Here is a 57,671-nt window from a genome sequence, read left to right on the forward strand (position 1 = left end):
CGCGGCACGGCAACGAGGCCGTCCCCCGACACTCACCGGGGAGTCACGGCCCATGGGTTGGGCCGCAGCATCGATACTTCCCCAATGAGGCATCGCTGCGCGTCGAGGGAGTTCTTCCCCTCGCTGACGCGGCGGACGACATACGTCTTCGTGGCGGAATCCAGCCGCATCCTGATCAGGGTGATGGTGTGCATCGCTCGATTCAGCTGGCGGTCTCCTCCCCTGTTGAGCCGGTGCTTGTTCGTCAGGCCGGAGGAGGCCGGGATAGGGGGCGACACCGGCGAAGGACGCGAAGGCCGCCTCGGAACGGAACCGGCCCGGGTGTGACCAGCTGACCAGGATCTGAGCTGCGGTGATCGGGCCGACACCGACAAACTTCAATAGTTCTGGCACCTGCGCGGACAATCTGGAGGAACTCGTTCTCCAGCTTGCGCGCTTCCTCCTGCAGGTGCCGGACGCGCTGGACTGCCCACGCACAACGCCACCGTCGCCGGACAGGACGGCAGCCAGGCCAGTCCCTTCTACCTTCAGTACAACTATGCCATCAAGGGCAGCCCCGGCTGGGCCCTCACCTTCACAAGCGGCGACACGACCAGCCCGGCCTTCACTGACGCCTTCGCCTCCGGAGCCACCGCGAACACTTGGACCCACCTGGTCGGCGTCTACAACGCCGCCACCAAGACGGCCCAGCTGTACGTCAACGGCACGCTCGCCGCAACCGCGACCAACGTGACCTCCTGGAGCGCCACCAACGCGTTCTCCATCGGGCGCTCGAAGTACAACGGGAACAACACCGACTTCTTCCCCGGCGCCATCAGCGACGTCCAGGCGTGGAACTACGCGCTGACCCCCAACCAGGTCACCCCCCTCTACCAACAGATCCAGTAGCAGCAAAGGAAACAGCAAACCCATGTCCTTCACCACCGGCTCCGGCCGGCACGCCAAGCCACGCCGGGCGCGCACCTCGGGATCAAGCCCGCCCGCCGACGAGGACGAGAAGCCGCCCCCGCGCCGTACCCAGGCCGACTAGTGGGCGATGAACTACGCGGCCGCCCGCAGTTCTTCGAGCGCGAGGGACGTCTGCGGGTACCGCGCAAGCACGTCGAGACGATCGTCGGCGAGGACCAGGAGGAGCGGGAGCTCTGGCTCGGAGCATGGATCGGGAACCAGCGCTCGCGGGCTGCGACGCTGTCCCCGGAGCGGGTGGAACAGCTGTCCTCGATCGGGATGCGCTGGACATGGCGCCGTACGGACCGGCAGCGTGACGGACAGGGTGATTCCTGTCCGCCCCCGTCGTCAGGCGAAGAGACCAGCGGCAAACACTGTGCCCGCGCCCAGGCCGAAGAAGATGAAGGACCACTGCACATGGCGGTGCTTGCGCCAGGCGATATGGCTCATCTTGATCAGCTGCTGGCTGAGGACAGGTAGGACGTCAGCCTGAACCAGGGCTGCCGTCACTTCGGTGGTCTCGCGGTGCCGTAGGTGGCCGAAGTAGATGAAATTGGGAGACGAAGGTGGAGTTGTTGGTCAGGCTGTTGAGCTTGACCCAGGCGGAGACGCTGAAGCTGTTGCTGTCAGTGGTGGTGCCGTCGGCGGGGTCGCTGTGGGTGCCGGTGTTCAGGGCGCTGGAGGTGTTTGGCACCCCCTGGAACGCCACCGGCCCCGTCCAGACCGGCCGCCGCCTGTACCAAGGCGCCTACGGCGAATACGCCAACGCCGACATCAGCAACGTCCAGCTCTATGGCGCCGCGCTCCCCCCATCCGAGATCAGCGCACTCGACTGCAGCTGAGCACCCACGCCGTGCGGGCCCCGGCTCACCCAGTGCCGGGCCCGCTTTGCTTCAGCCGGCCCGCCGTTCCCGCGGCCGCTCCCCCACGCCCCGACCTACAAGTTCCCGCACAGCCGTTCCACCGCCGTTCGCAGCCACCCCTCACGGCGGGTCGTCCCGCATCGGAACCTGCTGCACGACTTCTTTGCGATCTTGTTGCAGATACTTTCTTCATACATGCAGTCACCTCATGGGAACCTCTGCATCGCTTGCACAGAACATGACCAGACTGCCTCTGAACGGTGTACGAGCCGCGTCCTCCACCAGTGGCGCTCCGGCCGCAACTGTCAAGCAATCAAACAACACCGCCTTCGGCCCCAACACGAAGGTGATGACGGCCAGTTATCTCGAGGGCGACGGCTAGGCCACCTCGTCATCTGCCACAACCACGCGGTCCCGACCCCGGCCGTGTGCACCCCCGCCCCGGGCAACGGTGCTTTCGCCCCACCCGTCCACCACTACACCGACCAGTAACGACACCCCACGCCAACCAACAATCGGGCCGGGCACCCTGGACGGGGCCCGGCCCGGCTCACTCCCAAGGAGGAATGGGTGGCCCAGCACACCCTGAGGAGCGGATGCATCGCGGTCGCCGCGGCATGCGCCCTCGCCACGGGGGCTGTGCCCCTGACCGCGGCCGCGGCCTCGGCCGACACATCCGGTGAGACGGTCATACCGGCCGCGCTGCTGTACAACCCGCCCAGCGAGGTCGTCCTCTTCGCGGGTAGCGATGGCTTCCTGCACCGGTACCACAACCAGTCCGGCTACGTCTGGACGAAGTACGCGGGCGGAGCGGACATCCCCATGCCCGAGGTCACGCCCACCGCCCAGAACGCCCAGTCACCCGGGTACTGGGGCGCCGGCTCCGACATGGTGGCAACGCCGTCGGCCGACGGGTACCAGCTGCACGACATGGACTCCGGAACGACGACCACCATCGCCCCCGGTGCCGGACAGAGTTACCTGGGAACCTTCGACTCGCGCGTGCTGACCGTCGCCAAGGCCACGGACGGGACCGTCACGGGCTTTCATGTGCTGACCACTGTGGACGGTCAGCAGACCGACACCCCGGTCACCGGCTGGCCCTCGGGTGCCGCACCGCAGGCCCAAGTGCTCGCGGGAGACGCCGGCTCGGTGGTGATCCGCTACACCGACAGCAGCAGCACCACCACGGAGAGCCGAATGGCGCTGGTGGACCTGTCGACGGGTGCGGTGACGCCCGTAAACTCAGGACCGCTGGCCTCCGGCACTCACGTCGTACTGTCGGGCAAGTACATCGCCTGGTATTCGATGACGGCAGTCCCCGCGAACGGGACGGCCGGGCAGGTCTTCTTCATGGCGCGCTCCGCCCCCGACGGCACGGTGAGCACCGTGCAGGTCCCGCCGGCTCCGCTGGGCAGCGGATACAGCAGCGTCCTGCGCTACCTGGGTATCGCCGGCGACTCCCTGCTGATCACCTACGGGGTGTCGCACAGCGGACCGCTCACCGAGGACGACACACTCGGCTACCCGCTCTACACGATGCCGCTGTCCGGCTCCGCCACCGTGACCCCGGTCCTGGACCACGCCAGCATGAACGTCCTCCGCCAAGCACCGAACGGGGTCGTTGCCCTCGGTGGCCCTGCTGCCACCGACTGGGCGGCGCGCCTGTTCACCGCCGGCCCGGATGGCACCCCGACGGGGACGGCCGTGGACTCCGACCCCGACGTCCCCGCTCCCCTCGACGGCCTGGCCCTCGGCGGTGGGCGGCTTTACACGGTCCAGCGCGCGGCAAACGGCGGTGATTACGTCTACGACCGGAGCGTCCAGCCTGGCTCCCCGCCCTCCTACGGCCCCCGGCAGGGCTTCAGCGATACCCTCGCTCCCACCGACTGTGACGCCGCGACCACCTGCAACCCGCCCGTCGCCAACGGCGACGGGAGCATCTCCCAGCTGCGCCCGGGCGCCAGCGCCCAAGGCGACGCCGTCGTCGTGAAGATTCCCGCTCTGAACCCGATCCTGGTCACGCCGGGAGCCACCGGCGGCGCCCTCGTCGACGCCGAGGGCCCCTACGTGGTCTACAACGGCGGCTCCACGAAGAAGCAGTACATCGGTGACGCCGACGCGGGCGGCACCAGCCACGTGCTCTTCAGCCGCCCGATATCCGCGGCCGCGCTGTCCGGCTCCACCGTGTGGGTCCCCGGTCCCGCCGCCGGAACGCTGACCCAGATCGACCTCACCACACAGCGCACCGTCCAGACCGTCGCGACCGACGCCCCGTGCGTGCCCAGCGAGCTGCAGGCCGCCGCCCAGCACTGGGTGTACTGGTCCTGCGGGCCCTCGGGCCCGGCCGGCGTACACGACCTGGCCACCGGCAAGGACATACCCGTACCCGCCCATCTCGCCGAGCTCGGCGACGGATTCGTCGTCGAACACGACACGACGGCGGGCAAACTGACCCTCACCGACGTGCACACGGACACCGCCGCCACCTCCGACCTGGCCGACCTTCCCGCCGGACCGGTCACCGACGACCGCCGCGTGACCTGGGCCGTCGACAAGTACCAGGGCACCATCGCCTACCTGGACAGCGGAAAGAACGTCCACCTCGCCGACCCCCACATCCCCGCCGCCGGCCCCGCACCCGCCACAGGCTCCTTCATCTACCCCGGCCAGCACCTGCTCCCGGGGCACAGTCTCAGCAGCTCCACCATGACGCTGACCATGCAGACCGACGGCAACCTCGTCGCCCGCCTGAAGACCGGCAGCGGCAGCGGCCAGACGGTCTGGTCGACCGGGACGAACGGCAACTCGGGTGCGTACGCGGTGATGCAGACAGACGGCGAGCTCGTCGTCTACAAGAGCAGCGGGGGCCCCGGCAAGGGCGGCGCCCTGTGGTCCGGACCTGCAGACGGCGCGCCGGGCGCGTACGCCACCGTGCAGGACGACGGCAACATCGTCGTCTACGAGCAGGCCAGCACCACACCGCTGTGGGCGAGCGGCACCTACGCCCGCCGGCAGACCATCGCCTCCAACGCCACCCTCAAGCCCGGCTGGTGGACCCAAGGCACCTACACCCGCCTGGTCATGCAGATGGACGGCAACCTCGTGATGTACCGTCGACGCGACGGCGCCGCCATCTGGTCCGCCCGCACCTCCGGCCATGCGGGCGCGTACGCCGTGATGCAGACGGACGGCAACCTCGTCGTCTACAAGAGCACCGGCGGTCCCGGCAAGGGCGGCGCTCTGTGGGCCACCGGCACCAGCGGCCACTCCGGCGCCTACGCGTACATGCAGAACGACGGCAACCTCGTCGTCTACAAGAACACCGGCGGTCCGGGCAAGGGCGGCGCCCTGTGGGCCACCGGCACCAACACCACCGCACGATGACCAAGCCCTGAGGATTCGGGTGTGATGGGTGCCCGGCCGGTAGGACCGGCCGGGCACCTGCCACCTTCAAAAGCCGCGTTATTTCATGGAGTTGGAGACCGCAGCGTGATCAGTAGGAGGTGAGGCCCCGGCACGAGACCCTGTATCGCCTCCGGCGCCTGATCCTCAGGCGGGCCGCTTGGCCGTGACGACCAGACCCGGCCCGCTTTGCTCATCTGCCGGGAGCCGGAGTGCAGCGACCGGGCACAGCCGGCCTGCCCGAGCAGGCCCACGAGCTGCTCCGGCTGCCACTTGTGCGTCGTCCAACGAACGGGTACACCTCCGTAGGCTTCGGTGCGCACCGCGTCGTCGTCGCCGACGTGTGTTGCGGTGATGAAGTGTCCGCCCGGCTTCAGGGAGCGCGCGAACAGGGCGAGAACCTGGGGAAGGACGTCGCGAGGGAGGTGAACAGTGACCACCAGCCGAGCACGCCGCCAAGGGAGGCTTCACCAAGGCCATGGATGGCGACGGATGTCGCCCATTCCCGTCGTCGCCACCACGTAGGCGTAGTTGTCGGCCACGCGGTCATTGGACTCACGGACCACGTCGACATCGGCCGGGCGGTCGATACGGCGTGCGCGCATCAGCCAACGATGGGACAACCGTCTTGTACCGGTGGGTTGGGGTTTTCAACTGTCACAGTTCTCCGGGGCAGCCTGACCGCGACCTCATTTCCTCCCGCCTGACCGCCAGCCTCCGCCAGAGCTCACCAGCCCTGTTGTGCGGCACGCGCCGATCACCGCCCGCGGCCAGCACGGGCCCTTGTCCACAAGGGGCAGACTAGGGCTGTCGGGGCACACGCCCACGCAAGGGGTAACCGTGGCCGGGGCGCCCTGCTGTTCGGCCTTTCGCCCGGCTGCCGTAGGTCAGGCGGGCGGCCCCTCGCCAGAGCGCGGAGACGGGCCGCCCGTGGGATCACACGAACCCGATCATCAGCCTACTCATCGGCCAGCCAAGGTCGCAGCGCCCGCGATGTCAGCCGACCGCCTGACCGGGTATGATCCGGCGGATGTCACCGTCGCGGAGGCGCCAGGCGGCAGATGTTGTCCGCGCGGATGCCCGCGGCGTCCATGGTGAGATCGAACTCCACCGGCTCGCCTGCGACCAACGCTCCCTCCCCGGGCCCCTGGACCGCCGACCGGCACGCGACGGCATCGAGCCCTGCGCCGTCCATCACGACGCGCCCCACACCACGCTCCGGATCGAACCACTTCACCACTCCCACAGGCACGCCCATCACCCCCACACAGTGGCCGGTGGTGATCGCAGAGCCTCCACCCGTGCCCGCCCGGCATCCAAGGGCGCGTCACCGGGCGCGCGAGGCACGCAGGCGGCGCCCGCTCCAGCCCTCACCACCACGCGCCGCAGCGCCCCAGCCATCTGCTGATCACTCAACCTGACCCGCCCGCGCGTGGCGGGTCCGCAGAGATCTCACCTCTTGACAGAATGCCCTGGTGAAGCCGCTGCCGGTTCCCTGCCCCGCGCACCTCATCCCCGACGCCACCAGCACCGACGCCTTCCACGACGTCTACCGCAACGCCATGGCGCACAACGCCGTATTCGTCGCCATCGAATCCGAAAAACGCCAGGGGTGGACGGTGAAGGCCGACACCCTCACCGCCGGCACCGGCCACAGGGTGGCCGATGCCGTCAACGAGGCCGTCCGGGACGATCAGCCGCCTGGTCCACAGCCATGAGGTCGACCTGGACGCCTACGCGGAGCCGGTCTACTTCATGATGCACGGCGTGCGCAGCGAAGAACGCGCCCGTGAACTCGCCGCCACACTCCACGCCGCCCTTTACGGCAACCTGGAACCCCTGGCCCGCGCCGTCCCTCCCACACCCTGACGCGCACGCCATTCCCACGGCCGGCACCTGTGTGCACGCGGCGCACGGGCATGGGACGGCTGCAGCGCTGGGAGAACGGTGCAGCCGGGCGGGCGGTCCCGCAGGATCCGCACACTCTGCGGGATGCGCAGGCGCCGCCGGGGAATCGGGCCCGCCGCACCGCCCGTCCGGGTGGTCATCCTGCAGCCCATCCGGTGGCCGGCCGGCTGCGGCACGCCAGCTGCGCACCATCGGTTCCCCGAACAGCTCGTAGACGCTCACCTGGGCAGGTCACGCACCACGACGGACACCACCGCGGGGATCACGGTGGTCACCGCGATGGCGACAATGGCGACTATGACCGCCCGACCGTTCCACGACGCCAGCCGCCTCGTCACGCGTCCATGCACGCCGGCATCGGTGTGACTGTCCGACCAGGGCGAGAGCCAGTACACCTCCAGCGAGGCCGCAAAGGGCTGCGCATCACCGTTGTGAGCATCCACGCACTGCCAACGAACGGTCCGGCTCGTAGGCTTCGGCCATGACAGAGATCCACACCCCGACGCCCTGCGACGCCTTCGAGCTGCTGCTGGCCGGCAACCGGCGCTTCGTCGCCGGCACTCCTGAGCACCCCAACCAGGACGCCGCCCGCCGCGCCGAGACCGCCCCGTCCCAGCAGCCCTTCGCCGTGCTGTTCGGGTGTTCCGACTCCCGGCTGGCCGCCGAGATCATCTTCGACCGCGGCCTGGGCGACCTGTTCGTGGTGCGCACCGCCGGCCACGTCATGGGCCCGGAGGTACTGGGCAGCATCGAGTTCGGCGTGGACGTGCTGGGCTGCCCGCTGGTCGTGGTCCTCGGCCACGACTCGTGCGGCGCGGTCGGCGCTGCGTGCTCCGCCCTGGAGAACGGCATGACACCGGCCGGATACGTCCGGGACGTCGTCGAGCGCGTGACCCCCAGCGTGCTGGCCGCGCGGGCCGCCGGACAGGTCGAGCCTGAGGAGATCCTCGCCGAGCACATAAGGCACACCGCCGACCTGCTCCTGGACCGCTCCCGGGTCCTCGCCGACAAGGTCGCCGCCGGGCAGGCCGCCGTGGTGGGCCTGCGCTACCGACTGGCCGACGGCAGCACACAGCTCGTCGCCGCCCGCGGCCTCGACGCCACAGTCCCCGCAGCGTCCTGACCGCCCCGGCCGTGGCTGCTTAGCGCGATGGCTGTGCACGCGGAAGCGGGAGTCGTTTCGACGTGACTTCGGGAGGCACTCCCTGGCTCGGTCGCGTGATCGATGTCGATGAGTTCGGGAGTCACTGCGGCCTTCCTCGCGGGCCGTGTGTGGCCGTCGTTCGCCGACGGAAAGGGCCCGCAGCTATCGAGGAACGGCCCAGAGCGCCGCACGCCGCTGTCCTGTGCCGCCGATTCCTTCAGCGTGTGCCAAGGAACTTTGGATGGCACGGGGTTGGTCGTCAAGGGTGGTGGTCGTAGGGCTTGCGGGTGCACCGGATCCCCGCCACCCTTCAGCTGAGCTGTTCGGCCAGTCCGACGATGATGCCCTCGGGGCCGCGGACGTAGCAGAGCCGGTAGCTGTCCTCGTACTGTGCCAACTCGCCGACGAGTTCGGCGCCCTGGGTGCGCAGGCGGGCAACGGTGTCCTCGATATCGTCGACGGCAAACATGACGCGGTGCGTGCCCAGAATGTTGTGTGGCCTGTTGCGCGGCCCGGCGCTGATCGCCGCAGGGCTGCGGTACTTCGCCAGCTCGAGCCGGCTGTGACCGTCCGGGGTCCGGAGCATCGCGATGTCACAGCGGACACCGTCGAGCCCGGTGCACTGGTCGGCGACGAGACCCTCGGCCTCCGCCCTGCCCTCCAGCTCCATACCGAGTTCCACGAAGAACGCGATGGCGGCATCCATGTCCTCGACGACGATGCCGACGTTGTCCATTCGCTGAATCGCCATGCTGGTTTCTCCCTCTGCCGCGTGCGGCCGGTGGTGCCCGCTGATGCTCCTGGGACGGAGCAGGCGGCACGTTCTCGACATCCTGCGCCCCACCACTCAACCGAGCACCGTCCCCCACGCCGACCTGGCGCGGGCCGCGGGCTGCGAGGTGTGCCGGGAATGAACATCTACCATCTTGCATTCGCTGGTCACGGGGCTGGTGTGTGGTGGGTTGTGTACTCGTGCTGGTCGGGGGCGATTGTCTGGCGTCAAGACGCGAACCTGCTTGACCATGACCGGCGTATCCGCCCGTCGCACCACGTCCATGATCCGCTGGTGGTCCACAGGCAGGACCGGCTCGTCGCGCACCTCTTGAAGCTGTTGGCTCAACTTCTCTGTCTGCAGCTCCAGTTCGGCCTTGCGGGCCGTGATCAGTCCATGAAGGTCCGGTTCTGTATCCCTGGCCGCCTGACGCACTTCCCGCCCGGATCGTACGGACAGGTACCTTGCTCACGTCGGGGAATCCGTGGATCTCTGATCACCTGAACGGCAGACGGTGCGGGAGGTCAGTGCGGCGTTCGCCGGACTTGGGCAGTGGTTGGACGACTGCGCGTGCCGGAGGGTCAGACATTCCTGATCAGCCCGGGCGGCGAGTACGACGTCCTGTTGAGACGTGGGCGGGCCGGCCCGGAGTATCTGCTCCGGGCCGGCCCGCCCACGCACTATCAGTATGCGGCGGGGACGGGGTGGTGGGTTGGTGCGGGTGTCTCCTTCGGATCGGGCTCGGCCGGCACCGCAGAGGCAGCGGAGGCAGGGGCGTAGGGGATCTCGCCGCGCAGGACGGCCTTGGCTCGGTCCTCGTCGAGCTCGCACTCCCAGCGGGCGACGGCCAGGGTGGCGACGCCGTTGCCGACCAGGCTGGTCAGGGCGCGGGCTTCGGACATGAACCGGTCGACGCCGAAGATCAGCGCGAGGGCGGCGGGCGGGACGTGCGGGACGGCGCTGAGTGTGGCGGCCAGGGCGATGAAGCCGGAGCCGGTGACGCCTGCCGCGCCCTTGGAGGTGAGGAGCATGACGGCGAGCATGGTCAGCTGCTGGGTGAGGCTGAGGTGGATGCCGAGGGCCTGGGCGAGGAAGACCGAGCCCATGGTCAGGTAGATGGCGGTGCCGTCGAGGTTGAAGGAGTACCCGGCGGGCAGCGTGATGCCGACGACCGGTTTCGAGGCGCCGGCGTGCTGGAGCTTGGCCATCATGCGCGGCAGGACGGGCTCGGTGGAGGAGGTGCCCAGGACGATCAGCAGTTCTTCCTTGATGTAGCGAAGGAAGGGCAGCAGTCGCAGTCCGTTCAGGCGCATCACGGTCCCGAGGACGACCAGGACGAAGAGGAGGGCGGTGAGCCAGAACGAGCCGACCAGCAGGGCCAGGTGGCGCAGGGTGCCCAGGCCGTAGTGGCCGATGGTGAAGGCCATCGAGCCGAACGCGCCGATGGGGGCGAGCCGCATGATCCAGCGGATGAGCGTGAACAGGACTGTCGAGAACTTCTCGATGCCCCGGGCAATGCTCAGGCCGGCTTCTCCGCTGGCGTGCAGGCCGAAGCCGAACAGCACCGACACCAGCAGCACGGGCAGGATCTCGTTGCCGGTCAGGGCGCTGACCAGGGTGGCCGGGATGGTGGCGAGGAGGAACTCGGTGAAGTCCTCGTGGGCCGTGGTCGCCTCCGGCGGCAGGGCCTTGGTGGACAGGGTCGAGAGGTCGATGTGCAGACCGCTGCCCGGCTTGACGACGTTGACGACGACGAGGCCGATCACCATGGCCACGGTGGTCAATACCTCGAAGTAGACCAGCGCCTTCAGGCTCACGCGGCCGACCGCGCGGGCGTTGCCCATGGAGGCGATGCCGTGGACGACCGTGCAGAAGATGATCGGCGCGATGAACATCTTCACCAGCGCGATGAAGCCGTCGCCGAGCGGCTTGAGGTCAGCGCCGACGGACGGCCACAGCCCGCCCACGGCGGCGCCGAGGAGGACGGCGATCAGGCACTGGACGTACAGGTGGGACAGCATCCGGCGGATGCGGCCCGGTGGTGCGGTGACGGTACCCGGGGCGGCGTCGTTGCGGCTCATGCGGGGCGTCCTTCCAGGACGGGAACGAGGAGTTCGGCTCGGGCGATACGCCGGGCGGCACGGTGCAGCAGCACCGTGGGGGACGCGCCGTCCGGTGCGGGGACAGCTCGGGTGGTGACCACGCCGGCGGGGGTGCCCAGGCGCAGCGTGCCGTCGGCGGTCCGCCGGGCGACGCGGTGGGCGAGGGTGCCAGGGGTGGCGGCGGCCGTGGCCAGGGCCACGGCGGAGGTCAGGCCGATCGCCGGGTGCGGGGCGTGCATGGAGACCATGCGCACGGCCAGGTCGTACTCGTCCTGGTTGACGAGGATGCCCTGTGTGGTGCGATAGAGCGCGGGTCGGGCGACGATGCCCACCTTCGGCACCGCGTGGCTGACCGGATCGCCCTCGCGGGCCAGGCCCATGGCCAGCGCTGCCTGGCGGCGCAGCAGCGTCAGCGCGGGCACTGCGGTGGCGAACGCGGTGAGGGATTCCGTGCCGTCGAGGCCGAACGCCTTGGCCTCGAACAGCGCGGCCGGAGCGCCGGCGTCCACGAGGGATGCCTCGACAAGGCCGTCCGGGCCGGTCAGCTCGTCAAGTGCCCGGCCGGTCGGCAGGGCGCGGCCGGTCGTCGAGCCCGCCGGGTCCAGAAACCCGAGCAGGACCGGCACGCCCGGCGCCGAGGTACCCGGCACCACGGCCGTGCCCTCCTCCGGGGCCACGCCCGCGGGGGTGGGGATCGTGCCGGTGAGACGGGCCCCGGTGTTGACGTTGAGCATGCGGACGGTGGTGGTGTCCGACACGATCGGCACGAGACCGTGGTGGACGGCGTACAGGGCCACGGCGGTGGCGCAGTTGCCGCAGTTGCTGGCCCACTCCACGCGCTCGTCGCCGATACCGACCTGCGCGAAGGCGTACTCGACATCCACGCCGGCCTGGGTCGACGCCTGTACGACGGCGGCCTTGGAGGTGGTGGAGGAGGCGCCGCCCACGCCGTCGATCTGACGGGGGTCGGCGGCGTTGAAGGCGGCGAGCAGGAGGGCATCGACGTCCACGCCCGTGGCGGCCACGTCGCGGTGGTCGAAGATCCAGCACTTGCTGGTTCCTCCGCGGATCATCTCGCCCTGCAGACGCAGCACAACCGACTCCTCACAGCCAGGGAAGGGGAAGTCCACCGACGGTCTCGCCGTGCGTGGTGTCCTCCACGGTGGGTTACGGCAGCGTGAAGTACAATCTCGGAAATCTGCATGGCTATTAAGCTGAAGTGAACGCTGGAGGTGGTGGCATGCTGGACGTCCGGCGCATCCTGCTGTTCACGGAGGTCGCCCGGCGCGGCTCGGTGACCGCGACAGCCCGCGCCCTCAACTACACCCCGTCAGCGGTATCGCAGCAGATCAGCCGCCTGGAAACGGAGGCAGGCCAGCCCCTGCTGGAACGCCACGCCCGGGGCGTCACCCTCACCGACGCCGGACGGGCGCTGGCCGAACGAGGGCAACGGATCGAACGCGAATTGCAGGCCGCGGAAAACGAACTCGCCGACTACGCCGGTCTGCGCGCGGGCACTCTGCGCATCGGCACCTTCCCCACCGTCGGCGCCTCGCTCCTCCCGCAGGCCGTGATCGCCTTCCGCGACGCCCACCCCGACGTACGGCTGACCGTCCGCAGCGCCCGCATCACCGGACTCTGGACCATGCTGGAGAACCGGGAGATCGAGATGTCGCTGATGTGGGACTACGACTGGAGCCGAATCGACCGGGAGGACATCGTCGTCACCCCGCTCCTCGACGACCCGCCGGCCCTTCTCGTCAGCGACCACCATCCGCTCGCCGGCCGCGACGCCGTCTCACTGGCCGACTTCGCACACGATTCCTGGATCACCCGCGCCGACCATCACCCGGTGGCCGAAGCCCTCGTCCGCGGCTGCCGCACCGTCGGCTTCGAGCCCCACATCGCCTACGAGGCCCACGACTACCAGGAAGCCCAGGCCATGGTCGCCGCCGGCATCGGCGTCGCCCTCGCCCCCACCCTGGCCCTGGAGGGCATCCGACCCGGCGTGAACGTCCTGCCCCTCCAGCCGCCGGCCCCCGTCCGCCGGATCCTCCTGGTGCGCATGGCCGACCACTCGCTCACCCCGGCCGCCCTGACCTTCGCCGGACTCCTCCGCGACGCCGCCGCGGCCCGAACCCTCTGACACCGAACCACGCCCACCGGTCATGGAACCGTCGCGCTCGCCGCGGGGAACCCAGGCCCCCGCAGTGAGAGTGGCGAGCGTCGGCTCCGGCAGTGACCAGGCCGAGGGTATGGTTGATCTTTTCCACTGCGAGTGGGGCCAGTGCGCCCGGTCAGCGGATCCGGGGCAGCGCCTTGTCCGGGTGCGTGGCATGCACGTACTTGACGGCGCTCTTGGGGTGGTCCACCTGAAGAACTGGCGCATCCTCACCAAGCTCCGCCTGCACGTCCGTCACGCCACCACGCTCCTGCGCGCCCTGCTCGTATTGACCGACATCGAGATCGCGCGCTGACAGATGACCTTGACGCCAGACAATCGCCCCCGACCAGCACGAGTACACAACCCACCACACACACCAGCCCCGTGACCAGCGGATTCAAGATGGTAGATCCTCAATGGGCCTACCAGCGGCCCTACACCTCAGATGCCGAGCGACAGGCAGCGTTTCCCGACTGGTTGGACTAGTGCAAGTTCCACCGACCCCATACCGGCATCGGCGGCCAAACATGGTCAGCGGGCCCCTCAGCATCCTGATGGGCGCAGCCGGAATTGCACACGACGCTCTGTTCGTCGCTGTTCGTCGCGTCCCGGTACGCCTACCGGTTCGACCTGACGTCCTGGGGCTGGATCCACCTTGTGATGGGAGTGGCCCTCGTCATTGCGGGCCTGGGAGTCCTGGCGGGCCGGAGTTGGGGTCGCGGGGCCGGTGTAGCGGTGGCAGCGATCAGCCTGATCACCCAGTTCATGTTCGTTCCGTACTACCCGTTGTGGGCCATCCCTGTGATGACACTCGATCTCCTGATCCTGTTGGCGCTGACGAGGGTCCATATCGAGACCAGTGGCGGTCACTGAACTCGGCACCCGGATCACCATTCGCCCGACGGCCAGCTCGCCAAGGCTGGCGAGCTGAACGGTGCCTCGAACATCCTCTTCCGCAACAACTCGGTCACCGGTGTGGTCGAGGGCCGCCCGAACAACGCGGTCTGGGGCGGCCTGAACGACATCCTGCACAGCCACAACTGGTCAACGGCGGCTTTTGAGCGCCCTCCCACAGCCCCACGGCGGCGATAGGAGGATGGCGGGCGTGTCGGGTGCGACCAGTGGTGGGCACTGCGCGGAGGGGGCCACGCCCATCCGAACGGCCACTTCGACTCGCCGGGCGGGATCTCCACACGGAAGATGAGTGGGATGGGTCGTATATGACGTAAGGGATCACCTATGCCCCCAAGCTCCTTCGGCCGCTCCCACATCATCGGTCACCGAGCCGTCGTGCCCGCGCTTGGCTGCGCCCTCGGGGCACTCGCCCTGATGGGTTGTGGCGGTGGCGGTCAGAACACCGGTTCCTCGCCCCGGCCGACACCCAGCAGCCCCAATGCGGCCTCCTTTTCCGGGATGCCGCCGTCGGCGCTCGCCTCCTCAGCGGCTTCCGCGATCGCCTCCGCCCACGCGTCCGCCTCGGCAGCGGCATCCTCCGCGGCTGCCCGCGCCTCGGAGTTCGAGGCCTCCGTGGACGCCGAGGCGGCCCGGGCCGGCGCCGCCGCCGAGAAAGCGCTCAAGAACGTTCAGGGCCGTGGCAACGCCCTGTCCGAAGTCAGCCTGATGGGCATGCCCCGGAGCCAGACGAGCGGGCTGCTCGCCGCCCTGGTCACGATCACGAACAAGACGCACCAGAAGGCGTCCTACGCCGTGCAGGTCGACTTCGCGGACTCCGCCGGCAAGGTCGTCGAGACCAGGTTCGTGGGAGCGGAGAACCTGGAGCCCGGTCACACGGAACAGCCCATCGCCTTCAGCAGACACCCGCAGAGCGCCCATCTGACGGCGCGTCTTGCCAAGGCCCAGCGGTACTGACGTGCGGGAGGAAGCGCCGTGAGCAGCCTGGTAGTCGTAGGAGTGGACGGCTCGTCGTCGAGCCATGCCGCGGTGGTCCAGGCCGCCCGGGAGGCCCAGCGGCGCCGTGCTGAGCTGCGTGTGGTGCACGCCTTCAGCTGGCCGGTCGGGCCCATGTACGCGCCGCTGGACCCGTCGCCGCTCAACGGCCTGGCGCACGATGCGGCACAGGCCGCCCGGAGTGTGGCGCCCGAGGTGGAGGTCGGCGAGGCCGTGATGATCGGCGGTGCGGTGTCGGTGCTGACGGCCGAGTCGCGCGCCGCGGACCTCGTGGTCGTCGGCCGCCGGGGCATCGGAGGCTTCGCCGGCATGCTGCTGGGTTCGACGGCGGTGTCCCTGGCCGCCCACAGCCACTGTCCGGTGCTGGTGGTCCGCGAGGAGCCGGACGACGCAGGGCCGATCGTGCTGGCCGTCGACGGCTCCCCCGCAGGCGAGGAGGCGGTCGAATTCGCCTTCACCGAAGCGGAGTTACGGGAAGCCGAGATCGTCGCCGCGCACGCGTGGCTGCCGGACCACGCGTCGGCCGGTACGGGCGTGGAGAGCGTGGAGCGGCTGCTGGCCCACGCGGTCGCAGGCCGTGCCGAGAGGTATCCGGACGTGACGGTCAGACAGGAAGTGCTGAGCGGCGAAACCCGCGAGGTCCTGATCGAGGCGAGCAGGAAAGCCCAGTTGACCGTAGTCGGAGCCAGGGGGCGCGGCGGCTTTTCCGGGATGCTCCTGGGTTCGGTGAGCCAGGCGCTGCTGCACCACGCGCACTGCCCGGTCGCCGTCGTCCGCGGCAGGGCCTGACCAGAGCCGTGCGCGCGGCCGTCAGGCGAAGACGACGCTGGATGCCGCCGGTACCGGCAGCGAACCGGCGCGGTGCGGGACGCCGGTCGCGAGGTCCACGTCCAGCCAGGTGACGTCGCCCGAGCGCTCGTTGGCCGCGTACAGCCGCGTACCTGAGGGGTGCAGAACCAGATCGCGCGGCCATCGCCCGCCGCACGGCACCAACGCGACCGGTTCCGCGTGCTCCCCGGCCGCGTCGAGGGCCAGGACGGCGATGGTGTCGGTGCCCCGCATCGCTGCCCACAGGTGGCGGCCGTCGGGCGAGACGACCGGCACCGAAAAGGAGACGGCCGCGTCGGCGCCGTCCGGGAACAGCGGCGCCGTCGCCGACCTGGCCGCAGACCTCCTGGCACGACAGCCGTAGCGCCGCCCCATCGCGGCTCCGTCGCCGCCTTCACACGCACAGGCCACCTCGGCATACCGAAATGGCCGTCACAACAGGGACAGCTGGGCTCGGGGTGCGAGCGCTCCCGGCGCACGATGATGCGTAAGCGCGACGCGCATGACTTGACAGGGAAGTGCAGTTCTCTGTCAAGTCTGCGTGCTGAGCAGCAGTCGGGGAGCTGACTCAATGACTGGGACCCCGGCGTGACTGCCGGGGCCCCAGGGTGCGGATGCTGTTCGCTTTGTTCCTCGTCCTGCTGCTGGGTCGGGCGCAGTCCGGCACTCCACTTCTCCTCGATGCGGCCGAACTTCCACATGGCGAGGGCGATGGCCCAGGTGGCGAAAAGGAGGCCGACGATGACGTGGCCGATGATGTTGAGGTCGAGGCCGCTGACCCAGTTCGCTCCGGCTGGGGCGTGCTCGCCTGGGAGCCGCTGGGCAGGTGGCTGATCGCGGAGCAGGTCTACGACCACCACGGCAACGCCGGCCACGGCAGCACCCTGCTGCTGGTCTTCGACGCCTGGGAGCACGCCTACCACCTGCAGTACAAGAACGTGCGCCCCGACGACGTCACCAAGCTGTGGGACCTGGTCAACTGGGAGGACATTGCCGCTCGCTACTCGGCAGCCGTCGAAGCCTGATCACACACAGGCCCCGGCCCGCGTCGAGGGACGCGGGCCGGGGCGCTGGGGACGCGGGTGTCCGCCAGTGGTCAGTCCGTGGACCGTACGGTGGGCATGGTAAGGCTGACCGGACCGGCGGGGCCGCTGCCGCTCTTGCAGGAGTCGTGGCAGCCCTTCTCCAGGCTGCAGCAGAGCGAGCAGATCGCGCCCTGATGGAAGGGGCAGCCCGCCATGTCGGGCCGCTCGAACTCGGTCGCGCACACCGAGCAGGTCAGGACGGCGGCCGAGGCCAGGCCGTCCGCGCCCAGCAGCGGCTCGTCCAGGTCGTCGACGCGGGCGATGTAGTACTTGCCCTTGGTCAGCACCGCGAACAGCGGCGAGAGCACCATCGCCAGGAACAGCGCGATGAAGGGCGAGTACGCCTTGCCGTAGTCGCCGAACGCCTCGAAGTAAGCGGCGATCGAGACGGCCGAGGCGATCAGCATCGAGCCGAAGCCGACCGGGTTGAAGTTGTACAGGTGGGCGCGCTTGAACTCGATGTACGACGGGCTGAGCTTCAGCGGCTTGTTGATGACCAGGTCGGCGACGACCGCGCCGATCCAGGCGATGGCCACGTTGGAGTAGAAGCCGAGGACCGTGTTGAGGAAGCCGAAGACGCCGCCTTCCATCAGGGCCAGGGCGATGCCGACGTTGAGGAAGATGTAGACGACCCGGCCGGGGTGACGGTGGGTGAGGCGGGAGAAGAAGTTCGACCAGGAGAGCGAACCGGAGTACGCGTTCGTCGAGTTGATCTTTATCTGGGAGAGGATCACGAAGAACGTGGCCAGGCCCAGGGCAACCGGAGCAGCGAACGTCTTGAACCCGGACATGTACTGCTGGATCGGCTCGTTGGCCTTGGCCAGGCCCACACTGCCGGCGATGTAGAAGGCAAGGAAGGCGCCGCCGATCTGCTTGGCCGCACCGAGCACCACCCAGCCCGGGCCGGCGGAGAGCACGGCACCCCACCACTTCTTGCCGTTGTCCGGCGTCTTGTCCGGCATGAACCGCAGGTAGTCGACCTGCTCACCGATCTGCGCGATCAGCGACAGCGCCACACCGGCGCCCGCGCCGACGCCGAGCATGCTGATGGTGGAGCCGGTCGGTGAGTTGCCGGCGAAGTGGGTGAACTTCGAGAACGTGCCCGGGTCCTGGATCGCGATGGACACGAACGGTGCGACCATCAGCACCAGCCAGACCGGCTGCGTCCACACCTGCATCTTCGACAGCGCGGTCATGCCGTAGATAACCAGCGGCAGGATAATGAGGGAGCAGATCAGGTACCCGACGGTGAGCGGGATGTGCAGGCCCAGGTCCAGGGCCTGAGCCATGATGGAGCCTTCGAGGGCGAAGAAGATGAAGGTGAAGCTGGCGTAGATGACCGAGGTGAGCGTCGAGCCGAGGTAGCCGAAGCCCGCGCCCCGGGTCAACAGGTCCATGTCGATGGAGTACTTGGCCGAGTAGTACGAGATCGGTATGCCGGTCAGGAAGATGACCACGGCCGCGGTCAGGATCGCCACCATGGCGCTGGAGAAGCCGTTGGAGATGGCGATCGAGCCGCCGATGGCGAAGTCGGCCAGGTAGGCGATGCCGCCCAGCGCGGTGGTGGCCACCACGTAAGGGGTCCAGCGGCGGAAGGACTTCGGCGCGTAGCGCAGCGAGTAGTCCTCCAGCGTGTCGTTCTTCGCCCAGTCGTTATAGGTCCGTCCGGCTGATGTTGCCGGCGCCTCTCTGTCGACGGTCTCCGTCACGACTCTTCCCTCTTCCGCATGCAGGGTCACCGCCCGGATGGCCCGGGGGAGTTCCACGGAAGTGTCACGCCGCACTGTTTCCCGGGCGTTTCGCATCCTTTAAATGAAGGCTCTCTAGTGAGCCTTTTGGTGACGCGCATAGATAAATGACTGGAGAGAATTCAAGGTTCATCGAAATGTGTGCCTTGAGGACCCCTGGACTGGCCTTTCTGGTATCACGAGTTCCCGGAGGGATTGGCTGTGACGGATTCCGATGGGAATTGCACGCCGCCTGGTGATGGGGTGCGCAAGCCGTCCAGTGCGTGGACGGTATTCCGCTGCTTGACGACCTGGTGAGTCCTCGCGCCGGCTGGCGCCCGCCGGGTCTCGGGGTGTCGCCGCGCATGCGTGGGGTGGTGCGCGTACGACCTGGTCGTCGCTGTGCCGAGGAGGATTGCTCTGCTTGATCCTGGGCGTGGAGAAGATCAAGGGCGGTGAGTTCGCCGCGAGCGCGGAGTGCAGCGGCTACGTGCTGGACGCCCAACTGCTGATGGACGTGCTCGGCAGCCTGAAGATGCCCGGCTCCTGGTTCCAGGTCTGCTGCAAGACAGCGGCCCTGCACAACGCCAACCGCGCGGACGACCAAGTCCGGCCAGCTGCCCGCGGCTTCGTGAAGGCCAACCAGCGCGACCTCCAGACCCGGTGCAACCTGTCGGTGGCCTCGGCCTGGCGCTGCTGAGAGGCTCGTGGTGGGTGCTCACGCTGGCGACGAGGCCGGTGAGTGGTTGGTCCGGGCCGACGCGCCGATGGGCGGCTGGTTTCGCCTGATCTCTCGCCGCGCGAAAGGTCTCTTCACGTCACGAAGGGAATCGGACATGCGAGCTTTCACCACAGCAGCACTGCCATCCTCGCAGGAGACCGGCAAATTGTGGCGTGCCAGGTGACGAAACACGGGTCGGTGCTCACGCGGGACGTGGCGGGTGCGATCCGGTGGCCCACTCGTTCGTCGGGATCAAGGGGCGGTGTCGCCGACGAACTCCGCCAACGCGTCGGCCGATTCGGAGGTCAGCCGGTAGAAGCCCTGGAGGCTGACCGACCGCTCGAGGCGGCCGTCGGCCACGTACTTCAGGCCACGGGTCTGACCTCGGCGATTACGCCAGGTAAGCCCCATCAAAAGATCACCAGGTATCGGCGGCGGCCGTGGGCGGGCTCGCGGTCGGTCAGTCGCCGTATTCGTAGGCGTCGGTGGTCAGATCCATGGTGCCGGTGCACAACTCGTGACGGGTCCGCAGCCAGGCGCGGCCCGGGTGGCGCCGTTGGTCGGGGCACCCCCGGATTGGCCCCGGCCTGCTGAAATTTCGGTTCTGCTGGTGCGGGGTCCCCCGTTGCAGGACGGTGCGGTCTTCATTCGGGTGAACGGCGCCGCGTTGCTGGACCTTGGCTGTGGTGGTGCCTATTGACTGGGTGCGTACGCCAGGCCTTCCAGGAGGACCACGATGTTTGGCAGGACTGTTCTCGCCGCCACGGCACTTGCCGCTAGCGCTCTGACCGTTCCGGCAACGCTTCCTCACGCCCACGCCGCAGCACGACGCGTCGTGAAGCTGAGCAACGCCGACAACGGCAGGACCGTCTTCGTCACTCTGGGCGAAAAGGTCGAGGTCAAGCTGAAAGCCACCTCAGGTAACGGGGTGAAGTGGGTGTGGGATGTACCCGTGACCTCCGCCACCCATGTACTGCGACGGGTTTCAGGAGGCACCGCTCCCAATGGCGACGCTCGAGCCACCTTCCGAGCCGAAGAGCTCGGAAGGAGCACCATCATCGCGCCCAGCCACTGCGTAGTCACAGCTCCTGGACACGTCTGCCCCCACCTCGGTGTTCTCTGGAGGGCCACCGTCGACGTCTTCTGACGGCTTGGCCCTGAGGGGCAGCGACGTGGGAGAGTCAGCCGTCCCGCGATGTCGGCACGCGTAGAGCGCGAACCGGTCGACGTCCAGGACGTCCTGCCGTGTCCGCCGACTCCTAGAGCTGGGCGTCCAGGTGGGCGGCGGCCCGGCGCTTGCGCCGGCCCCAGGACCGCTGGAGCTGACCTGCACGAACCGCTTCAGCGGGCGAAGCGGCCGTGGAGGGGGCGATGGAGGGGCCCATGGAAGGGACCTGCGGGGCCTGGTCCACGTCGTCGGCAGACGTCCGGTCGGCGGTGGAGTGCAGCTCTCGGGCAGCGTCGGATGTGGTCGGCGGACACGGTGTCCTCGGCATTCTCCGGCCTGAGGGCCGGGTCGGCGGTCATCCGGCCCGCGCACGGATCTGCGCACGGGCCGGGGCCACCGTGAGGAAGCACCCCTTGTCCGCGGTCTGACGGTCACCGCCGACGGGTGTCCGCATCGCCGAGCCCGGCTCCGAACCGGCGCCCGCGACGGACGGCACGGAAAAGTGCGGCCAGCCCATCCCCGGATCGACCGGGGTCAGGGCACAGGACTGTCCGGTCGCCTCGGTCTCGGCCGGCAGGCGCGCGGCCCGCGACCGGTCGTCGCCGACAGCCTGGGCGATCCGTTCGGCGGCCGCCGTCATCGGGGCCGGGTCCTTCAACCACCGGTGGCCGCCGTCCAGGTAGCGGCGGTCGACCGGGCGCAGCAGCCGCGCCGCATCGAGGACATCGGCCAGGCGGTGCTGGGCGGGGTCGGCGTGGCGGACCGTGTTGGTCGGCAGCGCAGGCACACCGAGCTGGTCGGCCAGGCTCACGGTGCGCGCGGCCAGCCGCAGCGATCCCGGACCGGTGCCCTGCCGTCCCAGTGCCGTCTTGTGAAGACATCGGCCAGTAGGGCCGATTGGGCCCCGCCACACCGACTCCGCTCTTGCTCGCCCCGCACCAGCCTCACGCGCGCCTCACGCCGGTCGGCACCGGCCATCAGGGTTGTCGATGTCCGCGCGCATGAGTGCTGGCAGCCTGCCGCGCGAGCTCGACGTTGAACTGGGCACCTGCCAGGAGTGCCAGGTTGGACAGCCACAGCCAGATGAGGAAGACCACGACCCCGGCCAAGGAGCCGTACAGGCGGTGGTAGGTGCTCACATGGGAGGCATAGACGGTGAAACCGAGGGAGGTCGACAGCAGGAGCACGATCGCCAGCCCCCCACCCGGCGCCATCTTTCGCAGCGGTCGCGACGGCGCGGGACCGGAACGATAGAGCACCAGGACCAGGGCGATGGCCACCAGTGCCAGAACGGGCCAGCGCAAGGTGTCCCATGCAGCTCTGGGAAGGCTGCCCATCTCCAGCGCTCGGCCCAGGCGTCGTACCAGGCTGCTGCTCAGCAGCAGAGCGAGCGTCGTGGTCAGGAGAAGGACGATCAGCACGATGGCCGTGCCGATGATGCGTGGGGCTGTCCGCCACACTGGCCGGTGCGAGCTGACGTGGTACATGGCGTGCAGAGCCCGGCGAAAGACACTCAGATAGCTGGAGCCCGACCACAGGGCCCCGACCGCGCCGAAGAAGACCAGCAGCCAGGCTGCCGAGGACTGGCCGGCCATCTGCTCCAGGGCACTGCGTAGCAAGTCGCGGGATGCGGCAGGCGCCAGGCGGGTGAGCCGATCGATCACTTCCGGTTTCGCCGTGGGCATGGTGAGCCCCAGCACCGAGAGAAGCACCAGCAGCACGGGGAACAGGGCCAGGACCGCGTAGTAGGTCAAAGCGGCGGCCCAGTCCGTTACGTCGTCGTTCCAGATCGCCACGGGTGTCCGGCGCAGCGCAGCCCACCACCGGCCGATCCGGCCACCGGTCTCGCGCATGGCGCGGATGCTCTTGCTACCCACTGTCCACGCCCCCTCCACTAGCGGCCGACCCCGACCGCCCCTCTCGTCGCATCCCGGCATCCACCACCGGATGCGGTGCGTTGTTGGCCGGCGTCAGCAGAGCGGAGGCCGGATGTCCGGCTGCCCGCCGCCTGCCTTCGTCCGGATGCCGCTCGGGGGACTCGATCCTCGTCGAGGATGTCCCGGACGGCGTCCTTGGCCCCTTCTCCGGTCGGTGTGACGCCCCCTCCGATCTGGTGAGGCCCGTCCTCCGCATCAAGACGCTCGTCGCCGACTGCCTTCCGACCCTCTCTTTCGTCTTGCCCTTGATCTTGTCGCTCGCCTTGGCGACCTTGTCCGACATACTCGTGGGCCCGTCCCTCCAGATCCGTGATTGACGCGCGCGCTGCCCGTTCACCCGCCCCGCATGGAGTGATATGCCGCGCCCACTCGGGGCCGAGCGGTTGGCCCTCCTGCCGACAAAAGAGCAGGGTGAGTCACGGCCACGGGTGCTACGCAGACGCCCCTGACGGCAAGACGATACGACCATGACCGAAGACATCGGTATGGATCCGGCCCCGGGCATCGGCTCCAAGCGACACCAGTTGTTCTGGTACGAGATTCTTGGGTGCGCGCGGCGCGGCCACTGCCTGGAGGGCACAAACGCGGCCCAAGTGCGTCCCGAGGACGGAGTCCTGGTCAAGGACCTCGGGGACGGACTTCGCTGGCACCGGTGTCTGCGCTGTGATGCCTGGCTGCCGGTACGGCCGACAGATCACCCGGACCGGGGTTTCCACCAGGGCGCGCCGAGGCGGAGATTCCGCTGCGTGGCAGGCCTCTGCGTGACCGTTACGTGCTGCGGCTGATCGCGCTCGACCGTGTCGTTCATTTTCTGGTACTCGGCATGCTCGCAATCGCCGTACTGGGCTTCGCACACGAACGCGGACGGCTCAGCGGGGCCTTCTACGCCGTCAGATCACGGTTGTGGAAGGCACCTTGACCGAGCAACGAGAGCGAGCGACCGGGCCTTTCTGGCAGCACTGCTACAGCGCGTGCCGACACAGGCGCTGTGCCGCCTCCGATGTGGTAGCAGGTCCCGGGCGGCGCGGATGATCTCCTCGGTGTCGACGGCGGGGCATCCGCCGAGCCGGCCTGCTCTTACGCCGCCCCCGAAGGTGCCCTGGCTCCGCAAGTCGAAGGGTCATAGCCTTGTGCCATGAGTGACGACGATCGGTTACCGGCCGGCGGCGCGACACGAGTACGCAATGGGACGGCAGACGGCACACCTTCTCGCCCGTGGTACCGAGATCCCCCCGTGCTTGTGCCGGCACTTGTCACGATCATCGCCGCGGTGATCGCACTCGTTCCATACTTCTTCCCCCAGCAACAGCCCGACACGTCCGGCGCCGGCAAGTACGTCGACCCCGAGCAGTGCCTGACGACGGACTGGCCCGGACCCGGCACGACCCAGCCGCAGCAGATCCGGGCCAACAAGAACGTGGCCGAGTACGCGATTCTCCGGAACAAGCCCTGCTGGCGGGCGCTGAAACCGCAACCGTCCACCGCGTTCAACCCTGCAGCCGGGATCCCCGTGCTGTGCTGGGTCAACGCCGACGACGTCTTCGACACCTCTCGGGTCCCTCGTTACGGCTGGTACTTGGTCGCCAATCCTGCCCATCCGGGCGAAACGATCGGTTGGACACCCCAGTGGCCCTACAGGACACCTGCACACGATGTTCCGGTATGCGGTGAGCACGCACAAAGGCCACTGACACCCCTCACCCTCGCCGCTGCCGCTCTGGCAGGCATCACAGCGACCGCACTGATCATCCTGGTGATCAGGCGCAGGCTTCGCAGCTTGGCGCCGGACGATCCGGAGAGCGCGGCGGTCTAAGCGGCATCCTCGTCCTTCTTCCAGGTGGGCAGGAAGTCCGGGCGGTTCGGCCACAGGCGTGCCCCGCGCGTCAGTTCCTGCCACACACCCTCCTGGACCGCACCTTGATCCGGGACCAGAGCCTCCTCCTATATGTGCTCCGCGAGTTCGAGACCTTCCACAACTGGCATCGGCCGCAGCGCGCCATGAATCAAGCCGCACCGCTGCGACCGCTACCCAAACCGATCAGCGTGCCGGCACAGATCGGGTACCTGGAGGTGCGCCGACGAGACCGACTCAGCGCAACCCTTCATGAGTACCGACGTGTCGCTTGACCCGGCCGGATGTTTTATCGGCACCCACAGTGGTGCCTCGGCCCGACGCTTTTGCGAAGGAGCGAACGCCGGGGGGCGCGCGTGCGTCGGGACGGGCGTGGCGGGCCGCGTCGTGGATGACGCCCCGTCGCGACGGGAGAAACGAGCCCTCGCACGCGTCTTGGGTGGTGCACGCTCGCGACGGCGGAGTGCAAGGAGCCTTTGCTGAGGTCCGCACCTCCATCGCGGTTTCAGCCCTGCTCCTGGCGGGTCCGGTGAGGGTGGGTCTGCGTCCTCGGCCTCAGGCGCCTGCGCGTGAAGGCCAGTTGGGGCTACCGCCGGGTCCGTCAGGGATCCCGGCACCCGTGGGCCCGGGGATCGTGACGCCGACAGCGCCCGGCTGTGAACTTCGCGCTCAGAAAGTCCTGTTGGCCTCGTTGACATGCAGCAAGCACAAGCGTTTCACTCAACAACCGTGCATGGCAACGTTGTCAGACCGTCGGAGGGACCGGCACCGTTGCCTCTCGCTGGCATGCCCCTTGTTCGGCACGTCAGCACCTCATGTGCGAAGCGCGAACCGCTGCGGAGGCAACCAATGGTCCGACCCCGACGTTCAGTTGCGCCACGTGACCGAAAGAGATTCCGTCAACGCTTGGCCGTGGTGTCCGTCCTGGGCATTGCCGTACTCCCGCTCCCGGCGATCGGGGGCGCCTATGCCGCGAGCGCCGCGACGACGGCCTTCGTGAAGGACCCCGCGTCCCTCGTCAACCCCCTCATCGGCACCTCCGGTGCGGTGGATACCTTCCCCGGCCCGGACATGCCCGCCGGCATGGTGCAGTGGGGTCCCGACACGACGCCCGACCGCCCTGCGGGCGGGGGCTACGAGTACAACGACAACAAGATCTCCGGCTTCAGCCTCACCCACCTCTCGGGACCCGGCTGTGGCGTGGCGGGCGACCTGCCCATCCTGCCAGTGACGGGCACCCTGTCGGGCGACCTGAGCAACGCGTCTGTCGGCTTCAGCCACGACGACGAGCAAGCGGGCGTCGGGGCCTACAAGGTGACCGATGCGAACGGAGTCAAGACCCAGCTGACCGACACCACCCGCGCGGGGCTGGGTACCTTCACCTTCCCCACGGGCCGGCAGGCGAACCTGCTGTTCAAGCTCAGCGGAGGCGCCACGCAGGTGGACGGGACCCGCGTCCAGGTGGTGAACAAGAAGGAGATCAGCGGCGCGATCGACAGTGGTCACTTCTGCGGCGCGAGCAACAGGTACACCCTGCACTTCGACATCAAGTTCGACCAGCCGTTCACCGCGAGCGGCACCTGGGTCGGCAACGCCATCAACCCCGGCGCGACGTCGCTGAAGGCGGGCAGGTCCCAGCAGACCCTGCAGGCGCACCCGTCGAAAGCGCTCAAGGAGAAGCACTTCACCGTTCCGGCGGCGCCGTCCCCGACCGTGCACGGGAGCGGCAGCACCTCCTCCAGCACGCCGTCCCCGGCACCGAGCGCCGGTGCTGCACCCCAGGCGTCCGCCACGGGCAAGGCCGTCGAGCCCCCCACGACGGGTGCGAACGGCATGTACCTGACCTTCGACACCTCCTCGAACCCGACGGTGAGCGCGAAGGTCGGCATTTCGTACACGAATGACGCAGGTGCGGCGGACAACGTCACCACCGAGATCAGGAATTGGAACTTCGACGCCGTCGAGCAGGCGAACCACGACGCCTGGAACGCGGTGCTGAACAAGATCCAGGTCGGCGGCGGGTCCTCGGATCAACAAGTGCAGTTCTACACGGCGCTCTACCACGCGCTGCTGCACCCGAACGTCTTCTCGGACGACAACGGCCAGTACATGGGCATGGACGACCAGGTCCACAAGCTGACCCGGGGGCAGCAGGCGCAGTATGCCAACTACTCGGGCTGGGACACCTACCGCTCCCAGACCCAGCTGATGGCGATGGTCGAGCCCAAGGTCGCCGGCGACGTCGTCACCTCGATGCTCAACGGCTACGACCAGACGGGCCTGCTGCCCAAGTGGGCCTCGAACAACGGGGAGAGCTACGTGATGGTCGGTGACCCGGCTGCCGGCATCATCGCCGACGCGTACGCCTTCGGCGCGACGGGCTTCGACACGGGCAAGGCGCTCGCCGCCCTGCAGCACGAGGCCACCGTCCCGAACAACGACCGCCCGGGCGAGTCGGTGCGGGACGCGAAGGGCTACCTCCCGCTGGACGAGAACGACTACGGCTGCTGCAATTTCTACGGCCCGGTCTCCACGCAGTTGGAGTACGACTCCGCCGACTACGCCGTCGCCGCCTTCGCGAAGTCGCTGGGCGAGATGGCCGTCTACACGAAGTTCGCCACCCGTGCCCAGGACTGGATGAACGTCTTCAACCCGCAGACCGGCTACATGCAGGGCAAGAACAAGGACGGCCATTTCGCGGGCGGTTTCACCCCCGGCACCTCCAACGGCTTCGTGGAGGGCACGTCGGCCCAGTACACGCCGATGGTCCCGTTCAACCTGCAGCAGCTCATCCAGGCGCGCGGCGGTGACAAGGCGTACTCGTCCTTCCTGGACAGCCTGCTCGACAACATCACGAACCCCGGCGACACCAACGCCAACCTCAGCAACGAGCCCAGCGTGGAGATCCCCTGGGAGTACGACTACACGGGCCAGCCGTGGAAGACCCAGGCGGCCGTCCGCGCGGCCCAGCAGGACCTGTACTTCAACGCTCCGGTGGGTTCGTTCGGCAACGACGACCTCGGCGCGATGAGCTCCTGGTACGTCTGGTCCGAGCTCGGCATGTACCCGGAGACGCCGGGTACGGACACCTTGGCACTCGGCAGCCCGGCGTTCCCGGTGGCCAAGGTGACCTTCGCAAGCGGCAAGACGGTGCAGATCAACGCGCCGCAGGCGGCACCCGACGCGCCGTACGTGCAGTCACTCGGTGTCCAGGGCAAGGAGTGGAAGACCTCCTGGTTGACGTACCAGCAGCTCCAGGGCGCGGGCACGATCGACTTCACGCTCGGCACCCAGCCCAACACCTCCTGGGCGTCCGACCCGTCGGCGGTGCCGCCGTCGGACACCACGGGCGGCGGCCGAGTGCTGGCGGCGACCGGTCCCTCCAGCGACGGCCTGGTGCTCCAGCCGGGCACGTCCGGTGACGGGACACTCGACCTGACCAACCTCGGCAGCAAGGCCGTCACGGTCGACTGGAAGGCGACGGCGCCCTCCGGCGTCACGCTGGCCACGGCATCGGGCTCGTTGCAGGTGCCCGCCTCGGGCAGCGCCGAGGCGAAGGTTCACGTGACGGCGGGCGCGAACGAGGGCACGTTCCCGGTCACCTTCGCACTGACCGACCACAGCACCGGTACGGCACTGAGCGGGGCAACCCTCCGCGTGGCCGTCGCCAAGGCCGGCGCGCTGTGGCCGTACGACACCAACGAAGGCATCTACCCCGACGGCACGAAATTCTCCGGCGGCTTCGACGACGGCGGCTGGGCGTTCTCGCAGAACGCGCTCTCGGCGGCGGGCGTCACGAGTGGCTCCACCGTCACCGTCGACGGCATCTCCTACATCTGGCCGACGGTGACGTCCGGTCAGCTGGACAACCTGGAGATGGCCGGCCAGACCGTCCACATGCCGGCTGGTACGTCGGGTGCGTCGCTGGGGCTGCTGGGCACGGCGACCAACGCGCCGACCGACGGCAGCGGGGTCTCCGGCACGGTGACCGTCACCTACACCGACGGGACCACCTCCCAGGCGACGGTCGGCTTCTCGGACTGGACGCTCAACGGCGGGTCGAGCAAACCGCTCGCGGGTGACACGACGGCCGTGACGACGGCCTACCGCAACACCGGGAGCGGGGGCCGGGACAACGTGAAGACCTACGTCTTCGCCACGAAGGTGCCACTCGACGCGTCCAAACAGGTGGCATCCATCACCCTGCCCGTCACGGGCTCGACCGGCACCGATCACCTGTTCGCCTACGGCTTCGGCCAGTGAGGCACGGCAGTCGCTGACGACGACGGGCCGGTTCCCGGGCGTGAGCCCGGGAACCGGCCCCGCGAGCGTGAAGCGCGGCGGGAAGCCTCGAACTCCTCGGGCGGAGCACGTCGGCCACTCCCCTTGACGGGCGGTCTTGCGGCATGCCGCGTGCGACGCCCGCACGGACGCAGGTGCCGCACGCGGCCGAAGGCCGAGCGTCAAGCGGAGGGCGCCGAGGCCGGGGTGTACTCGAACCAGTCGAAGGCGACCGCGCCCTCGGTGGCGTACATGCCGATAACGCGGCCGGTGAAGCCGCAGGCGACCTCGGTGGACAGGTAGCGCCCGTCCAGTTCGACGAGTGGCTGGGCGCCCGGGGCGTCGGGATCGCCGAGCCAGAAGGCGACGGTGTCAGGGCCGGTGGTCCCGCCATCGGTGAGTTCGGGCGACGCGGGCACAAGGTCGGACGTGCGGATCGCGACGGTGAGGGTCAGCGGCCCGGACGGGACCGGTCGGCTGGCCACGGTCTGGCGCAACGGACCGATCCGGGCGACGACGCCGGCCTCTCCGTTCCCGACCTCCAGTTCGTAGTGGTGGGCTTCGTCCAGGCGCACGCTGAGGCCGCCGCGTCCGGTACCCGGGTCGATCGCAGTGGTGACGCGGCAGTCGTGGTGTTGCTGGCGGCGGCCGACGAAGGTGTACCCGGGGCGGTCGAGGGTGGCGCCGGTGGCTCTGAGGACCAGCCAGCCAGGGCGCTCGGTGAGCGACCAGGAGCCCTCTGGGCGGGTGAATGGCGAGACCCAGTGCGGCGCGAGAGCGGACTCGTCGAAGTCGTCGCGGGCGGGCAGGGGCGGAACGGGGTGCCAGACACCGCCCGGGGCCGCGTGACTCTCGGGAACGGGCGCGACGACGGGCCAGCCGTCCTCGTCCCACTCCACGGGGGTCAGGAACGTCTCGCGGCCGAGCACGTGCACGTCGGGCGTGAAGCCGCGGGGCCGGACGCCGAGCAGCACCATCCACCAACTGCCGTCGGTGGCCTCCACCAGGTCGGCGTGGCCGGTGTTCTGGATGGAGCGGCCGGTACCGCTGTGGGACAGCAGGGGGTTGGCGGGTGCGCTTTCCCAGGGGCCGCGCGGCGAGCGGCCGCGGGCGATGGACACGCTGTGGCCGCGTTCGGTGCCGCCTTCCGCGATCAGCAGGTACCACCAGTCGCCGATGCGGTAGAGGTGCGGCGCCTCGGGGTACTTGAGGCCGCTGCCCGACCACGTGGCAAAGGGTCCCTCCAGCACCTCCCCCTTGACCGCGTCGATCCTGGCCATGTTGATGCCGCCTTCGGGCCCGGAGAAGGCGCACCAGCAGGTGCCGTCCTCCTCCCAGGCCAGATCGGGGTCGATCCCGGTCAGGTCGATCCACACCGGGTCGCTCCACGGCCCCTCGGGCCGCTCGGCCGAGACGACGAAGTTGCCGCCGCCGTCGATATTGGTGCTGATGACCCAGTAAAGGCCGTCGTGGTGGCGGATCGTGGGGGCGTAGAGGCCGCCGGACGCCTTGGCACCGGGGAGAGGCAGCGGCAGTTGCTCGGGCCGGTCGAGCACGTTGCCGATGTGCTCCCAGTGCACGAGGTCCTTGCTGTGGAAGAGCGGCAGCCCGGGGAAGTATTCGAAGCTGGAGCACACCAGGTAGTAGTCGTCACCGACCCGGCACACGCTCGGATCGGGGTGGAATCCGCTGATCACAGGGTTGTCGTACGTACGCACAGAATGTGTTCCTTTCGGGCCGCCCGGCGCCGTGGCGCGAGTCCAAGAGGTGCCGTAACTGCTGGTCGCAGGTTCAGCGGGTTGATCCCGCGTCAGTTCGGCAAGCTGATCACCGCGCTGCGGCTGGAGGGAGTGGACCCCTCCAGCCCGAGCCCTGCCCGCGCGTGTCCATCTGGAGGTGGGCGTACTCGGCGGACGCCGCGAGCAGGTTCTCCAGCACATCCCCCCTCTCGTTGCGTCAGCGGCACTCGACGGTGACCACGGGGTGCAGCATGCGGGTGTGGTCGACCTCCCGGACCGGGCCGGTCAGGTGCAGCGGGACCGTGATGCGGTGGTCGGTGCTGCTGGCGGAGATCCGCAGCTCCAGCTCGCCGGGTTCGACGATGCGACGGCCTCCGCGGCCGGTGAAGGAGGCCAGGTCCGCGGGCAGTTCCAGGAGGACCCGGCAGACTTCCCCGGCTTTGAGCGGGAGGCGCCGGTAGCCGACGAGGCGCTGCACCGGCTGGACCACGGAGGCCACCGGGTCGTGCAGGTAGAACTGCACCACCTCGCAGCCGGAGCGTTCGCCGGTGTTGCGGACCTCGAAGGCGATCCGGAAGCTGCCGTCGGTGCCGGTCTCCGCGACGCTGACGTCGAGCGCGGACCACTCGAATTCCGTGTAGCCGAGCCCGTGGCCGAACCCGTAGGCGGCGCTGGTACTGGTGCTGGACACGTCGCTGTCCTGGGCCAGCCGGGCGGCCAGGTAGGTGGAGGGCTGGACACCCTTGTGCCGCGGCACACTCACAGGCAACCGTCCGGAGGGGTTCACCCGCCCGCTGAGTACGCCGGCGATCGCCTCGGTGCCCGCCTCCCCAGGAAAGAAGGACTGCACGATCGCCGCCGCCTCCGTCTCGGCGCGCCCCAGTGTGTACGGGCGGCCCGCCAGCATGACGAGCACCACAGGTGTGCCGGCATCCAGCAAGGCGTCGAGCAACTGCTCCTGCACGCCAGGCAGTTGCAGTGACTCTACGTCACATCCCTCGCCGCTGGTGCCGCGGCCGAACAGGCCGGCGCGGTCCCCGAGGGCGAGCACCACGACGTCGGCGATGCGGGCCGCCGCGACCGCCTCGGCGAAGCCGGCCGTGCTGTCGCCGTCGACTGTCGCACCGGGTGCGGAGAGGATCTCGGCGTCGGGGAACTCGGCCGCCAAGGTCTCGCGCAGCGTGGGCAGTGCGATGCCGGTCGGGACCTCGGGGTGTTGCGAGCCGACGTGCACGGGGAAGGAGTAGCAGCCCAGCACGGCTGTCGGGGTGTCGGCGTTGGGGCCGATCAGCGCGATCCGGCGGGGGCGGCCGAGCGGCAGCGTGCCGTCGTTGCGCAGCAGCACGACGGCCTGCTCCGCCAACTCGCGCGCCAGCCGCTGGTTGGCCGGGGGGTCGAGGTCGACGCTGCCGCGCAGCGCCTCGGGAACGGTCGGATCCGCTCCGGAGAGCGCCTGCGGAAGCGGGTTCCAGTCAGGGTCGAGCAGGCCGAGCTGTGCCTTCTGGATGAGGACCCGGCGCAGGGCGCGATCGATCAGTTCCTCAGGGACGGTGCCGGCCTCGACCGCGTCGAGCAACGGCTGTCCGAATGTCTTGACGGTCGGCAGTTCGACGTCGACGCCGCTGGCGAGGGCGAGCCCGGCCGCCTCGTCCCAGCTTCCGGCGACGCCGTGCAGGAGCTTGAGGAAGGAGATGCCGAAGTAGTCCGCCACCACCGTCCCGTCGAAGCCCCAGGTGTCCCGGAGCAGACCGGTGAGCAGTTCCTGGTCGGCGGCCGAGGGGATGCCGTCGGTGTCGGTGTAGGCGTGCATGACCGAGCGTGGTCGGCCCTCGCGCAGCGCCATCTCGAACGGGGGAAGGATGACGTCGGCACGCTCGCGGACACCCATGGTGACCGGCGCGAGATTGCGGCCGGCCCGCGAGGCGGAGTAGCCGGCGAAGTGCTTGAGCGTGGCGACGATCCCGGCGGACTCCAGGCCCTGCACGTAGGCGGTGGCGATGGTGCCGACCAGGTACGGGTCCTCGCCGATGGTCTCCTCTACGCGGCCCCAGCGGGCGTCGCGCACCACGTCGAGCACAGGGGCGAGGCCTTGGTGGACGCCGACGGCGCGCATGTCGGTCCCGATGGCGGTGGCCATGGTCCGCACCAGCTCGGGGTTGAAGGTCGCTCCCCAGGACAGCGGGACCGGGTAGGCGGTCGCCCCCCAGGCCGCGAACCCGGCCAGGCACTCCTCGTGGGCGATCGCGGGTATGCCGAAGCGGTTGGCGGCGACGATGCGTTGCTGGGAGCGGGCGAGCGAGAGCGCACCGACGGCGGCGTCCACGGGAACGGTACCGAAGGGCCGGGTCAGCTGGCCCAGACCGTACGGCAGCAGCTCGTCCAGGTCCGGCGGCTCCTCCATCTCGTGCTGATGCGGGGCGACCTCGCCGCCCTCGTCGGAGGCGCCCACCCAGACGCCGACCAGCTGTGCGGTCTTCTCCCGCAGGGTCATCGCCGCGATCAGGGCGTTGGCCCTGATGGCGGGGTCGAGCGAGACGTCCCGCCACACAGGGGTGGCGAACTCGACGGTGGGGTTCATGTCGCCGGTCACTTTCCTCCGACCCCCATGAGCCCCTGGACCAGGGCGCGGCGGGCGAACAGGTAGACGATGAAGATGGGGAGCATGGACAGCACCACGGCGCTGAGCAGTCCGGGGACGTCGACGCCGTGTTCGGTCTGGAAGTTGTACAGACCGAGGGTGATCACCTTGGTCGAGTCCGACTGGGTCAGGATCAGCGGGAAGAGGAAGCCGTTCCAGGCCTGCAGGGCCGAGAAGACGACGATGGAGGAGAGCCCGCCTTTCGACAGTGGCAGGACCAGTTGCCGGAAGACCCGCCGCGGGGAAGCTCCGTCCATCGCCATGGCTTCGTACAGGTCGGGGGTGATGTCGCGCATCGCCCCGGTCAACACCAGGGTGCACACCGGCAGCGAGAACGCGGCGGTGGGCAGGATGACGCCGATCAGGTGGTCGTAGAACCCGGCCTGGCTGATCACGTAGAACATGGGCACGATCACCGCCTGCGCGGGGACCGCGAGTCCCAGCAGGAAGACCCGGAACACGACGGTGATGGTCCGGCCCTGGGCGCGCACGATGGCGTAGGCGAGCGGCGGCACCACCACCAGCACGATGCCGACGACGCTGACGGTGACGATCAAGGTGTTGAGGAAGTCCTGGCCGAAGCCGTTGGAGAACGCGTTGAAGTAGTTGCTCAGGGTCAACTGCGACGGAAAGCTCAGCGGGCCCTGGGTGGAGTAGTTGGAGGTGGTGCGCAGGGTCGCCATCAGCAGCACGTAGAGCGGCAGGCCGACCAGAGCGAGCCATATCAGGGAGCCGAGCCCGGCAAGGTAGTTGGGGCGCCGCATCAGATCCCCTCCGCTGTACTGCGCATCTTGTCGTAGCCGGAGAGCCGGACCACGGCCAGGGAGATGAGGGTGGCGACCACGACCAGGACCAGCGCGATGGCCGAGCCGGCGCCGAAGTCGAACTCCTTGAAGCCCTGCTCGTACATGTAGTAGGCGCTGACCGTGGTGTCGGTGCCGGGGCCGCCCTGGGTGAGGATCAGCACCGTGTCGAAGGTGGTGAGCCCGCCGACGACCATGAGGATCACCGAGGTGATCATGGTGTTGCGCAGTTGCGGCAGGGTGATGTGGAAGAACTGCCGCACGGTGCCGGCCCCGTCGATCGCCGCGGCCTGGTAGAGCACCTGCGGAACCGCGCGGGCGCCGCCCTGGTAGAGCAGCGCGTGCAGGGGGGTGAACTGCCACATTCCGACGAAGGTCAGCACCGCGATCGAACCGGACTGGCTGCCGAGCAGGTTGCCGTTGCCGAACAGCCAGGGAAGCTGGCCCGGGATGCCGAAGTTGGGGTCGAGCAGGGCGCGCCACAGCACCGAGACCGCGGTCGCCGAGAGCAGCAGGGGGAGGAAGAAGATCGCGGACAGCACGGCCCGGTTGCGCTGGGGTCCGGCCGCCCAGACGCCCAGCAGGATGCTGATGGGCGTCTGTGTCACGACCCCGAGCACGGTGAGCACGACGGTGAGCCAGATACTCTGGGTCATCACCGGGTCGTGGATCAGCTTGGTCCAGTTCGCCAGACCGTTGAAGTGTGGCGAGGTGATGCCGTCCCAGCTGGTGAAGGACAGCACCGCGACCAGCACCAGCGGGAGGATCGCGAACAGCAGGAAGAAGACGGTCGCCGGTACCGCCCAGGCGAAGCCCGGGCGGGTCACCCCGACGCCGGCCTGGCGCGCCTTGAGGCGGCGGCCGGACACGGCTGCGAGAGAAAGTGAGCTCATTGGTCCTACTCAGGAGTTGGACAGCGACTGCATCGCCTGGATGAAGCCGTTGGCGTCGGTCTTGCCGTCGAAGAACTTCTGAATGGCCGTGTGGAGCGGCGTGGCCGCCGCCGGCGGGTAGGCCTGGTCCCAGGACAGCTGGAACGACGGGGCGGCCTTGACCAGGTTGAACTGGAACTGCGAGTAGTCAGGGCTGGCCGAGGTGGACAGGAACTTGGCGGTGTTGGTGGTGGTCGGCAGGTTGCCGATGCCGAGCTGGGCCTTCACGAACTCGTCGGAGTACATGAGCTTGAGGAAGGCCGCCACGGCGTCGGGGTGCCGGGTCTTCTTCAGGACGGAGTAGAAGTTGTTGGTGTTGCCGACGACGTCGTTCGGGTCGCCCTTGCCGCCGCTGACGGTCGGGAAGGCGCTGTAGCCGAGGTCGTTCTTGGCGAAGTCGGGATTGTTCGACTGCTGGGTGGAGTACTCCCAGGAGCCCATCAGCTCGAAGGCGGCCTTGCCCTTGGCCAGCAGCGCCGGGGAGCCGCCGTCGGTGAACTTCACCGAGTCGAAGTTGCTGCCGAATGCGCCGGCGTCGACCAGCTGCTTCAGCATGCCCAGAGCCTTCTGGCTGTCCGGGCCCGCCCACGCGCTCTTGTCACCTGCGAGCGCCTTCTGGAACAGGCCCGGTCCGGCGACCCGGTCGAAGACGTACTCGAACCACATGAGGGTGGGCCACTGGTCGCCGCCGCCGAGCGCAATCGGGGTCAGGCCCTTGGCCTTGAGCACCTTGACGGCGTTGATCAGGTCGTCCCAGGTCCGCGGGACGCTCAGGCCGGCGCTCGCCAGGACCTTCTTGTTGTTGAAGAGCAGCACGGGCTGCGTGCCGCGCATCGGGACACCGTAGGACTTGCCGTCGACCACCGCGGTGTTGAATACCGAGGGGAGGAAGTTGGCCTTGAGTCCCGGGTCCTTGGCGATCATGTCGTCCAGGGGGAGCAGGAGGTTCTTCTTGGCGAAGGGCGCGATGCTGCCGCCGCCCCAGTTGAAGAAGATGTCCGGGGCCTGCGGGGTGTTGATGATCGTGTTGAGCTTCTGCTGGTAGTCGGCGCCCGGGATGGTGTCCAGCACCGCCTTGACCTTCGAGGTCTTGTTGAACGTGTCGACGATCTGCTTCTCGACCTTGTTCGCGGCGTCCCCGTAGACGAGGACGTGGATCGTCGCGGAGTTGGAGCCGCCGCTGGACCCGCACCCGGCGGTCAGACCGAGCACCAGCGCGGTCGCTGCCGCTACTGCGGCGAATCTGTTCCGGGTTGCACCGTTGTGAGCGGTCACGCGAAGAGAACCCATGGCTTGCCGTCCATCGATAGTTTCGAAGGGAGTTCCGAATGATGCGGGAAACCTAGGCGTCACATCGACCGCCGTCAAGGATTTGGCAGGCCCATCTCGGTACGGAGGTACCGGCGAGGCCCTGACCAGCTAGCATCCGTCGCGTACAGTCGCCAGGACTTCGTACTTCGCACACCCGGGGCAGCACAGGAGGGATCGTGGCCAGAGCGGCGACACTCGCCGAAATCGCGCGCGAGGCGGGGGTGTCCACTCCGACTGTTTCGAAAGTCCTCAACGGCCGCGCGGACGTCGCCTCCGCCACCCGGGAGCGGGTGGAGGAGCTGCTGCATCAGTACGGCTACCAGCGGCGACGCAGCAGCGCCCAGTCCAGTCCATTGCTGGAGCTGGTGTTCCACGAGATGGAGAGCGCCTGGGCGATGGAGGTCATCCGCGGCGTCGAGAACGTCGTCAGCGAGGAGGGAATGAGCGTCGTCCTGTCAGACTCCTCGGGCCAGCTCAGCCTTGGGCAGTCCTGGATGGACGGGGTGCTCGCCCGCCGCCCCACGGGCGTGGTCCTGGTGCTGTCCGGGCTCGACAAGGCTCAGCAAGCGCAACTGACCAGTCGCGACATCCCGTTCGTGGTGATGGACCCGGCAGGGGACTCCGGTCAGGACATGCCGGCGGTCGGGACGACCAACTGGAACGGCGGCCTCGCCGCCACCCGCCACCTGCTCGACCTGGGCCACCGGCGCATCGGCATGGTCGCCGGACCACGGCGGATGATGTGCAGCCGCGCCCGGATCGACGGCTATCGGGCCGCGCTGGAGACCACCGGCGTCGCCTTCGATCCCGCACTGATCCGCGAGGGCGACTTCCACCACGAAACCGGCTACCGGGTGGGCCTGGAGCTGCTGCGCCTCAAGGACCGGCCCACGGCGATCTTCACCGGCAACGACCTGCAGGCGCTCGGCCTCTACGAGGCCGCGCGGGAGTTGGGCCTGCGCATCCCGGAGGATCTCAGCGTCGTCGGCTTCGATGACCTGCCCATCGCCCGCTGGGTCGGCCCACCCCTGACCACCGTCCGCCAACCGCTGACCGAGATGGCCGAGGTCGCCGCGCGCATGGTGATCGACCTCGCCCGTGGCAACCCACCGTCTGCGCTGCGTGTGGACCTGGCCACCAGCCTGGTCGAGCGCAGCAGCACAGCCCGGCCACCGGCCGCCTACCACCACTGAGCGCCGGCACCTTCGAAATTTCGAAAGCACACGACGCGTCGCTCCGGTGGCGACCGCGAGCCCAGAGGCCATTCCTGGTCCTTCCGCACTTGGCGGCCGTAGCCATCGAAGCCCGGCAGTACCAAGCCGGGGCAGTAGCGGCCTGATCGGGCTCATGCCAAGAGCGGTGTCGGCGGCGCAGCCCTGCCATCCCGCGGAGAACCCTTCGCCCCAAGGGGCCAGTCCATGAACGCCGGTCCGATCGGCCCGAGGGTGACCGGACACAGTGCGCGGGACGGCAGCCTGGTCAGGGAGGGGAAGCGTGACCGCCACCAGCAAGATCTGACCCGACGACGGTGAAGGTCGAGCGCCGCGGCAGAGCCGACTGCACCGCCTGATGCGCTACATCCCCCTGATCGCCCCCGTCCTGCTGTGGGCCGTGCCCGGCTGGGTGCTCCTCCACAGCGGCCAGCACTGGCCGCTACCCGTCACGCTGGCCGGCAGCACCCTGTTCGCCCTCGGCCTCATGTGTATGCCGCTCGCGATGGTGCGCGGCCACGGCCGGCGCCGGCAGGACCGGGCGGCGATCATCGGCGACACCCTGCTGGGCACCAGCTGGACCCTGTTCACCTGGTCCGTTCTGCTCGGCGTCCTGTTGCGGCTAGCCCTGACCGTGGCCGGCGTCGGCGAGAGCCAGGACCGCGCCCGAATCGTCACGTGCGCCGTCCTCGGCATAACCGCCGTACTGCTCGCCTGGGGGTACGCCGAGGCCCGCCGCGTGCCACGCGTGCGCCGACTCGACGTGCAACTCCCCCGGCTGGGTGCCGGATTGGACGGCATACGCGTCGTCCTCATCACTGACACCCACTACCGCCCGCTCGATCGCGCCCGCTGGTCGGCGGGGGTCTGCGAGACGGTCAGCTCAAGAGCGTGCAGGACACGAACGTGACCAGGACTTCCTCGATCATCCTCCCAGCGGCGGCCGCAACTTCAACACCTGGCGGCGGGAGATCCCGCCGAGGCTGCAGTGGACATCGACGGCGTCCTCGTCCTGACCCACTCCGAGAAGCAAGACGCCGCCGCGACCTGGAAGAAGACATTCGGCCACCACCCGCTGATGGGGTTCGTCGACCACGGCCGCGGCGGGTCCGGCGAGCCGGTCGTGGGCCTGCTGCGGCCCGGCAACGCGGGCTCCAACACCGCCGCCGATCACATCGAGGCCACCAAGCTGGCCCTGGCCCAGCTGCCCAAGCGGTTGCGGCGCGGCCGGCAGACGCTGATCCGTACCGACTCCGGCGGCGGCGCCCACGAGTTCGTCGCCTGGCTCGCCCAGCGCGGAAGGTGGCTGTCGTACTCGGTCGGCATGACCATCACCGACGCCATCCACCAGGCCGTCCTGAAGGTCCCGACCTCAGCCTGAACACCGGCAGTAGAACCCGACGGCGACATTCGCGACGGCGCCTGGGTCGCCGAACTCGCCGGCGACTTTTTGAAGGTGCTGCCTTGTCCTCTGGGCCGGGGTCCAGAGGACTTCGTGGTCAGCGCCTGTGGTAAGGCAGCGACGAGCCGGACGCGGTCGCGAGTACGGCTTCCGTGCCGAGGCTGTTGCCGCTGTCCTGGTACATGGACAGTTGGCCGTCGGACCAGCGCACGAGGTAGTCGTTGGTCCGGTTGTCGGTGCTGGTGAAGTTGCCCGCTGTGGTGAGCGTGGCGTGGGTCCACAGCGTGCTCGGGGCCCGCAGTCGGACCTCTCCGTGGAAGCCGTACTGGTTGATGTCCGGGTAGAGGGTCAGTTCACCGTCGGACCAGCGGACCACGAGGTCTGACTCGTTGGTTCCGGCCAGGTCGGCTGACGTGAGGGATGTAGCGTGCGTCCAGGTGGAGTTGGGAGAGTTGAGCCGGACCTCGCTGTGGAGGCCGGTGGAGTTGATGTTCTTGTAGAGAGTGGTTTCGCCGTCGGACCAGCGCACGATCAGGTCGTCGGCCCAGTGGTCGTCGGTGGTGTAGTGGCCCGCGATCATGGCGACCTCGTGCTGCCACAGGGTGCCCGGCTTGACGAGTGTGATCTGGCTGTGCAGGCCGCGCGCATCGACGTCGGGGAAGAGGGTGAGGCTGCCGTCGCTCCAGCGCACCAGCAGGTCGTAGGTGTTGGCGCCGGTGAAGTCGCCGGCCGTGACGGAGACGGCCTTCGTCCAGGTGGTGTTGGCCGCGGCGAGCCGTATTTCCTTGTCGAACCGTCCGTTGCCACCGCCTCGGTACAGCGTCAGCTCGCCGTCCGACCAGCGCACGATCAGGTCGCTCTTGTCCGGGTCGGGCGAGGGCGAGGACGTGAAGGAGCCGGAGGTGACGAGGGTGGCATGGGTGAGTGTGGAGGCGCCGGGAAGCACGTTGGGACGTGCGGGGGTGGTGCCGTCGACCGCCGCCTTGTACAGGTTCTGGATGTCGGAGCCGTAGGGAGAGCTGTAGGAGATGTCGTCGGTCGGTCCGCCGGTGTCCCAGCCGCCGATGCTGCCGACCACGTCGCCGGTGCCGGTGGTCGGGTCGAAGTTCTCCAGGAACGGGCTACCGCTGGTGCCGGATGCGTAGCCGTTGCAGGCGATCCGGAGGTACGAGCCGGGGGTGCCGTCGGTCGGACTGTACTGCGTGGTGTTGTTGTCGCAGGTCAAAGGCTGCGTGGCGGTGCCAGGGTAGCCGACCAGCCGAATGCGGGGGAAGGCGTAGCCGCGGCCGGTGGCCAGGTTGTTGCCGCCCACCACGTCCTGCACCTGCTTGCCGTCGCTGCGCGCACCGACCTGGGCGAACGCCACGTCCCACGGGGCACCCTGAACGTGTCCTCGGTCGTAGTAACGGGGATCGACCCAGACCCGGCTGCGGCCTTCGGAATCGGTGGCGACGGGGAAGATGCCATATGGCTCGGGACTGGCCGCGGTCCACTGGGGGACGAACGCGAGCGAGCCGCCGCCTGCCCGCCCGTCCATGCAGTGCCCGGCGGTGAGCACGATGTTGTGGTGCGGGCTGTTGATGACGCTCGCGGTGCAGAAGTAGGAGCCGCTGCTGGTCTGCATGTACATCCGGCCGACCATCGGCAGCCCGCCGAAGTAGGAGCTGACGGGACCTGTCCCGCCCGTGCTCGTGGGGGACGAGCTGGGCGAGGCGGTGGGGGTCGCCGGGCCCGACGCGCTGGGGGAGGTGCTCGGGGAGGCGGACGAGATATCCGTCGGCCCGGCGGTCGGGGTGTCCGTAGCCGTGGCGGAGGGATCCGGGGTCGAGGTGTCGGTGGGGGTGTCCGTCGGGCCGGCGGTGTCGGTCGCCGTGGCGTCCATCGGGACCTCGCGCAGGTCCTGGGCGTTCACGCCACCGGTCACCGACGGCTTGACGAGCCCCTGGAGCGTGGGGGAAGCGGCCTTGCCCGCGGTCCGCGGTTTGGCGTCCGGAAGCGGCTTTGCTTCTGCCATGCGCTGCGCGGTCCAGAACCGCTTGGCCGCAAAGGCTGTCCAGTGCGGCGCGGCGGCTGGGAGACGCGGGGCGGTGTCCGGTATCGCGGACGTGTACGCCGGAGGGGCGTTCGTGGCGCCTGCCGTATCGACCGAGACGAAGAGAGTTCCGGCCAGCGCGGTGATCACTCCGGCGGCGGCCACGAGAAGGGCACCGCGCCGACTCGCGCGGTGCCCGACAGTTCTACTCACTTTTGGGCTGAATTCCCCCCACTTGGCGTGACTCTCCGTCACGCAGGCGATAGGACTAGCAGAGAGTACGGCACTGTTGTTCGGTGATCGAACCATAGGGTGAATGCGCCTGAGTGATGGACCGGCGGCCGGTGCCGGCTCCCGAACGCACAGCGGGATCGGGGTCAGGCGGCGCGCGCGAAGGCCTGCTGGTGGAGGCCGACGAGTGCCGCGGGCCAGGCGTTCGCCGAGTACGGGCGCATCGCCAAGACCCTGCACCTGTTCCGCGTCGTCGACCCAGTCGACGACACCTACCGGCGCCAGACGAACCGGCAGCTCACCGTGAGTACCTCGATCGCCGGCGCATTCCAGGCCTGGCGGTCTTCTCGAAGGCCATGGGCGCGCCGCGCGCGTCCAGTCCCCCTCCCCCGTAACGCGGGCCGTTCGGCGTGCCGTTCACAGCGAGAGCGGAGAGTCAAGACGAGAACTGGTCCCGCCGCTACGGGAAAAGCGGCGGGCCCAGCAAGCCACCACGATGCCAAGCGACGATCACGCCGCATTCCAGGGCCTCGACCTGCCGCAGGCCAACTACGTGTACGTGTGGGCCGATGGCCTGCACCCCCAAGGTCCGACTCGGCCAGGCCCACAGCTGCGTGCTGGTGTTGATGGGAGAGCGGCTGGACAGCACCAACGTTCTTGTGACGTCCGTCTGAGGCCATCGGGCTCCGGGTCCGGGGCCCGGCCGGCCGGCCAGGTAGCCACGAAGCCGGACTCCGGACCAGCGCGTCCCGGTCAACTTGCGGTGAGGCGGGCGGCAATGCGCTTGACGCCGGGGACACCGTGCGTCCCGGGCCAGGGCGAGGGCCTGGCACAAGGGTCCTGCGCCCTCGTCCGCGGGGACGCTCCCGGTGAGGTCGAAGACGGCCCGCAAATACGCGGCAACCATCGACACGCCGCACGGGCCAAGCAAGTGCTTCGAAGCCCGCGTCGAACGCATCGGCAGGAAGCCGCTGATCGGACGGTTCGGCGAAATCCCGCTGAGAACAGAAAGACGGTCATCACCGACCGTCGGCTGGCCCCGGTCAACACCAAACGCAAGGAACTGGTCACCCGGCTCCTCGCCGGGCGGTGCGAGGCATGCGGACGCGTCGACGAGGTGGAAGTTCACCACGTCGCCACACTCGCCGGCCTCGGACGATCAGGAGCCTGGCCGCCGTGGGCAGATCTCATGGCCGCCCGGCACCGTAAAGCCCTTGTGGTCTGCGGAAGTTGCCACGCGGACATGCACGGCAAGAACTCTGCCGCAGCACTCATGGAGTAGTCACTGGAGAGCGACGTGCGGCGAAAGGCGCATGCATCGTTCGGCCTGGGGCCGTGGGAAAAGGACCTGCTGAGCAGGCACCTCGCCGACGGCCCACCAGTACTCTCTGGCACAACCTGAGCGAAGCCGCCGAGCGAAGTGTTGCGCAGCACCGCCGCTGCCTGTGGCGTCTTGACGCCAGCAGCGCGCCGACCTGAATCCGCCGTCATCCCGGCCGCGGACCTGTCAGCGTCGCCTTTGGCCACGAGGCCATCGGTTCGCCGACCGGACCCGGTCCCGGCAGGCACAGAAGCCTCGCGGCACGCCACCCGCCGTCAATTGCAGGGCTGGGTTGCCCGTCCCACAACAAGATATCGAACATAATTCGAACAATGCGATACGTGCTTCGTCCTCGGCCTGGACGATCTGCTCGCCTTTCGCCTCGCCGCGCGACCTTCGCCGGATGTGGGCGTAGTGTCCGGGTATGAGTGACGCTCTGTGCGGCTGGTGTGGGGCTGCGCCGCAGGAGCCTCTGGGGCATGACCGCCTGCGCTGCCGGCCTGCCCATCGGCAGGCGATCAGGCGTGCACGTCGCAGGTGGCAGCAGGCTGCTCAGGCGTGGGGAATGATGACGGGGGCCGGTGCTGAGCTACGGCTCCGGGGGCAGGCCGTCACTGTGCGTCCGGTCCGGCAGTCACCCCCGACCGGAGGAGTGGCGGGCTGGCACAGCGCCGTGGTGACGCGGGTGCCGGATCTGGCCCGGCAGCTGGTGCGGGCGGCGGTGACGGCCGACCGGAAGGCCGGCGCCGGCTGGGCGCAGATCGGTGCCGTACTTGGGATCTGTGGCGAGGTCGCTCGCGCTCGCTTCGGGAGCACGCGTGCTGTTCCTTCCGGCGTCCGCAGGAGGTGAGGGACGTGCAGCAGCTTGCCGACTTCGCCCCTGGCCTGGAGCAGCTCGATGTTCCCCTGGCAGACGTCATGCGGGACACCGGTGCCTCGGTGGGCCTGCTGTATCTGCTGCCGCCCGGTGAGCGGGTACTGCAGCTGACGGTGATATCCGGGGTATCCCAGCAGATTGCAGCCCCCTGGGCGCGAGTCACGGTGGGCGCCCCGTTGCCGGCGGCGGACGCCGTACGACAACGACGCATGGTGTGGCTGAGCAGCCAGGAGGAGGTGGCACGCTGCTACCCTCAGCTGGCGCTCGTGCTGCCCTACGAATTCATGTTGGCTGCTGCCCCGGTCAGCTGTGGCACCACTGTGTGGGGTGCCCTGGTACTGCTGTGGCCTATCTGGCGTCCGCCGCAGCTGAGCTCACGTGAACGGGATGCGCTGGGCACGTGCTGCGAGTGCGAGGGTGTGCTCCTGCAGCAGGCTGCCGGCCAAGGACTGCCGTTGTTGCCCACCGACCAGCCGCGGGTTTTGGCCCCCGTGCGTTCCGGCCGCATGGTGTCGGGCGAGGCACCGGCCGCATTCGACTTCGCTGAACGGCTGCCGCAGGGCTGCTGCGCACTCGATCTGGACGGGCGGGTCACTTTCATCAACACCGCGGCCGGCGACCTGCTCGGCGCGGGGGTCGGCGCCTTGCTGGGCAGCCGTCCCTGGGAGAGCCTGCCGTGGCTGCACAACCCCCTCTTCGAGGACCGGTACCGGGCAGCGGTGGTCAGCCGCTGGCCCACCTCCTTCACCATCCTGCGCCCGCCGGACCAATGGCTGTACTTCCAGCTCCACCCGGACGACAGCGGCATCAGCATCCAGATCACCCCGGTCCCGGCCGAGCATGCCAAGCCCACCATGCCGTGGCAGCACAGCCCACCGGCTCCAGAGGTCGGGGCGACAGCCCTGTACCACCTCACCCACCTGGCGGCCGGCCTCACGCAGGCTGTCGGGGCGGACGACGTGGTCGAACTGGCCTGTGACCAGATCGTCCCCGCCTTCGGCCCCCAAGCCCTCGCCCTGTTGACCGCGGAGGAAGGCCGGCTGCGCGTCATCGGCACCTGCGGCTTCAGCGCCGAACTCACCGAGATCTTCGACTCCCAGCGCCTGGCCTCCGACACCCCTGCCGTCCGGGCCCTGCTCACGGGCGACCCAGGCTTCTACGCCACCTTCGCCGACCTCAAACGCGCCTACCCCCCAGCGGTTCACAAAGACGAGCTGCCCGCCTGCGCAACCTTGCCCCTGATCGCCTCCGGCCGCACCGTCGGCACGCTCATCCTCGGCTACGACCGGCCCCGCCCCTTCCCCGCGCCGGAACGCGCCATCCTGGCTTCCCTGGCCGGCCTGATCGCCCAGGCCCTGGACCGCGCCCGCCTCTACGACATCAAGCACCAGCTCGCCCACACCCTGCAAACAGGCCTGCTGCCCCACACCCTGCCCACGATCCCCGGTCTGGACGCCGCCGCCCGCTACCAGCCCGCCGGCCACGGCATCGACATCGGCGGCGACTTCTACGACCTCATCCCCTGCGGCGAAGCATCCGCAGCCGCGGCGATCGGCGACGTGCAGGGCCACAACATCACCGCCGCGGCCCTGATGGGACAAGTCCGCATCGCCGTCCACGCCCACGCCACCGCCGGCACACCCCCCGGCGAAGTCCTCGCCCGGACCAACCGTCTCCTCATCGACCTCGACCCGGGACTGTTCACCAGCTGCCTGTACGCCCACCTCGACCTCACACACCACCGCGCCCGCCTCGCCACCGCCGGACACCCCCCACCCCTGATCCGCCACCCCGACGGCCACACCGAAATCCTCCACCTGCCCCCCGGCCTGCTCCTGGGCATCGACCCCGACGCCACCTACCCCACCACCGAGATCCCGTTCCCTTCCGGCACCCTCCTCGCCCTGTACACCGACGGCCTGATCGAAACCCCCGGCACCGACATCGACGACGCCACCGCCGACCTCGTCACCTGCCTCGCACAGGCGCCAGACCAGACCATCGGCGCCCTCGCCGACACCCTCGTCAACCACTGCCTCCCGACCCAACACCAGGACGACATCGCCCTGCTCCTCATCCAGGCCACAGCACCCCACCAGGGGACCTGAAACGCGGCACTTCAACCCCCGTGAAGCGTGAAAGCCCCAGACCCTGGCGGACGGAGCCGATGGCCGGTCTGCGCAGGCCTCACAGGGTGTGATCGATCTCGGCACCACCCACGGTCCCGTTGATCCCCGGGGCCGGAGTACGTCAGGGAACTACGACGCCTTCACCCGTCTCAGGCCGGGCTCAGCCAGAGTCCTGGTCGTCCTGCACGTCGTGCAAGGAGGGGGCGTAGGAGATCCCGACGATCAAGCCGTCCGCTGTGAGAAGTCTGGCCACCGTCTGACCCCACGGCTCGATTCGGGCTTGGTGCACCAACTCGAAGCCCGCACGCTGAAGCTCGGCACCGGCGGCTGCGACGGCTTCCGCGTTCGCCACCTCGAACTCGATCGACGCCTGTGGAATCACCCGGTCGGCGGGCCACTGGTCCGTGCCGAAGCATGCCTCGGCCGCCTGCGAGAGCGGCCACAGGCCGAAGTGCTTGCTGCCGGGGACGCTCCCGCTGGAGTAGTAGCCGTTGCCTTCCCCCTCCAGAGGGAGGCCAAGAACCTCGATGAACAGCTTGCGGCTCAGCGACGGGTCGGCGACCACCACCGCCACGCTCGTGATGAAGAGAACGTCCATGTCGGCACTCCCTGCTCCGACTGGGCTGCGGGGGCCGGAGATACAGCCTCGTCGACACCGCGTTCACCGGCCGGATCCCGCCACCTTATCCGCCAACGCCCTGGCCGCCGCCGAACAGACCCGCGGCAGCCTCGCCGGGGCGGTCATGCACACCAACCATGGGGCCCCAGTACACCAGCCGGGCATTCGCCCATGCCTGCCGCAGGGCCGGCGTCCTGCAGTCGATGAGCGCGATCGGCTCCAGCGCGGTGACCGGTCCGGGGCAGGCCGGAGCCTCCATCAGACCCGGAGCGATTCAACCGGCCGTGCCGGCCCGCCATGGCTGTTACGACGACGCTGGCCGCACGCACAGGAGCGGCCTTCCAGGTTCCGCAGGGCGGAACGCTGCGTGTGATCAACACGTACGGGACGCAGGTGGTCGACACCTGGGCCGTGGCGCGGCATGAGCCGCAGCACGGGCTGTCGATGGCGCACACGCGCGCCGTGCTCGGCCGTCTGATGGTGAAGGCCGGTGACGAGCTGGTCGACGACCGGCGCAGGCCCATCCTGCAAATCGCCGAGGACACCTCTCCGGGCGTGCACGACACCTTGATCCCGGCTTGTGACCCCGTCCGGTACCAGCAACTGGGACACGAAGGCTGCCACGACAACTGCAGCGACAACTACCATCGAGCCCTCGCCGAGTGCGGCCTCCCGGACCTCCTGACCCCGGTGCCCGCTTCGCTTAATTTGTTCATGAATGTGCCCATCGGCTCAGACGGCGGCATCGTCTTCGCCGCGCCGGTCAGCCGTCCGGGCGACTCGGTGCTCCTGCGGGCGCTCACGGATGTGGTGGTCGTGCTGTCCGCCTGTCCGCAGGACCTCGTCCCGGTCAACGGCGATCTCCAGCAGCCAAGGGACGCGGAGGTCCGAGTCACGAACGCCCCGGGCGAACAGGCAGAAGAGCCGTCATGACCCGAGAGCAGGCACTGGCGCCGCTCCCCATGCGGTCATCGCCGAGATCGTCCGCCAGTTGCCGGAGGAGGGGTGGGAGATCGCCCCGGAGGACCTGGCCCACATCTCCCCGTACCTGACCGACACATCAACCGGTTCGGCGAGTACGCCACGCACAAGCTGGGCATCCAGCGGGAGGCGTACAACCCGAAGCTGGACGTCGACTTCACCCCGCTGCGCGAACCGGATGGCGTGCATGGCTGTGAGCCCGTCGGCCCAGGATGGGCGGTTTGTCGTTGCAGGGCTGTGACGGGACAGGGGGATTGCTGTCGAGAACGGCCGAAAGGATGGCATGCACGGGACAGGCACGGCCTGCCCGTTTCCACGTCATCTGTCTTTCTGGGGGGATCGGTTTTGATGCGTTCCACTATGCCTCGCGCGATGGCTTCGGCCGCTATCGCGTTGTCCGCCGTGTTTCTGCTCGGCGCGTGCAGTGGTACCAGTACTGGATCTGGGGCTGGTTCGGTTCATGCGGGCGGTTCGGCTGCAGCGGCTCCGGGCGGGGCTCAGTCGGCCACGGCGGCTGCAGGCGATGGTCAGACTGTGACGGCTGCGTCTACGAAAATCACCGGCTGCCGGAACCTGGTCGCGACCCCGGCGGTCAAGACGGCGGTCACCCGCGCGTACACCAGGCACAACGCCCTTTTCCACCACATCAAGCCGCGCCCGGGCCAGTTCCTGTACGGACAGTGCGGGGACACGCGGTACGCCGCGACCGCCTTCGAACTCACCCCGGGCGCGACGCCCCAGGAGCAGGTCGGCATCCAGGACGACGGCAGCGCGCGCAAGTACTTCATCCTCCGGGGCAGCCAGCCCTGGGATTACAGCCACAGCGCCGCCCCGTTCAGCGGCGGCTGCGTCGGAATCCCCCGGGAGCTCTCCCAGCTGTGGGACAACTGCCCCTCGGAATGACGACTGACCACCGGACTGTCCGCGGCCGGCGGACCTCTTACTCCTTCTCATCACCAAAGAGCATGGTCTCCAGCGCGAGCAGGTCCGCCCGACTGAGCCAGTTGGCGGACCGGGACCGAGGGGGGCTCGGTCTGGACGGTCCCAATGGCCAGGACTGCATCGATTCCTGTCGGCGAGTGCATGGCCGCCGGGGAGGCCCAGTCGATCCATGCCGACGTCAAAGGCCCTTCAGGACACGATCAAGTGCGGACCGGCCTGCGGGCCCCCAGTTCGGCTTGCCGCCGGGCAGGCCGCGGTCCCCGTTCTGGCCCATCAACATCAGGAACAGGCTCTTCATCGCGGCCAGTCCGCGCCCGTCGCACCGCTGCCTCGTCCGCCTGTGCGTAGCTGTTGAAAGACCTCGAAGGCTCCCCTCCCTGAAGGGAGGGGGATTCGTCACCCTCCAGGGCTGGGCGGGGATGTACGGCTCAGACCGCCACCGGAGCCGGCGGCTCAGGTGGTCTTACGCCCTCGACACCGTCCGGGTTCCAACCCGCCCGGACCAACATCACACGGGCGGAGTTCTTGTCCCTGGGGGACACCGCCCCGCACACGGTGCAGGCATACGTTCTCATCGACAGAGGTAGCGCGTGCTTGGTTCTCGCTCCGCACCGCGCACAGTCCAACGTGGTGTGCGGTGCACGAGACGGACGTCCCGTACGTGCTTGCGGCCCATCTCGCACAGGACACGCTTCGTCGCGGCGATCGCGGCATCAGCCGCCTTGCGGGCCATGGTGGTCTTCGCGAGGAACGTCGGCCTGAAGTCCTCCACCGCCACCCCGTCATGGCCGCACATCACAGACTTGGCCCACTTGCGGCCGGTGTCCTCACGCTGCCGCGCGATCTTCTTGTGCAGCTTCGCTGCCCGTACCTGCGCCTTCCGGTAGCCCGCGGATGCCGGCTGTCCCTTCGGACGCCGGCGCCGGGCCAACATCCGCCGCTACCCCGCCAACCGCTGCGCGGCCCGCCTGCCGTGCCCGGCATGCGGGAGACCGTAGGCATCGTCGATGGTGGCGGCGCTCTCCTTCACACCCCAGCCCACCCCGAGCACGCACCCCGTACAGGCGAGCGGTTCACTCTGCGCGACAACGACAAAGGACACGTACCAACGTCCGAGCGCGTCCCGGTACACGCGCACACTCGACGGGTCGACCACAAGGCCCCGCGACCACACCACCGTCAGCACGATCCGGCCCGCAAGGTGCAGGCGACCGTCCCTGAGCCGGAAACCGCGCCTCGTGTAGTTGAGGCTGCACCGCGCCTTTCGCTTCTTCTTCCAGCGGGGCACCCGGCCCGCCGGGGCATCGGCACCCGGTCCTTGATGTCCTTCAGCGCTATCGCCCTCGACCTGGCGAAGTCCCGGATCACCTGCTGCTGCGGCACGCTTGCGCCCTCAGCCAGCCACGGCCTCACTCCGCGTGCCTCGGTCAGCATCTTGTCCAACTGCCCCGGACCACAGGTCAACTTCTCGCCACTCGCCCGGCCCTGCGCGTGCACCTGCTTGGACTTCGCGACGCACTCATTCCAGATCCACCGGCAGCGATCCCACTCCGCTTCAAGTGCCCGCCGGGCCGTCCTCGACAGGCGCACACGGAAGGTGTACCGGGCATGCCCGGCGTCCTACGTGGTCGCCTGTGTCGTCATGCATCCGAACCTACCCGAGAGGACTGACAGTTGAGAGCTCTCGATCATTGCGGGCGACATCACCGCCGTATGGGGTGGACACCGGATCGCCCTGACGGCGATCCGACCATCCCTGCTCCGCAGGAGTCCGATTCCTCCCCGGCCTGACGGCCGGGGCATCCTCGGAGGAACCCAGTGAAGAACCTCACCGACCGCGTGCGAGTGCTGGGCGAGGACCACCGGACACGCTGGCCTCCTGCAGTGGTCTCGCCTGCGCCTACGAGTCGGCGGGGGACCCGGGCCGGGCCATCCCCCTATTCGAGCAGGCCCTCATCGACGCCGAGCGGGTGCTGGGCGAGGACCACCCGGACACGCTGGCCTCGCGCAACAACCTTGCCTACGCCTACTACTTGGCGGGAGACCTGTACCGGGCCATCCCCCTGTTCGAGCAGACCCTCACCAACGCCGAGCGGGTGCTGGGCGAAGGGCATCCGATCACGGTGGCAGTCCGAGAGAATCCCACTGCGGCGATCGACCAGCGCGACGGCCCGCCGTAATCGCTATGTCTCATCGGCGACGGAGCCGCCTCACCGCGTCTCGGTGACTTTGGCCAGGGCCCGTGGCGCGTCGGGGTCCTGGCCCCGAGCCATCGTGACCTCGTACGCGAGCATCTGCAGCGGCAGGATCTGCAGGATCGGCTGAAGCTCCTCCGGCACGCCGGACGTCGGCAAAACGAACCCCGCGGAGGCCGCGTCGACCTCGTTCCGGTCACCGATGACGACCAGGTCGGCGCCGCGCTGACGCAGCCGGTCGAGAACCGGCTGCAGCGCTTCGCCGCCCCTGCCCTCGGAGACCACGGCGATGATCGGCGAGACGTTGTCGACCATGGCGAGCGGGCCGTGCAGCAGGTCCGCGCCCGAGAAGGCCAGCGCGGGGATGTAGCTGGTCTCCATGAGCTTGAGCGCGGCTTCCTTGGCTGTCGCGTACCCGTATCCGCGCGAGGTGAGGATCAGCCGCTCGGCGAATCGGTAGCGGGCGGCCAGCCGGGCGACCTCGTCCCACCGCGCGAGGATCTGCTCGGCGAGCTCGGGCAGCGCCTTGGCCGCCGCGCCATCACCGCCACGCAGCCGTTCGACGAAGAGGTACAGGGCCAGCAGCTCGGCGGTGTACGTCTTGGTGGCGGGCAGCGCCCGCTCCGGTCCGGCCTTGACGTCGATATGGAACTCGGCGGCCTCGTCCAGCGGCGAGCCGGGGTTGTTGGTCACCGCGAGGGTGATCGCGCCGGCCTCCCGTGCCGCCCGCGTGGAGGCCACCAGGTCGGGCGAGCCGCCGGACTGGCTGACGGTGATCACCAGGGTGTCGGTGAGGGCCTGACGCGCACCGTACGCCGTGGTGGTGGACATGGAGGTCAGCCCGGCCGGCTTGCCCAGCATCACCTCGACCAGGTACTTGGCGTACAGCGCCGCGTGGTCGGAGGTGCCGCGGGCGGTGAGCAGGACGAAGCGCGGGGCGCGTGCCTCGATCAGGTCGGCGATCCGATGGATCTCCGGCGCGCCCTGCTCCAAGAGGCGGCGCAGCACCGCGGGCTGCTCGGCCATCTCGGCGGACATCACACGGCCGGGGCGGTGCGGCTCGGAGCTGGCGGGTGTGGTCATGCGGCGGGGCTCCAGTCGGATGCGGGGTGCGAGGAGGCTGCGGCGTCGAGGGCGAGGATGACGGCGCCGGTGAGCGGCGCCGTCTCGGTGAAGTGCGCGGGCACCAGGGCCGGCGGGAAGGGCACGGCGCGGTCAAGGATGCGGCGCAGCCTCGGCAGGATGCGGTCGGCTGCGCGGGTCAGTCCGCCGCCGGCCGCGATGGTGTCCGGGTCGAGGGCGATCGCCAGGTTGGCGAGATGCACACCGAGGGTGTCCAGGGCATCGTCGACCAGTTCCGCCACGGCTGGGATGTGCTCGGCGAGGGCGAAGACCTCGGCGGTGGTCACGGCGCGGCCCAGCAGCGCGGAACCCCGGTCGGCGAGTGCCCGACCGGAGATGTGCTCCTCCAGGGGCGCGCGGCCGCCGCCGGCGCTCCGGATGTCGGCGGTGCTCAGCAACTGGGAGCCGATCTCCCCAGCGGCCTGGTGCGCGCCGCGCAGCACGCGGCCGCCGACGACGGTGGCGGCGGACAGGCCGGTGCCCACGTTGAGGAAGATGCCGCAAGCCGATCTGGCCAGGGCGCCCCAGCGGGCCTCGGCCAGGGCCGCGGCCTTGACGTCGGTCTCCACCGCGACGGTGGTGATGCCGAAGGCGGTGCCCAGCGTGGCGGCCAGGGCGAGCCGCTCCCAGCCCGGGTTGTTGGGCGCCAGCAGGATCCGGTCGTCCAGCACGATGCCGGGGGAAGCGGCGGCGACGGCACGCAGCGGGCCGTAGCCGTCGGCCTCGGTGCGGGCGATCAGCTCGCGTCCGGCTTCGGCGGCCCGTCGCATGACCTGGTCGGCCCCCTGGTCGGCGAGGGTGGGGATGGCGGCGCGGTGCAGCACGCTGCCGTCCGGGGCGGCTGCGGCGAGCGCGGTCTTGGTGCCGCCGAGGTCGATTGCAAGGACGTGGTACGGGGCCGGGCCGCCCCCGGCCTGGGGGGCGGCGGGGGCGGCTCCGGTGGTGCTGGTGGTCATGCGGGGAGCCGCTCCTTGCCGGCGTCGAGAGCGGCCGCGGCGTACTGCTCGTGGATCTCCTTGTCGCCGAAGGGCCAGACGCGCTCCTTGCGGGCCCAGAGCGTGAACGCGAGCCCACCGAGGGCAACCCAGGCCAGCGACCACTCGATGGGGTGCCGGCCGGGGGCGTTGTGATCGGCGCACACGTAGATGTAGATCCAGCCGGCGAAGGCCAGCACGCTGGGCAGCGGGTAGAGCCACATCCGGTACGGGCGGCGCAAGTGCGGCTGGCGCTTGCGCAGGACGGTGAGCGCGACGATTTGGGACAGCGTCTGCACCAGCACCATCACGGCGGTGAGCAGCTGGATCAGGGTTCCCATGTCGGTGTGGCGGCCGATCATGAAGCCCACGGCGGTGATGACGCCCATGGTGATCAGGCCGACGGTGGGGAAGCCGTGCTTGGGGTGCAGCCGGGCGAAGGAGCGGAAGAAGACGCCGTCCCGTGCCGCGTCGAAGGGCACCCGCGAGCCGGCCAGCAGACCGGCCAGGACCGAGGCGAAGGCGGTGATGAGGATCAGTGTCGTGACGGCCTCGGCCGGGCCGCGGCCCCAGGCGTGCTCCAGAATGACCGACGCCATCGACTGGTAGACGGCCGAGTGGGGGTCGAGCATCCGGTGCCAGTCGACCGCGCCGAGCACGCCCACCTGCAGCACCAGGTAGATCGCCATCACGCCGAAGACGGCGGTGACGGTGGAGCGCGGCAGGGTGCGTCCCGGGTTCTTCAGCTCGCTGCCGAGGTAGGCGGCGGTGTTGTAGCCGAGATAGTCGTAGACGCCCACCGCGAGGCCGGCGCCGAAGCCGGTCCAGAACTTGCCGCCCATCAGGTTGAAGGCGCCGTGGGGGTAGGTGAAGGCGTAGGCGGCGTGGAAGTGCGAGTACGCGGCGATCACCACGAGGAGCGCGGCGAGCAGCATGATGCCCCACATGATGGTGGCGAGCCGGGCGGCAGAGTCGATCCGCCGCCAGAGCAGCAGCACGATCAGCGCGATCAGCGCGAGTCCGATCAGGTCGCCGGAGGTCTGGCCCATCGACGGCCACAGGTAGCCGAGGTACTGGACGAGACCGACGATGCCGGTGGACATGATCAGCGGGATGAAGAGGATCGCCGTCCACACGAAGAGGAACGGCATCAGCTTGCCGCTGCGGTACTGGAAGGCTTCCCGCAGGTAGACGTACGTGCCGCCGGCTCCGGGCATGGCGGCGCCGAGCTCTGCCCACACCAGGCCGTCGAACAGGGCGAGCAGCGCGCCGGCTATCCAGCCGACGACGGCCTGCGGGCCGCCGAACGCGGCCACCATGAGCGGGATGGTGATGAACGGCCCGACGCCGACCATCTGGCTCATGTTCAACGCGGTGGCCTGGAGCAGGCCGATCCGGCGGGCCAGGCCGCCGGATGAAGTGGGAGTCGACACGAGGCTGCGCCTTTGCGGTGGGAGCGGGTTCAGGGGCTCGGCAAATGTAAGGCGTCCTTCCTAACAAAAGCAATATGCTGGTGGGAGAGCTCACTCCGGCACCGACCTGGCAGGATGGCGCCCATGCCGACGACGACAATGGACAGCCCGGACACGCCTCCCTTCAGCACGGTCATGCGCGGACCGGGCAGCATGCGGCAGGCGAATGAGTGGGTCGTCCTGGAGCACCTGCAGCGGCGGGCGCCTGCGTCGGCCTCTCAACTGTCGTCCGACACCGGACTGTCCCGGCCCACCGTCAACCTCGCCATCGCCCGGCTCGAGGCCGCCGGACTCGTACGCCAGACCGGGCTGCGCACCGGCCAGGCCGGCCGCGCCGCCCGGCTGTGGGAACCGGACGTGGACGCGGGGCGGGTGATCAGCGTTCACGTCGGGTCACGCTGGATCAAGTGCGCCCTCGCCGACCTGGGCGGGACCGTCACCGACCGGCGGCAGGAGCCGTCCCGGACCCGGAACGCGACCGAACTCGTCCACCAGCTCGCGCACCTGGTCACCGAGCTCCTCGACGACAACGGCGTCTCCCGGAACGACGTGTACAGCATCGTCATCGGCAGCCCGGGCATCTACGACCCGGCGTCCCGCCGGATGCGACACGCGGCAAACCTACCCGGCTGGGACCGCCCCGCCGTCGTCGAACTGCTCGCCGAAGAACTCGGCGACCGGGTCCGGTTCGAGAACGACGTCGACCTGGCGGCGCTCGGCGAGCAGGCCGCAGGAATCGGCTGCGGCGTCGACGACTTTGTCTTCTTCTCCGTCGGTACCGGCATCGGCCTGGGCGCGATCACCGGCGGCCGACTCCACCGCGGGGCGCGCGGTGCGGCCGGCGAGATCGCCTTCCTGCTGGTCGGCGACGACTCCGTCGACCCGGACGGCGCGGTCCGCGAGCGCGGCATGTTCGAGAGTGCTGCGGCGACCGACGCCATCGCCACCGCCGCCCGGCAAGCGGGACTGGGTGCGGACTGGTCGCCCGAGCAGGTCTTCCAGGCCGCGCAGACCGGAAATCCCGCCGCCGCAGCGATCGTGGAGCGGCAGGTCGGTCTTCTCGCGCGGGCCCTGGTCCCGGTCATCGCCCTGCTCGACCCGCAACTGGTCGTGCTGGGCGGCAGCGCCCTCGGCCGCCACGCGGCGTCCCTCATCGAGCCCCTCAGGCTCCGGCTCGCCGCACTCATACCCCTGCCGCTGCCCGAACTCGCGGCGTCGGCACTGGACGGGGACGCGACCGTCATCGGTGGAATCGCCCAAGCAGTCACCATTGCATGGCAGCGGGCGTACACCCTCTCGCAGCAGTGACGCCGGGCGCCGCAGGGACGGGCGCAGGACGACAGCGGAGAAGGGCAACGCAGGTCGGCTCGCCGCCGAAGCGTATACGGGTGTGACACCGGACGTCAGGGACGTCACCGGCACGTGCCAACTCATCGTCCGCTCGTTCTGTGATCCCTCCCGCCAGTGTCGGCGGCATCGGGATACACCACAGGCAGTCGTGCATGGTCGAGGTTTTCCACCACCACCGACGGCTGCCGGTGGTCCTCGGAACGGCTCACGGAAACACTCGCCCACAGCCACCCACCGCAGCACCGCCCGGTGGAGTCGGAATGCCACCTCAGACACAGCGGTTACTCGAAACATGCCTGGAGCGGGGCTGCAACGACCAAGGGATAACCGGCCATGGCCCTTTCCGTCTTTCTCGCCGTGCTTGCAGCATGCAGTAACGCGTTGGGAACAGTTCTGCAGCGGCAAGCGGCGCTGACGGTCCCGGCCTCGACGTCCCTACGCTTCGGCCTGATCCTCGACATATTGCGGACCCCCGTGTGGCTCGCGGGCATCGCCGGCGTCACCGCCTCCGCGATCCTGCAGGCGCTGGCCCTGGCCTCCGGCTCACTCGCCATGGTCCAGCCGGTCTTCATCCTCGAACTGCCGCCGGCCCTCGTGATCGGCGGCGCGGTCTTCCACGTGTGCCGCTCTCGCAAGGCCTGGTCCTCGGTGGCCTGCATCGCCGCGGGACTGACCGTCTTCCTGTTCTCCCTGGCACCTTCCGGTGGCAGGGACGCAGTATCCGGCCTCCGATGGGTGCCCACGCTGTTGATTGTCGGCGGCATCGCCACGGCACTCGTGCTCGCCGCCACGCGAAGACCTCTGGGCATGGGACGAGCGTCCTGCCTGGCTACCGGAGCCGCCCTCGGCAACGCCCTCACCGCCGCGCTCATGAAATCGGCAATGGCGATCCTGGGCTCTCAGGGCCTTGAGGCCTTCCTCCGGTCATGGCAGACCTACGGCTTCGCGGTGATCGGCGCCACCTCCCTGTTCCTGCTGGGCGGTGCCATGCAGGCCGGTCCCCTCATCGCCTCCCAGCCCGCGCTGACGCTGACCGACGCCGTGACCGGTGTCGCACTGGGCGTCACGATCTACGGGGAGAAGCCTCGTACGGGATTGTGGCTGGTGTCGGCCCTGACCGGATTCGCCGTGCTCACCTACGGGGTCCTCACACTGTCCCGCACACGGTGCCTGGCGAACTGCCTGAACGTGGAAGAAGAGCAGCCCAATCCCGTGGAACACGCCGCGGCCTAGGAACCGGAACCTTCTTGCCGCCCGGAGCCGCTCCCCGGTCCCGGTCAACCTCGGCCAGCCCCTCGCGTCGGCGCAGGCAGTCTTTGCACTCCCCTGCATGTGTCCGATCAGCCCTCCAAGTGATCAGCCCTCCAAGTACCAGACAGGGTGAGAGTCGCCCGGATCCTCGGCCGCCTCCGCGGCCGGTTCCTGCAAGATGGATCTAGCGCCGCATCAAGCAACGTTCGCCCCGTCTTGCCGGACGGGTCGAGGACAGGGAACTGTTGGATGTGGTCCGCGATCACGGGCGTCGAGAACTCCATGATCTTGGAAGCCCGCGCCTGTCATGTTCCCAGAACTCCGTCGAACTGACAGATCGTCACGAATCGGCGTCAAGCGAATTCAGCGAAGCCCTGGCTGCCCGCCCAACGACGAACACCCGCCCTTCCGTGCTGGAAGGACGGGGGTTTGCGGAGGTCACGGGGTCGAAACGGCGCTGCGGGGTGATCGGCGATCCACGTCCATGTGGTCCACTGCGGTGTCACGTGCCCGTGGCCGGGCGTTTTCACGCCCGGCCACGGGCACGTCATCCGCTCGCGGCATCCTCGGCCTCCCAGCGCAGAAGTTCGCCCGGCTGGCACTCGAGCACCTCGCAGAGCGCGGCGAGCGTCGCGAAGCGCACCGCCTTGGCGCGGCCCAGGTGCCCGCGGGGCCGCCGCCGACCACGAGCACGTCGGTGGACAGGGTCTGTTCGGTATCGGTACTCGTCATGGCATGCGTTCCTCCCCGGGACAGGGATCAGGGCTTGAGGCGGCCGGTGGCGAACATGGCAGCGGACCACGCCGAGAGCGCGGCGGCGAGGGCCCAGACCACGAGCAGGGGCCAGCCCGCGCCGACGTCGCCCTGGCCGAGGAAGCCGATCCGCTCGACCTGGACCAGCCAGAACACCGGGTCGAGGTGACTCAGGACATCCCAGACCGGTGGCAGCTGCCGTACCGAGTAGAAGACGCCGCCGAGGAAGCCCAGCGACAGCAGAACGATCGACTCCATGGAGTAGACGTGGTCGAGCGACCTGGCGAGGCTGCCCGCGATCACGCCCACCTGTGCGGCGACCAAGAGCACACCGAGCGTGCCGAACAGCAGCACGAGCGGGCGGGCGACGCTCCCGCCGCCGGTGAGCGGGAGAGCCACCGCCAGCACTCCCCCACCCACGACGGCGCCTCTGACGACACCACCGCTCACCAGTGCCGCGTTGATCTCCCGCCAGCGCAGCGGACTCGCGAACACGTCGTGGATGTACCGGTCGCGCCGGGCCTCGAACAGGCTGGTCGTCCCATTGAAGAAGCCGACGTTGACGATTGCCTG

The 57,671-nt window shown here is 69.1% G+C and carries 44 protein-coding genes and 13 pseudogenes (1 of these 57 running past the window's edge); 28 read left to right on the plus strand and 29 right to left on the minus strand.

The annotated features are described in order from the left end of the window. Positions 1 to 32: 32 nt before the first annotated feature. Together ACWCQS_RS42930 and ACWCQS_RS42935 are read right to left on the minus strand one after the other, a co-directional pair. A complete protein-coding gene (locus ACWCQS_RS42930; protein WP_451009595.1) occupies positions 33 to 368 on the minus strand; it encodes a transposase in 336 nt (111 codons plus the stop codon). Then, positions 322 to 477 (minus strand): annotated as a pseudogene (locus ACWCQS_RS42935) (hypothetical protein); the annotation flags it as partial. The gene ACWCQS_RS42930 and the pseudogene ACWCQS_RS42935, both read right to left, overlap by 47 nt. Between ACWCQS_RS42935 and ACWCQS_RS42940 the strand changes: the two are divergent. Next, entirely contained in the window at positions 466 to 888 is a 423-nt protein-coding gene (locus tag ACWCQS_RS42940) for a LamG domain-containing protein (RefSeq protein WP_451009596.1), read from the plus strand. The pseudogene ACWCQS_RS42935 and the gene ACWCQS_RS42940 overlap by 12 nt on opposite strands. Positions 889 to 1,029: 141 nt before the next feature. Then, positions 1,030 to 1,170, plus strand: a pseudogene (locus ACWCQS_RS42945) (hypothetical protein); the annotation flags it as partial. 126 nt (positions 1,171 to 1,296) lie between these two features. Here the strand turns inward: ACWCQS_RS42945 and ACWCQS_RS42950 are convergent. Beyond that, positions 1,297 to 1,500, minus strand: a pseudogene (locus ACWCQS_RS42950) (Pycsar system effector family protein); the annotation flags it as partial. Positions 1,501 to 1,541: 41 nt separating this feature from the next. Here ACWCQS_RS42950 and ACWCQS_RS42955 point away from each other — a divergent pair. Further along, complete coding sequence (locus ACWCQS_RS42955; RefSeq protein ID WP_451009557.1) at positions 1,542 to 1,790, plus strand: hypothetical protein; 249 nt, start codon at positions 1,542 to 1,544, stop codon at positions 1,788 to 1,790. Positions 1,791 to 2,381: 591 nt separating this feature from the next. Then, positions 2,382 to 5,198 carry a hypothetical protein gene (locus ACWCQS_RS42960; RefSeq protein ID WP_451009558.1) on the plus strand — a complete coding sequence of 939 codons (2,817 nt, stop codon included), beginning with the start codon at positions 2,382 to 2,384 and terminating at the stop codon, positions 5,196 to 5,198. A 485-nt stretch (positions 5,199 to 5,683) separates the two neighbouring features. Here ACWCQS_RS42960 and ACWCQS_RS42965 read toward each other — a convergent pair whose 3' ends face one another. Together ACWCQS_RS42965 and ACWCQS_RS42970 are read right to left on the minus strand one after the other, a co-directional pair. Beyond that, positions 5,684 to 5,821 carry a hypothetical protein gene (locus ACWCQS_RS42965; protein ID WP_451009559.1) on the minus strand — a complete coding sequence of 46 codons (138 nt, stop codon included), beginning with the start codon at positions 5,819 to 5,821 and terminating at the stop codon, positions 5,684 to 5,686. 428 nt (positions 5,822 to 6,249) lie between these two features. Further along, the gene (locus tag ACWCQS_RS42970) at positions 6,250 to 6,468 is read right to left on the minus strand and encodes a cold-shock protein (RefSeq protein ID WP_451009560.1); all 219 of its coding nucleotides are present in this window, start codon (positions 6,466 to 6,468) and stop codon (positions 6,250 to 6,252) included. Between the two features lie 223 nt (positions 6,469 to 6,691). Between ACWCQS_RS42970 and ACWCQS_RS42975 the strand changes: the two genes are divergently transcribed. Then, positions 6,692 to 6,934, plus strand: a complete 243-nt coding sequence (locus ACWCQS_RS42975) for a hypothetical protein (protein WP_451009561.1) — start codon at positions 6,692 to 6,694, stop codon at positions 6,932 to 6,934. 408 nt (positions 6,935 to 7,342) lie between these two features. On the opposite strand, the gene ACWCQS_RS42980 is transcribed toward ACWCQS_RS42975, so the two are convergent. Next, positions 7,343 to 7,567, minus strand: a complete 225-nt coding sequence (locus tag ACWCQS_RS42980) for a hypothetical protein (protein ID WP_451009562.1) — start codon at positions 7,565 to 7,567, stop codon at positions 7,343 to 7,345. A gap of 38 nt (positions 7,568 to 7,605) precedes the next feature. On the opposite strand from ACWCQS_RS42980, the gene ACWCQS_RS42985 reads away from it, so the two are divergent. Next, positions 7,606 to 8,247 carry a carbonic anhydrase gene (locus ACWCQS_RS42985; RefSeq protein WP_451009563.1) on the plus strand — a complete coding sequence of 214 codons (642 nt, stop codon included), beginning with the start codon at positions 7,606 to 7,608 and terminating at the stop codon, positions 8,245 to 8,247. 331 nt (positions 8,248 to 8,578) lie between these two features. Here the strand turns inward: ACWCQS_RS42985 and ACWCQS_RS42990 are convergent, their stop codons facing one another. The 3 genes from ACWCQS_RS42990 to ACWCQS_RS43000 all read right to left on the minus strand — a co-directional run bounded on the left by ACWCQS_RS42990 (position 8,579) and on the right by ACWCQS_RS43000 (position 12,236). Further along, positions 8,579 to 9,019 carry a VOC family protein gene (locus ACWCQS_RS42990; protein WP_451009564.1) on the minus strand — a complete coding sequence of 147 codons (441 nt, stop codon included), beginning with the start codon at positions 9,017 to 9,019 and terminating at the stop codon, positions 8,579 to 8,581. Positions 9,020 to 9,723: 704 nt separating this feature from the next. Beyond that, positions 9,724 to 11,121, minus strand: a complete 1,398-nt coding sequence (dctA, locus tag ACWCQS_RS42995; RefSeq protein WP_451009565.1) for a C4-dicarboxylate transporter DctA — start codon at positions 11,119 to 11,121, stop codon at positions 9,724 to 9,726. After that, complete coding sequence (locus ACWCQS_RS43000; protein ID WP_451009566.1) at positions 11,118 to 12,236, minus strand: PrpF domain-containing protein; 1,119 nt, start codon at positions 12,234 to 12,236, stop codon at positions 11,118 to 11,120. Before ACWCQS_RS43000 ends, dctA begins: the two co-directional genes overlap by 4 nt. Positions 12,237 to 12,382: 146 nt before the next feature. On the opposite strand from ACWCQS_RS43000, the gene ACWCQS_RS43005 reads away from it, so the two are divergent. The 6 genes and pseudogenes from ACWCQS_RS43005 (at position 12,383) to ACWCQS_RS43030 (ending at position 16,003) form a co-directional block, all read left to right on the plus strand. Beyond that, positions 12,383 to 13,288 carry a LysR family transcriptional regulator gene (locus ACWCQS_RS43005; RefSeq protein WP_451009567.1) on the plus strand — a complete coding sequence of 302 codons (906 nt, stop codon included), beginning with the start codon at positions 12,383 to 12,385 and terminating at the stop codon, positions 13,286 to 13,288. Between the two features lie 190 nt (positions 13,289 to 13,478). Next, entirely contained in the window at positions 13,479 to 13,619 is a 141-nt protein-coding gene (locus ACWCQS_RS43010) for a hypothetical protein (protein ID WP_451009568.1), read from the plus strand. A 257-nt stretch (positions 13,620 to 13,876) separates the two neighbouring features. Next, complete coding sequence (locus tag ACWCQS_RS43015; protein ID WP_451009569.1) at positions 13,877 to 14,179, plus strand: DUF7144 family membrane protein; 303 nt, start codon at positions 13,877 to 13,879, stop codon at positions 14,177 to 14,179. 4 nt (positions 14,180 to 14,183) lie between these two features. Continuing rightward, positions 14,184 to 14,398 (plus strand): annotated as a pseudogene (locus tag ACWCQS_RS43020) (hypothetical protein); the annotation flags it as partial. Positions 14,399 to 14,545: 147 nt separating this feature from the next. After that, entirely contained in the window at positions 14,546 to 15,175 is a 630-nt protein-coding gene (locus tag ACWCQS_RS43025; RefSeq protein ID WP_451009570.1) for a hypothetical protein, read from the plus strand. 18 nt (positions 15,176 to 15,193) lie between these two features. Next, on the plus strand, positions 15,194 to 16,003 hold the full coding sequence (locus ACWCQS_RS43030; RefSeq protein WP_451009571.1) for a universal stress protein: 810 nt from the start codon (positions 15,194 to 15,196) through the stop codon (positions 16,001 to 16,003). 21 nt (positions 16,004 to 16,024) lie between these two features. On the opposite strand, the pseudogene ACWCQS_RS43035 reads toward ACWCQS_RS43030, so the two are convergent. Continuing rightward, a pseudogene (locus tag ACWCQS_RS43035) lies at positions 16,025 to 16,360 on the minus strand (lactonase family protein); the annotation flags it as partial. 323 nt (positions 16,361 to 16,683) lie between these two features. After that, positions 16,684 to 16,827, minus strand: a pseudogene (locus tag ACWCQS_RS43040) (HoxN/HupN/NixA family nickel/cobalt transporter); the annotation flags it as partial. A 3-nt stretch (positions 16,828 to 16,830) separates the two neighbouring features. On the opposite strand from ACWCQS_RS43040, the pseudogene ACWCQS_RS43045 reads away from it, so the two are divergent. Then, a pseudogene (locus tag ACWCQS_RS43045) lies at positions 16,831 to 17,067 on the plus strand (Fe-Mn family superoxide dismutase); the annotation flags it as partial. A 71-nt stretch (positions 17,068 to 17,138) separates the two neighbouring features. Here the strand turns inward: ACWCQS_RS43045 and ACWCQS_RS43050 are convergent. Then, positions 17,139 to 18,836 carry a purine-cytosine permease family protein gene (locus ACWCQS_RS43050; protein WP_451009572.1) on the minus strand — a complete coding sequence of 566 codons (1,698 nt, stop codon included), beginning with the start codon at positions 18,834 to 18,836 and terminating at the stop codon, positions 17,139 to 17,141. Between the two features lie 442 nt (positions 18,837 to 19,278). On the opposite strand from ACWCQS_RS43050, the gene ACWCQS_RS43055 reads away from it, so the two are divergent. Continuing rightward, positions 19,279 to 19,554, plus strand: a complete 276-nt coding sequence (locus ACWCQS_RS43055; protein ID WP_451009573.1) for a hypothetical protein — start codon at positions 19,279 to 19,281, stop codon at positions 19,552 to 19,554. Positions 19,555 to 19,827: 273 nt separating this feature from the next. Here the strand turns inward: ACWCQS_RS43055 and ACWCQS_RS43060 are convergent, their stop codons facing one another. After that, on the minus strand, positions 19,828 to 19,986 hold the full coding sequence (locus ACWCQS_RS43060; protein WP_451009574.1) for a hypothetical protein: 159 nt from the start codon (positions 19,984 to 19,986) through the stop codon (positions 19,828 to 19,830). 424 nt (positions 19,987 to 20,410) lie between these two features. On the opposite strand from ACWCQS_RS43060, the gene ACWCQS_RS43065 reads away from it, so the two are divergent. Then, entirely contained in the window at positions 20,411 to 20,722 is a 312-nt protein-coding gene (locus tag ACWCQS_RS43065; protein ID WP_451009575.1) for a hypothetical protein, read from the plus strand. Positions 20,723 to 21,098: 376 nt separating this feature from the next. Here ACWCQS_RS43065 and ACWCQS_RS43070 read toward each other — a convergent pair whose 3' ends face one another. Both ACWCQS_RS43070 and ACWCQS_RS43075 read right to left on the minus strand, forming a co-directional pair. After that, the gene (locus ACWCQS_RS43070) at positions 21,099 to 21,554 is read right to left on the minus strand and encodes a hypothetical protein (RefSeq protein ID WP_451009576.1); all 456 of its coding nucleotides are present in this window, start codon (positions 21,552 to 21,554) and stop codon (positions 21,099 to 21,101) included. Positions 21,555 to 21,720: 166 nt separating this feature from the next. Next, the gene (locus ACWCQS_RS43075) at positions 21,721 to 22,596 is read right to left on the minus strand and encodes a YihY/virulence factor BrkB family protein (protein ID WP_451009577.1); all 876 of its coding nucleotides are present in this window, start codon (positions 22,594 to 22,596) and stop codon (positions 21,721 to 21,723) included. Positions 22,597 to 23,815: 1,219 nt separating this feature from the next. On the opposite strand from ACWCQS_RS43075, the gene ACWCQS_RS43080 reads away from it, so the two are divergent. Both ACWCQS_RS43080 and ACWCQS_RS43085 read left to right on the plus strand, forming a co-directional pair. After that, positions 23,816 to 24,493: a hypothetical protein gene (locus ACWCQS_RS43080; protein WP_451009578.1), complete on the plus strand. Its 678-nt coding sequence runs from the start codon at positions 23,816 to 23,818 to the stop codon at positions 24,491 to 24,493. Between the two features lie 951 nt (positions 24,494 to 25,444). Further along, on the plus strand, positions 25,445 to 28,795 hold the full coding sequence (locus ACWCQS_RS43085; protein ID WP_451009597.1) for a lectin: 3,351 nt from the start codon (positions 25,445 to 25,447) through the stop codon (positions 28,793 to 28,795). A gap of 200 nt (positions 28,796 to 28,995) precedes the next feature. Here the strand turns inward: ACWCQS_RS43085 and ACWCQS_RS43090 are convergent, their stop codons facing one another. The 5 genes from ACWCQS_RS43090 to ACWCQS_RS43110 form a co-directional block, all read right to left on the minus strand. Continuing rightward, positions 28,996 to 30,531, minus strand: a complete 1,536-nt coding sequence (locus ACWCQS_RS43090; protein ID WP_451009579.1) for a glycoside hydrolase family 43 protein — start codon at positions 30,529 to 30,531, stop codon at positions 28,996 to 28,998. Positions 30,532 to 30,769: 238 nt separating this feature from the next. Further along, positions 30,770 to 33,130, minus strand: coding sequence for a beta-xylosidase/alpha-l-arabinosidase (locus tag ACWCQS_RS43095; protein ID WP_451009580.1), 2,361 nt, complete (start codon positions 33,128 to 33,130; stop codon positions 30,770 to 30,772). A gap of 8 nt (positions 33,131 to 33,138) precedes the next feature. Further along, the gene (locus ACWCQS_RS43100) at positions 33,139 to 33,957 is read right to left on the minus strand and encodes a carbohydrate ABC transporter permease (protein WP_450986562.1); all 819 of its coding nucleotides are present in this window, start codon (positions 33,955 to 33,957) and stop codon (positions 33,139 to 33,141) included. Continuing rightward, positions 33,954 to 34,886: a carbohydrate ABC transporter permease gene (locus tag ACWCQS_RS43105; RefSeq protein ID WP_451009581.1), complete on the minus strand. Its 933-nt coding sequence runs from the start codon at positions 34,884 to 34,886 to the stop codon at positions 33,954 to 33,956. Before ACWCQS_RS43105 ends, ACWCQS_RS43100 begins: the two co-directional genes overlap by 4 nt. A gap of 9 nt (positions 34,887 to 34,895) precedes the next feature. After that, positions 34,896 to 36,215, minus strand: a complete 1,320-nt coding sequence (locus ACWCQS_RS43110; protein ID WP_451009582.1) for an ABC transporter substrate-binding protein — start codon at positions 36,213 to 36,215, stop codon at positions 34,896 to 34,898. Positions 36,216 to 36,412: 197 nt separating this feature from the next. Here ACWCQS_RS43110 and ACWCQS_RS43115 point away from each other — a divergent pair, with 197 nt between their 5' ends. The 3 genes and pseudogenes from ACWCQS_RS43115 to ACWCQS_RS43125 form a co-directional block, all read left to right on the plus strand. Next, complete coding sequence (locus ACWCQS_RS43115) at positions 36,413 to 37,429, plus strand: LacI family DNA-binding transcriptional regulator (protein WP_451009583.1); 1,017 nt, start codon at positions 36,413 to 36,415, stop codon at positions 37,427 to 37,429. 325 nt (positions 37,430 to 37,754) lie between these two features. After that, positions 37,755 to 38,333, plus strand: a pseudogene (locus tag ACWCQS_RS43120) (metallophosphoesterase); the annotation flags it as partial. A gap of 93 nt (positions 38,334 to 38,426) precedes the next feature. After that, positions 38,427 to 38,912, plus strand: a pseudogene (locus tag ACWCQS_RS43125) (transposase); the annotation flags it as partial. 34 nt (positions 38,913 to 38,946) lie between these two features. Here ACWCQS_RS43125 and ACWCQS_RS43130 read toward each other — a convergent pair. Beyond that, on the minus strand, positions 38,947 to 41,046 hold the full coding sequence (locus ACWCQS_RS43130; protein WP_451009584.1) for a trypsin-like serine peptidase: 2,100 nt from the start codon (positions 41,044 to 41,046) through the stop codon (positions 38,947 to 38,949). 571 nt (positions 41,047 to 41,617) lie between these two features. Between ACWCQS_RS43130 and ACWCQS_RS43135 the strand changes: the two are divergent. From ACWCQS_RS43135 to ACWCQS_RS43145, 3 genes and pseudogenes are all read left to right on the plus strand, one after another. Next, positions 41,618 to 41,774, plus strand: a pseudogene (locus tag ACWCQS_RS43135) (IS256 family transposase); the annotation flags it as partial. Between the two features lie 116 nt (positions 41,775 to 41,890). Beyond that, positions 41,891 to 42,394: an HNH endonuclease gene (locus ACWCQS_RS43140; RefSeq protein ID WP_451009585.1), complete on the plus strand. Its 504-nt coding sequence runs from the start codon at positions 41,891 to 41,893 to the stop codon at positions 42,392 to 42,394. An 894-nt stretch (positions 42,395 to 43,288) separates the two neighbouring features. Beyond that, positions 43,289 to 45,418 carry a SpoIIE family protein phosphatase gene (locus tag ACWCQS_RS43145; protein WP_451009586.1) on the plus strand — a complete coding sequence of 710 codons (2,130 nt, stop codon included), beginning with the start codon at positions 43,289 to 43,291 and terminating at the stop codon, positions 45,416 to 45,418. A 181-nt stretch (positions 45,419 to 45,599) separates the two neighbouring features. On the opposite strand, the gene ACWCQS_RS43150 is transcribed toward ACWCQS_RS43145, so the two are convergent. Beyond that, positions 45,600 to 46,037, minus strand: coding sequence for a glyoxalase (locus tag ACWCQS_RS43150; RefSeq protein ID WP_451009587.1), 438 nt, complete (start codon positions 46,035 to 46,037; stop codon positions 45,600 to 45,602). Between the two features lie 318 nt (positions 46,038 to 46,355). Between ACWCQS_RS43150 and ACWCQS_RS43155 the strand changes: the two genes are divergently transcribed. Further along, entirely contained in the window at positions 46,356 to 46,991 is a 636-nt protein-coding gene (locus ACWCQS_RS43155) for a DUF1989 domain-containing protein (RefSeq protein WP_451009588.1), read from the plus strand. 582 nt (positions 46,992 to 47,573) lie between these two features. Beyond that, positions 47,574 to 47,942, plus strand: coding sequence for a hypothetical protein (locus ACWCQS_RS43160; RefSeq protein ID WP_451009589.1), 369 nt, complete (start codon positions 47,574 to 47,576; stop codon positions 47,940 to 47,942). A gap of 217 nt (positions 47,943 to 48,159) precedes the next feature. Here the strand turns inward: ACWCQS_RS43160 and ACWCQS_RS43165 are convergent. Both ACWCQS_RS43165 and ACWCQS_RS43170 read right to left on the minus strand, forming a co-directional pair. After that, positions 48,160 to 48,364: pseudogene (locus tag ACWCQS_RS43165) on the minus strand (aminoglycoside phosphotransferase); the annotation flags it as partial. Between the two features lie 45 nt (positions 48,365 to 48,409). Next, positions 48,410 to 49,415 (minus strand): annotated as a pseudogene (locus tag ACWCQS_RS43170) (RNA-guided endonuclease InsQ/TnpB family protein). Between the two features lie 437 nt (positions 49,416 to 49,852). Here ACWCQS_RS43170 and ACWCQS_RS43175 point away from each other — a divergent pair. Beyond that, positions 49,853 to 50,161 (plus strand): tetratricopeptide repeat protein, encoded by a 309-nt coding sequence (locus ACWCQS_RS43175; RefSeq protein WP_451009598.1) that lies wholly within the window; start codon positions 49,853 to 49,855, stop codon positions 50,159 to 50,161. Between the two features lie 30 nt (positions 50,162 to 50,191). Here ACWCQS_RS43175 and ACWCQS_RS43180 read toward each other — a convergent pair whose 3' ends face one another. From ACWCQS_RS43180 to ACWCQS_RS43190, 3 genes are read right to left on the minus strand one after another with little or no spacing between them, the layout of a single operon-like run. Next, positions 50,192 to 51,259 carry an SIS domain-containing protein gene (locus tag ACWCQS_RS43180; protein WP_451009590.1) on the minus strand — a complete coding sequence of 356 codons (1,068 nt, stop codon included), beginning with the start codon at positions 51,257 to 51,259 and terminating at the stop codon, positions 50,192 to 50,194. Beyond that, the gene (locus ACWCQS_RS43185; protein WP_451009591.1) at positions 51,256 to 52,254 is read right to left on the minus strand and encodes an ROK family protein; all 999 of its coding nucleotides are present in this window, start codon (positions 52,252 to 52,254) and stop codon (positions 51,256 to 51,258) included. The genes ACWCQS_RS43180 and ACWCQS_RS43185 overlap by 4 nt, the downstream gene beginning before the upstream one ends. Then, on the minus strand, positions 52,251 to 53,627 hold the full coding sequence (locus tag ACWCQS_RS43190) for an APC family permease (protein ID WP_451009599.1): 1,377 nt from the start codon (positions 53,625 to 53,627) through the stop codon (positions 52,251 to 52,253). Before ACWCQS_RS43190 ends, ACWCQS_RS43185 begins: the two co-directional genes overlap by 4 nt. A 201-nt stretch (positions 53,628 to 53,828) precedes the next feature. Here ACWCQS_RS43190 and ACWCQS_RS43195 point away from each other — a divergent pair, with 201 nt between their 5' ends. Together ACWCQS_RS43195 and ACWCQS_RS43200 are read left to right on the plus strand one after the other, a co-directional pair. Beyond that, entirely contained in the window at positions 53,829 to 55,052 is a 1,224-nt protein-coding gene (locus tag ACWCQS_RS43195; RefSeq protein WP_451009592.1) for an ROK family protein, read from the plus strand. 375 nt (positions 55,053 to 55,427) lie between these two features. Continuing rightward, positions 55,428 to 56,327 carry a DMT family transporter gene (locus ACWCQS_RS43200; RefSeq protein WP_451009593.1) on the plus strand — a complete coding sequence of 300 codons (900 nt, stop codon included), beginning with the start codon at positions 55,428 to 55,430 and terminating at the stop codon, positions 56,325 to 56,327. Positions 56,328 to 56,892: 565 nt separating this feature from the next. Here ACWCQS_RS43200 and ACWCQS_RS43205 read toward each other — a convergent pair. Beyond that, a pseudogene (locus tag ACWCQS_RS43205) lies at positions 56,893 to 57,003 on the minus strand (helix-turn-helix domain-containing protein); the annotation flags it as partial. Between the two features lie 101 nt (positions 57,004 to 57,104). Then, positions 57,105 to 57,671, minus strand: the 3' portion of a protein-coding gene (locus tag ACWCQS_RS43210) for an ABC transporter permease (protein ID WP_451009594.1). It continues 252 nt past the right edge of the window; the window shows 567 of its 819 coding nt (coding positions 253-819); its start codon lies beyond the right edge, outside the window; its stop codon occupies positions 57,105 to 57,107.

The sequence above is a fragment of the Streptomyces sp. NPDC002076 genome, assembly GCF_053593835.1.

Excerpts from the sequence above, each read along its gene's own strand:
- ACWCQS_RS42965 (WP_451009559.1), bottom strand. The coding sequence starts at position 5,821 with ATGCGCGCACGCCGTATCGACCGCCCGGCCGATGTCGACGTGGTCCGT.
- ACWCQS_RS42985 (WP_451009563.1), top strand. The coding sequence starts at position 7,606 with ATGACAGAGATCCACACCCCGACGCCCTGCGACGCCTTCGAGCTGCTG.
- ACWCQS_RS42990 (WP_451009564.1), bottom strand. The coding sequence starts at position 9,019 with ATGGCGATTCAGCGAATGGACAACGTCGGCATCGTCGTCGAGGACATG.
- dctA (WP_451009565.1), bottom strand. The coding sequence starts at position 11,121 with ATGAGCCGCAACGACGCCGCCCCGGGTACCGTCACCGCACCACCGGGC.
- ACWCQS_RS43005 (WP_451009567.1), top strand. The coding sequence starts at position 12,383 with ATGCTGGACGTCCGGCGCATCCTGCTGTTCACGGAGGTCGCCCGGCGC.
- ACWCQS_RS43010 (WP_451009568.1), top strand. The coding sequence starts at position 13,479 with ATGCACGTACTTGACGGCGCTCTTGGGGTGGTCCACCTGAAGAACTGG.
- ACWCQS_RS43025 (WP_451009570.1), top strand. The coding sequence starts at position 14,546 with ATGCCCCCAAGCTCCTTCGGCCGCTCCCACATCATCGGTCACCGAGCC.
- ACWCQS_RS43060 (WP_451009574.1), bottom strand. The coding sequence starts at position 19,986 with ATGGGGCTTACCTGGCGTAATCGCCGAGGTCAGACCCGTGGCCTGAAG.
- ACWCQS_RS43075 (WP_451009577.1), bottom strand. The coding sequence starts at position 22,596 with ATGCGCGAGACCGGTGGCCGGATCGGCCGGTGGTGGGCTGCGCTGCGC.
- ACWCQS_RS43080 (WP_451009578.1), top strand. The coding sequence starts at position 23,816 with ATGAGTGACGACGATCGGTTACCGGCCGGCGGCGCGACACGAGTACGC.
- ACWCQS_RS43095 (WP_451009580.1), bottom strand. The coding sequence starts at position 33,130 with ATGAACCCCACCGTCGAGTTCGCCACCCCTGTGTGGCGGGACGTCTCG.
- ACWCQS_RS43105 (WP_451009581.1), bottom strand. The coding sequence starts at position 34,886 with ATGAGCTCACTTTCTCTCGCAGCCGTGTCCGGCCGCCGCCTCAAGGCG.
- ACWCQS_RS43110 (WP_451009582.1), bottom strand. The coding sequence starts at position 36,215 with ATGGGTTCTCTTCGCGTGACCGCTCACAACGGTGCAACCCGGAACAGA.
- ACWCQS_RS43140 (WP_451009585.1), top strand. The coding sequence starts at position 41,891 with ATGCGCTTGACGCCGGGGACACCGTGCGTCCCGGGCCAGGGCGAGGGC.
- ACWCQS_RS43150 (WP_451009587.1), bottom strand. The coding sequence starts at position 46,037 with ATGGACGTTCTCTTCATCACGAGCGTGGCGGTGGTGGTCGCCGACCCG.
- ACWCQS_RS43155 (WP_451009588.1), top strand. The coding sequence starts at position 46,356 with ATGGCTGTTACGACGACGCTGGCCGCACGCACAGGAGCGGCCTTCCAG.
- ACWCQS_RS43180 (WP_451009590.1), bottom strand. The coding sequence starts at position 51,259 with ATGACCACACCCGCCAGCTCCGAGCCGCACCGCCCCGGCCGTGTGATG.
- ACWCQS_RS43185 (WP_451009591.1), bottom strand. The coding sequence starts at position 52,254 with ATGACCACCAGCACCACCGGAGCCGCCCCCGCCGCCCCCCAGGCCGGG.
- ACWCQS_RS43190 (WP_451009599.1), bottom strand. The coding sequence starts at position 53,627 with ATGGTCGGCGTCGGGCCGTTCATCACCATCCCGCTCATGGTGGCCGCG.
- ACWCQS_RS43195 (WP_451009592.1), top strand. The coding sequence starts at position 53,829 with ATGCCGACGACGACAATGGACAGCCCGGACACGCCTCCCTTCAGCACG.
- ACWCQS_RS43200 (WP_451009593.1), top strand. The coding sequence starts at position 55,428 with ATGGCCCTTTCCGTCTTTCTCGCCGTGCTTGCAGCATGCAGTAACGCG.